This window comes from Streptomyces sp. NPDC001744 (assembly GCF_042892575.1).
Classification (GTDB): domain Bacteria; phylum Actinomycetota; class Actinomycetes; order Streptomycetales; family Streptomycetaceae; genus Streptomyces.
The window spans coordinates 95,016-152,497 of the sequence record NZ_JBIAUG010000004.1; the positions used below are offsets into that span (position 1 = coordinate 95,016).

46 protein-coding genes, 3 tRNA genes and 2 pseudogenes (2 of these 51 cut by a window edge) are annotated in these 57,482 nt (G+C 72.7%); 27 read left to right on the plus strand and 24 right to left on the minus strand.

The features are described from left to right. The 5 genes and pseudogenes from ACFYZY_RS06630 to ACFYZY_RS06650 form a co-directional block, all read right to left on the minus strand. Positions 1–1,462: the 5' portion of an MFS transporter gene (locus tag ACFYZY_RS06630; protein WP_388690116.1), read on the minus strand. 68 nt of this gene lie to the left of the window's left edge; only the first 1,462 of its 1,530 coding nucleotides appear in the window; the start codon lies at positions 1,460–1,462; the stop codon falls past the left edge of the window. A 481-nt stretch (positions 1,463–1,943) separates the two neighbouring features. Continuing rightward, a pseudogene (locus ACFYZY_RS06635) lies at positions 1,944–2,303 on the minus strand (hypothetical protein); the annotation flags it as partial. A gap of 6 nt (positions 2,304–2,309) precedes the next feature. Beyond that, positions 2,310–3,053, minus strand: a complete 744-nt coding sequence (locus ACFYZY_RS06640) for a response regulator transcription factor (protein ID WP_388690118.1) — start codon at positions 3,051–3,053, stop codon at positions 2,310–2,312. A gap of 129 nt (positions 3,054–3,182) precedes the next feature. Beyond that, on the minus strand, positions 3,183–4,094 hold the full coding sequence (locus ACFYZY_RS06645; RefSeq protein ID WP_388690119.1) for an amidohydrolase family protein: 912 nt from the start codon (positions 4,092–4,094) through the stop codon (positions 3,183–3,185). Between the two features lie 299 nt (positions 4,095–4,393). Next, entirely contained in the window at positions 4,394–5,272 is an 879-nt protein-coding gene (locus tag ACFYZY_RS06650) for a DUF2797 domain-containing protein (RefSeq protein WP_388690120.1), read from the minus strand. A gap of 35 nt (positions 5,273–5,307) precedes the next feature. Between ACFYZY_RS06650 and ACFYZY_RS06655 the strand changes: the two genes are divergently transcribed. Beyond that, positions 5,308–5,709, plus strand: coding sequence for a hypothetical protein (locus tag ACFYZY_RS06655; protein WP_388690121.1), 402 nt, complete (start codon positions 5,308–5,310; stop codon positions 5,707–5,709). A 7-nt stretch (positions 5,710–5,716) separates the two neighbouring features. Here the strand turns inward: ACFYZY_RS06655 and ACFYZY_RS06660 are convergent, their stop codons facing one another. The 3 genes from ACFYZY_RS06660 to ACFYZY_RS06670 form a co-directional block, all read right to left on the minus strand. After that, entirely contained in the window at positions 5,717–6,550 is an 834-nt protein-coding gene (locus tag ACFYZY_RS06660) for a BRO family protein (protein WP_388690122.1), read from the minus strand. Positions 6,551–6,757: 207 nt separating this feature from the next. After that, positions 6,758–6,830 (minus strand) — tRNA-Arg (locus tag ACFYZY_RS06665). Between the two features lie 199 nt (positions 6,831–7,029). Further along, positions 7,030–7,120, minus strand: a tRNA-Ser gene (locus tag ACFYZY_RS06670). A 385-nt stretch (positions 7,121–7,505) separates the two neighbouring features. On the opposite strand from ACFYZY_RS06670, the gene ACFYZY_RS06675 reads away from it, so the two are divergent. Both ACFYZY_RS06675 and ACFYZY_RS06680 read left to right on the plus strand, forming a co-directional pair. Then, positions 7,506–7,934: an SSI family serine proteinase inhibitor gene (locus ACFYZY_RS06675; RefSeq protein WP_388690124.1), complete on the plus strand. Its 429-nt coding sequence runs from the start codon at positions 7,506–7,508 to the stop codon at positions 7,932–7,934. A gap of 167 nt (positions 7,935–8,101) precedes the next feature. Then, on the plus strand, positions 8,102–11,854 hold the full coding sequence (locus tag ACFYZY_RS06680) for a PAS domain-containing protein (protein WP_388690125.1): 3,753 nt from the start codon (positions 8,102–8,104) through the stop codon (positions 11,852–11,854). 53 nt (positions 11,855–11,907) lie between these two features. Here the strand turns inward: ACFYZY_RS06680 and ACFYZY_RS06685 are convergent, their stop codons facing one another. The 4 genes from ACFYZY_RS06685 to ACFYZY_RS06700 all read right to left on the minus strand — a co-directional run bounded on the left by ACFYZY_RS06685 (position 11,908) and on the right by ACFYZY_RS06700 (position 17,089). Then, complete coding sequence (locus tag ACFYZY_RS06685; RefSeq protein WP_388690127.1) at positions 11,908–13,560, minus strand: long-chain fatty acid--CoA ligase; 1,653 nt, start codon at positions 13,558–13,560, stop codon at positions 11,908–11,910. A 320-nt stretch (positions 13,561–13,880) separates the two neighbouring features. Next, complete coding sequence (locus ACFYZY_RS06690; protein ID WP_388690129.1) at positions 13,881–14,426, minus strand: SigE family RNA polymerase sigma factor; 546 nt, start codon at positions 14,424–14,426, stop codon at positions 13,881–13,883. A gap of 125 nt (positions 14,427–14,551) precedes the next feature. Beyond that, a complete protein-coding gene (locus tag ACFYZY_RS06695) occupies positions 14,552–15,589 on the minus strand; it encodes a DUF1906 domain-containing protein (RefSeq protein WP_388690131.1) in 1,038 nt (345 codons plus the stop codon). 957 nt (positions 15,590–16,546) lie between these two features. Further along, positions 16,547–17,089 carry an O-acetyl-ADP-ribose deacetylase gene (locus tag ACFYZY_RS06700; protein WP_388690133.1) on the minus strand — a complete coding sequence of 181 codons (543 nt, stop codon included), beginning with the start codon at positions 17,087–17,089 and terminating at the stop codon, positions 16,547–16,549. Between the two features lie 388 nt (positions 17,090–17,477). Between ACFYZY_RS06700 and ACFYZY_RS06705 the strand changes: the two genes are divergently transcribed. Beyond that, positions 17,478–18,818, plus strand: coding sequence for a hypothetical protein (locus ACFYZY_RS06705; protein WP_388690135.1), 1,341 nt, complete (start codon positions 17,478–17,480; stop codon positions 18,816–18,818). Between the two features lie 176 nt (positions 18,819–18,994). On the opposite strand, the gene ACFYZY_RS06710 is transcribed toward ACFYZY_RS06705, so the two are convergent. Together ACFYZY_RS06710 and ACFYZY_RS06715 are read right to left on the minus strand one after the other, a co-directional pair. Continuing rightward, a tRNA-Ser gene (locus ACFYZY_RS06710) sits at positions 18,995–19,079 on the minus strand. Positions 19,080–19,126: 47 nt separating this feature from the next. After that, a complete protein-coding gene (locus ACFYZY_RS06715) occupies positions 19,127–20,593 on the minus strand; it encodes a S1C family serine protease (RefSeq protein ID WP_388690137.1) in 1,467 nt (488 codons plus the stop codon). A 248-nt stretch (positions 20,594–20,841) separates the two neighbouring features. Between ACFYZY_RS06715 and ACFYZY_RS06720 the strand changes: the two genes are divergently transcribed. The 3 genes and pseudogenes from ACFYZY_RS06720 to ACFYZY_RS06730 all read left to right on the plus strand — a co-directional run bounded on the left by ACFYZY_RS06720 (position 20,842) and on the right by ACFYZY_RS06730 (position 23,659). Then, on the plus strand, positions 20,842–21,663 hold the full coding sequence (locus tag ACFYZY_RS06720) for a glycerophosphodiester phosphodiesterase (protein WP_388690138.1): 822 nt from the start codon (positions 20,842–20,844) through the stop codon (positions 21,661–21,663). Positions 21,664–21,800: 137 nt separating this feature from the next. After that, a pseudogene (locus ACFYZY_RS06725) lies at positions 21,801–22,386 on the plus strand (ATP-binding protein). Between the two features lie 295 nt (positions 22,387–22,681). Then, positions 22,682–23,659, plus strand: coding sequence for a DUF5926 family protein (locus ACFYZY_RS06730; RefSeq protein WP_388690139.1), 978 nt, complete (start codon positions 22,682–22,684; stop codon positions 23,657–23,659). A 778-nt stretch (positions 23,660–24,437) separates the two neighbouring features. Here ACFYZY_RS06730 and ACFYZY_RS06735 read toward each other — a convergent pair. After that, complete coding sequence (locus ACFYZY_RS06735; protein ID WP_388690141.1) at positions 24,438–25,172, minus strand: bifunctional DNA primase/polymerase; 735 nt, start codon at positions 25,170–25,172, stop codon at positions 24,438–24,440. Positions 25,173–25,725: 553 nt separating this feature from the next. Here ACFYZY_RS06735 and ACFYZY_RS06740 point away from each other — a divergent pair. Both ACFYZY_RS06740 and ACFYZY_RS06745 read left to right on the plus strand, forming a co-directional pair. Further along, positions 25,726–27,282, plus strand: coding sequence for a PP2C family protein-serine/threonine phosphatase (locus ACFYZY_RS06740; RefSeq protein WP_388690142.1), 1,557 nt, complete (start codon positions 25,726–25,728; stop codon positions 27,280–27,282). 181 nt (positions 27,283–27,463) lie between these two features. Next, positions 27,464–28,924, plus strand: coding sequence for an aminopeptidase P family protein (locus tag ACFYZY_RS06745; protein ID WP_388690143.1), 1,461 nt, complete (start codon positions 27,464–27,466; stop codon positions 28,922–28,924). A gap of 108 nt (positions 28,925–29,032) precedes the next feature. Here the strand turns inward: ACFYZY_RS06745 and ACFYZY_RS06750 are convergent, their stop codons facing one another. Beyond that, a complete protein-coding gene (locus ACFYZY_RS06750) occupies positions 29,033–29,638 on the minus strand; it encodes an ATP-binding protein (protein WP_388690145.1) in 606 nt (201 codons plus the stop codon). 302 nt (positions 29,639–29,940) lie between these two features. Between ACFYZY_RS06750 and ACFYZY_RS06755 the strand changes: the two genes are divergently transcribed. The 9 genes from ACFYZY_RS06755 to ACFYZY_RS06795 all read left to right on the plus strand — a co-directional run bounded on the left by ACFYZY_RS06755 (position 29,941) and on the right by ACFYZY_RS06795 (position 40,033). Then, positions 29,941–30,726: a hypothetical protein gene (locus tag ACFYZY_RS06755; RefSeq protein WP_388690146.1), complete on the plus strand. Its 786-nt coding sequence runs from the start codon at positions 29,941–29,943 to the stop codon at positions 30,724–30,726. 155 nt (positions 30,727–30,881) lie between these two features. Continuing rightward, positions 30,882–31,655, plus strand: a complete 774-nt coding sequence (locus tag ACFYZY_RS06760) for a YcnI family protein (RefSeq protein WP_388690148.1) — start codon at positions 30,882–30,884, stop codon at positions 31,653–31,655. A gap of 37 nt (positions 31,656–31,692) precedes the next feature. Next, the gene (locus tag ACFYZY_RS06765) at positions 31,693–32,457 is read left to right on the plus strand and encodes an SCO family protein (protein ID WP_388690150.1); all 765 of its coding nucleotides are present in this window, start codon (positions 31,693–31,695) and stop codon (positions 32,455–32,457) included. Then, positions 32,454–32,915, plus strand: a complete 462-nt coding sequence (locus tag ACFYZY_RS06770) for a copper chaperone PCu(A)C (protein ID WP_388690152.1) — start codon at positions 32,454–32,456, stop codon at positions 32,913–32,915. Before ACFYZY_RS06765 ends, ACFYZY_RS06770 begins: the two co-directional genes overlap by 4 nt. 161 nt (positions 32,916–33,076) lie before the next feature. Then, the gene (locus ACFYZY_RS06775; protein WP_388690153.1) at positions 33,077–35,089 is read left to right on the plus strand and encodes a copper resistance CopC/CopD family protein; all 2,013 of its coding nucleotides are present in this window, start codon (positions 33,077–33,079) and stop codon (positions 35,087–35,089) included. Between the two features lie 5 nt (positions 35,090–35,094). Further along, complete coding sequence (gene efeB / locus ACFYZY_RS06780; RefSeq protein ID WP_388690154.1) at positions 35,095–36,360, plus strand: iron uptake transporter deferrochelatase/peroxidase subunit; 1,266 nt, start codon at positions 35,095–35,097, stop codon at positions 36,358–36,360. Positions 36,361–36,438: 78 nt separating this feature from the next. Further along, positions 36,439–37,374 (plus strand): prephenate dehydratase, encoded by a 936-nt coding sequence (gene pheA / locus ACFYZY_RS06785; RefSeq protein WP_388690156.1) that lies wholly within the window; start codon positions 36,439–36,441, stop codon positions 37,372–37,374. A 566-nt stretch (positions 37,375–37,940) separates the two neighbouring features. Beyond that, positions 37,941–39,230, plus strand: coding sequence for a serine--tRNA ligase (serS, locus tag ACFYZY_RS06790; protein WP_388690157.1), 1,290 nt, complete (start codon positions 37,941–37,943; stop codon positions 39,228–39,230). Further along, the gene (locus tag ACFYZY_RS06795) at positions 39,227–40,033 is read left to right on the plus strand and encodes an HAD family hydrolase (protein WP_388690159.1); all 807 of its coding nucleotides are present in this window, start codon (positions 39,227–39,229) and stop codon (positions 40,031–40,033) included. Before serS ends, ACFYZY_RS06795 begins: the two co-directional genes overlap by 4 nt. A 155-nt stretch (positions 40,034–40,188) precedes the next feature. Here the strand turns inward: ACFYZY_RS06795 and ACFYZY_RS06800 are convergent, their stop codons facing one another. Further along, positions 40,189–40,794: a rhomboid-like protein gene (locus ACFYZY_RS06800; protein WP_388690161.1), complete on the minus strand. Its 606-nt coding sequence runs from the start codon at positions 40,792–40,794 to the stop codon at positions 40,189–40,191. A gap of 158 nt (positions 40,795–40,952) precedes the next feature. After that, positions 40,953–42,356, minus strand: coding sequence for a dihydrolipoyl dehydrogenase (gene lpdA / locus ACFYZY_RS06805; RefSeq protein WP_388690163.1), 1,404 nt, complete (start codon positions 42,354–42,356; stop codon positions 40,953–40,955). 123 nt (positions 42,357–42,479) lie between these two features. On the opposite strand from lpdA, the gene ACFYZY_RS06810 reads away from it, so the two are divergent. Both ACFYZY_RS06810 and ACFYZY_RS06815 read left to right on the plus strand, forming a co-directional pair. Next, on the plus strand, positions 42,480–43,160 hold the full coding sequence (locus ACFYZY_RS06810) for a FadR/GntR family transcriptional regulator (RefSeq protein ID WP_388690164.1): 681 nt from the start codon (positions 42,480–42,482) through the stop codon (positions 43,158–43,160). Then, complete coding sequence (locus tag ACFYZY_RS06815) at positions 43,157–44,491, plus strand: CynX/NimT family MFS transporter (RefSeq protein ID WP_388690165.1); 1,335 nt, start codon at positions 43,157–43,159, stop codon at positions 44,489–44,491. Before ACFYZY_RS06810 ends, ACFYZY_RS06815 begins: the two co-directional genes overlap by 4 nt. A gap of 127 nt (positions 44,492–44,618) precedes the next feature. Here the strand turns inward: ACFYZY_RS06815 and ACFYZY_RS06820 are convergent, their stop codons facing one another. The 4 genes from ACFYZY_RS06820 to ACFYZY_RS06835 are packed head-to-tail and all read right to left on the minus strand — an operon-like array spanning position 44,619 to position 48,196. Beyond that, on the minus strand, positions 44,619–45,338 hold the full coding sequence (locus tag ACFYZY_RS06820) for an ABC transporter permease (protein WP_388690167.1): 720 nt from the start codon (positions 45,336–45,338) through the stop codon (positions 44,619–44,621). 14 nt (positions 45,339–45,352) lie between these two features. After that, positions 45,353–46,264 (minus strand): ABC transporter ATP-binding protein, encoded by a 912-nt coding sequence (locus ACFYZY_RS06825; RefSeq protein ID WP_388690168.1) that lies wholly within the window; start codon positions 46,262–46,264, stop codon positions 45,353–45,355. Between the two features lie 49 nt (positions 46,265–46,313). Beyond that, positions 46,314–47,225, minus strand: a complete 912-nt coding sequence (locus ACFYZY_RS06830) for an ABC transporter permease (protein ID WP_388690170.1) — start codon at positions 47,223–47,225, stop codon at positions 46,314–46,316. Then, positions 47,222–48,196, minus strand: a complete 975-nt coding sequence (locus ACFYZY_RS06835; RefSeq protein ID WP_388690611.1) for an ABC transporter ATP-binding protein — start codon at positions 48,194–48,196, stop codon at positions 47,222–47,224. The genes ACFYZY_RS06830 and ACFYZY_RS06835 overlap by 4 nt, the downstream gene beginning before the upstream one ends. 250 nt (positions 48,197–48,446) lie before the next feature. Between ACFYZY_RS06835 and ACFYZY_RS06840 the strand changes: the two genes are divergently transcribed. The 6 genes from ACFYZY_RS06840 to ACFYZY_RS06865 all read left to right on the plus strand — a co-directional run bounded on the left by ACFYZY_RS06840 (position 48,447) and on the right by ACFYZY_RS06865 (position 54,944). Beyond that, positions 48,447–49,292 (plus strand): M24 family metallopeptidase, encoded by an 846-nt coding sequence (locus tag ACFYZY_RS06840; protein WP_388690171.1) that lies wholly within the window; start codon positions 48,447–48,449, stop codon positions 49,290–49,292. Then, entirely contained in the window at positions 49,292–51,085 is a 1,794-nt protein-coding gene (locus ACFYZY_RS06845; protein WP_388690172.1) for an SDR family oxidoreductase, read from the plus strand. The genes ACFYZY_RS06840 and ACFYZY_RS06845 overlap by 1 nt, the downstream gene beginning before the upstream one ends. A gap of 113 nt (positions 51,086–51,198) precedes the next feature. Beyond that, the gene (locus ACFYZY_RS06850; RefSeq protein ID WP_388690173.1) at positions 51,199–52,128 is read left to right on the plus strand and encodes a MerR family transcriptional regulator; all 930 of its coding nucleotides are present in this window, start codon (positions 51,199–51,201) and stop codon (positions 52,126–52,128) included. Positions 52,129–52,319: 191 nt separating this feature from the next. Beyond that, entirely contained in the window at positions 52,320–52,862 is a 543-nt protein-coding gene (locus ACFYZY_RS06855; RefSeq protein WP_388690174.1) for an RNA 2'-phosphotransferase, read from the plus strand. 132 nt (positions 52,863–52,994) lie between these two features. Then, positions 52,995–53,933 carry a DUF72 domain-containing protein gene (locus ACFYZY_RS06860; RefSeq protein WP_388690175.1) on the plus strand — a complete coding sequence of 313 codons (939 nt, stop codon included), beginning with the start codon at positions 52,995–52,997 and terminating at the stop codon, positions 53,931–53,933. Between the two features lie 117 nt (positions 53,934–54,050). Then, positions 54,051–54,944, plus strand: coding sequence for an LLM class flavin-dependent oxidoreductase (locus ACFYZY_RS06865; protein ID WP_388690177.1), 894 nt, complete (start codon positions 54,051–54,053; stop codon positions 54,942–54,944). A gap of 153 nt (positions 54,945–55,097) precedes the next feature. On the opposite strand, the gene ACFYZY_RS06870 is transcribed toward ACFYZY_RS06865, so the two are convergent. Further along, the gene (locus tag ACFYZY_RS06870) at positions 55,098–55,661 is read right to left on the minus strand and encodes a DUF6083 domain-containing protein (protein ID WP_388690179.1); all 564 of its coding nucleotides are present in this window, start codon (positions 55,659–55,661) and stop codon (positions 55,098–55,100) included. 311 nt (positions 55,662–55,972) lie between these two features. Here ACFYZY_RS06870 and ACFYZY_RS06875 point away from each other — a divergent pair, with 311 nt between their 5' ends. Further along, positions 55,973–56,845, plus strand: coding sequence for a Cof-type HAD-IIB family hydrolase (locus ACFYZY_RS06875; RefSeq protein ID WP_388690181.1), 873 nt, complete (start codon positions 55,973–55,975; stop codon positions 56,843–56,845). A gap of 54 nt (positions 56,846–56,899) precedes the next feature. Here the strand turns inward: ACFYZY_RS06875 and ACFYZY_RS06880 are convergent, their stop codons facing one another. Then, a protein-coding gene (locus ACFYZY_RS06880; protein ID WP_388690182.1) for a GAF domain-containing sensor histidine kinase crosses the window boundary here: on the minus strand, positions 56,900–57,482 show its final stretch. 1,151 nt of this gene lie beyond the right edge of the window; the window shows 583 of its 1,734 coding nt (coding positions 1,152–1,734); its start codon lies off the right edge, out of view; its stop codon occupies positions 56,900–56,902.

A 57,482-nucleotide genomic window follows, 5' to 3' on the forward strand; every position in this document is an offset into this window, starting at 1 on the left:
CGGCGAGCAGGCCGCCCGCGAAGACGGCGACCGCGCCGACCAGCTGGCTGGTCTGGAGACCGGAGGCGAAGGCGTCGGAGATCTGCGCCCGCTGGGCGTCGCTCCCGGCCGCCGCGAGGGCCGCGGGCAGCGAGGTCGCGGTGACGGTGACGAGGGCGGCGAAGCGCGCGTTGAGGACGGCGCCGAGAACGGCGACGCCCAGGCCGTTGCCGAACTCGGCGAGGGTCCCGTTGACGCCCGCGCCCACTCCGGCCTTCTCCGGCGGGATGGCGCTCATGATGGCGTTGGCCATGGCCGGGTTGGAGACCGCGAGGCCGATGCCCATCAGGACGAGGCCCAGGAGCATGCCCCAGTAACTGCTGTTCGCACCGCCACCGATCAGGGCGATCGAGGTGAGGCCGGCCGCGACCAGGGTCATGCCGACGGCCACGGTGGGCGCGGTGCCCAGCCTCATCACGATCCGCGGGCCGACACCGGTGAGGTTGAGCGCGACCACGGTCAGGGCGAGCGGGGCCATCCGCAGGCCGGCCTCCAGCGGTTCGTAGCCGAGGACGAACTGCAGGTGCTGGGTGAGCAGGAAGAGCGAGCCGCCCATGCCGAACATGACCAGGATCGCGCCGGCGACGGCGCCGACGAACTTCCGGTCGCGGAAGAAGTGCATGTCGAGCATCGGGTACGGAACGCGCAGCTCCCACCGGGCGAAGGCGGCGAGGACGGCGACGCCGACGCCCGCCGGGACCAGCACCTCGGCGGAGGTCCAGCCGTGCTCGGGGCCGGTGATGATCGCGTACACGGCGGCGGTCATGCCGACGGTGGAGAGCAGCGCGCCGACCAGGTCGGGCCGCTCCCCCTGGGGGTTCCTGGACTCGGGAACCAGCTTGACGACGGCGATCAGGCCGACGAACGCGACCGGGATGTTGATCAGGAAGATCATCCCCCACCAGAAGTGGTTGAGGAGGACCCCGCCGATCAGCGGTCCGGCCGCGAAGCCGAGCGAACCGACGGTGGCCCACAGGGCGATGGCCTTGACCCGCTCGGAGTCGTCGAAGATCTGCATGACGACGGCGAGCGTGGTGGTCATGAGCAGCGCGCCGCCGATGCCCATGCCCGCGCGGGCGGCGATCAGCTGGGCGGTGGAACCGGCGAGCCCGGCCGCGAGCGAGCCGAGGCCGAAGAGCGCGAGTCCGGCCGCGAGGAGCTTCTTGCGGCCGTAGCGGTCGGCGGCGTTGCCGGCGGTCAGGAGGAGACCGGACTGGACGAGCGAGTACGCGTTGACCATCCACTGGATGTCGGCAGTGGAGGCGTGGAGTTCCGAGGTCAGCGACGGGATGGCGACGCTGAGCACGGTGTTGTCGAGCAGCACGGTGAGCTGGGCCAGGCAGATGACGCCGAGGATCAGCCAGCGCTGCGGATGGCCGCCGGGGACGGCGGTCGGTTCGTTCGCGGCGGTCGTCGCCGTCATGGGCAGGACTCCTTGTACGGTGTACGGGGCTTTTTCTCGTACACCGTACAAGGGACTCTCTTACGCCGTACAGGGATTATTTCGCGCCGGTACGGAGGGAGATTCGGCCATCGGGAGCGGCCGCTCGGCGACCTCGCGCCGTACGGCCTCGCACCCGCACCGCGCGTCCGGGAACCGGGCCGCGAGCGAGGAGCGCGGGATCAGGCGGGACGCGCGGGAGACGACCTCCCGCTTCGGGCCGCGCACCACCCGCGAGGAACGCGTGAGCCGGGAGCCGGTCGCCAGGTCCGAGTGGCCGGAGACGAGCGGCGCGACCAGGGGGAGCGGCGCGTTCGGGGGGGAGCGGCGCGTTCGGGTCGGTGGACGGATCGACGTCCATGCGGGCGGGGGCGGGCGCGTCCGACGTCGGCCACACCGCGTGCGGGGCCTGTCCGTGCCCCTTCTGTTCGAGGCGTACGGAGCGCACCTCGGGCGCCTCGGCGGCGTGGGCCCCGGCGACGGCGGGCGGGGCGCGCAGCTCGTGGCCGGCGTCCGCGACGAACCGCCGGACCCGGGTCTCGCTCCGCCGGCGCGCGTCGAGGGCCGAGTGGACGTGGTCGGGCATCCGGTTGAGGGCCGTGGCGACCCGGCCGACCTCCGTGCGCGGATCGGCCCTCGTCTCCGGCACCCGCCGAGGGAGCGCCACCTCCCCGCTGGGCAGGGAGAGACGGGCGACCTGGCGCGCGGTGACGGCGACCCGTCGCGGCGGGCGCAGGGCCACCCGGACGAGCACGGCGCCGGCGACCGCCGACACGACGAGCCGGGTCCGCGGCGACCACGGCCGCCGTACACCGCGTGACACCGGGCGCTACTCCCCCGGTTTGATGAGGTATCCGGCTCCGCGCCGGGTGTGGATCATCGGGGGGCGGCCCGCGTCGATCTTCCGGCGCAGATAGGAGATGTAGAGCTCCACGACGTTGGCCTGGCCGCCGAAGTCGTACGACCAGACCCGGTCGAGGATCTGCGCCTTGCTGAGCACCCGGCGCGGATTGCGCATGAGGTAGCGCAGCAGCTCGAACTCCGTCGCCGTGAGGTGGATCGGGTCGCCGCCCCGGGTGACCTCGTGGCTGTCCTCGTCGAGGGTCAGGTCCCCGACGGCGAGCAGCGACTCGCTGCGGATCCGCGCGGCTCCGGACCTGCGGACGAGGCCGCGCAGCCGGGCCACCACCTCCTCCAGACTGAAGGGTTTGGTCACGTGGTCGTCGCCGCCCGCCGTGAGTCCGGCGATCCGGTCCCCCACGGTGTCCTTCGCCGTCAGGAAGAGCACCGGCACGTCGGGGAGCTCGCGCCGGATCGAGCCGAGCAGATCCAGCCCGTCGCCGTCGGGCAGCATCATGTCCAGGACCACGGCGTCGGGCCGGAACTCCCGCACGGAGCGCAGGGCGGTGGCTCCGTCCCCGGCGCTCATGACCTGCCAGCCCTCGTAGCGCAGGACCATGGAGAGCAGTTCGGTGAGCGACGCCTCGTCGTCGACGACGAGGACCCGGACGGCGGTCCCGTCGGCGCGGAGCATGTCGGCCCGGGCGCTCGTGCGATGGGGGGTGACGGTCATGGGCCTCACGCTGACGGCCTCCGCTGAAAGGCCCCTTTCCCTTTCCTGTGAATTCCCTGAGAAACGACCGGCCCCGGGCCCGGCCGACGTGGTTTCACGTGAAACAAGAGAGACCGGGAGTAACAGGGCTCAGCCGGCCGGTTTCACGTGAAACAGCGCGGCCCCGTTCTCGTACAGGACCCGCCGGAGCCAGTCGTCCCCGAGCCCGAGACGTTCGAGCGCGTGGAGCTGGTGGGCGTACGGATACGGGATGTTGGGGAAGTCCGACCCGAGGAGTATCCGGTCGCCGAGGCCGAGGAGCCGCCCGTGTTCCGCCTCCGGGAAGGGCGCGAGCCGTTCGCCGAAGTCGGTGAACGCCATGGTGGTGTCGAGGTGGACGCCCTCGTACCGCTCGGCCAGGGAGAGGAAGTCCGTGTACTCGGGCATCCCCATGTGCGCGACGATCAGCCGCAGCCGGGGGTGCCGGGCGAGCAGCCGCCCCACGGGGCCGGGCCCGGTGAAGTTCCCCGGGGCGGGCCCGGAACCGCAGTGGACGACGGCGGGGGTGCCGCTGTCGGCGAGGTCCCCCCACACCGCGTCGAGCCGCGCGTCGTTCGGGTCGAACCCGCCCACCTGGAGGTGCACCTTGAAGACCCGCGCCCCGGCGTCGAGCGCTTCCCGGACGTACCGGTCGACGCCCGCTTCGGGGAAGAAGGTCGCGGTGTGCAGGCAGTCGGGGGTGCGGGCGGCGAAGTCGGCGGCCCAGGAGTTCAGCCAGGCGCCCATGCCGGGCTTGTGCGGGTAGAGCATCGCGGTGAAGGCGACCGCACCGAACCCCCGCAGAAGGGCGAGTCGCCGGTCCTCCTCCTCGCGGTAGGTGATGGGCCACTCCAGGCCGGTCAGGGGGCCGACGGCGTCGAAGTAGGCCCAGACCTTGTCGAGGACGTTCTGGGGCATGAAGTGGGTGTGCACGTCCACGAGCCCGGGGACACCGAGCCGCGCGAGAAGCGCCGGAACGTCCACCACGCCGACCGTCCCGTCCGCGCCGTCAGTCCCCTTCATGGCCGCCACTCCGCTCGGCCTCGGCGACAGCGACGCAGTGGGACGGTGGGAGGCCCACCACCGGTTTCGGGGTCATGCGTTCACCCTCGCGGGGGCGGCCCCCTGATGTCGATGCCTCCGGCCGAAGAGGCCCAAGACGTTACGGAGCGCTCCCGGCCCCCGGAAGCCCGCCGCAGGTCCCGCCCGCCCTCCGGCCCCGGAGCCCCGGCCTTCTCGATTCCGCAGGCCCTTCCTCCCGCCCCCCGGCCTTCTCGATTCCGCAGGCCCTTCCCCCCGGCCCCGGCTCCCGGAGGAACCCTTCAGAAAAGCTCCCCCTGTTCCCCCCGCTCGCTCGGATCCTCCGAGGACACCGCCGGTGCCACCGGCACCGAGAAGCCGTCCCCCTCCTCGGCCCCCCGGAGGCTCCACCCGCCCATGAGCCGGGTGTCGAGGGCGAGACAGCGCCCGTCCGGGGCGAGGAGGTGCAGGTCGGGGCCGGCGGCGGCGAGCAGTCGGCCGGTGACGGCTCCGCCGTCGGTCAGTTCGGTGACCGTGCCGGAGAGCGGCGGCAGCCCGTCGAGGTGGAAGACCCCGGCGTGGTCGCGCGGGGCGAACTCCAGCGGCTCCAGGGTCTCGGTCCACCCGCCGACCGCCCGGGCGCGCCGGTACAGCTCCTCGACCTCCCGGGCCCGGTCGGCGGCGGGCGGCAGGACGTGCCGGGCGGCCCGCTTCCGCTCGTACGCCACCCGGTCGGGCACGCCGAGCGCCTGCCGCAGGACCTCCTCGGTGCGCCGGGCGGCCATCAGCGGTCCCCGGCCGAGCCAGCTGAACGCGACGGCTCCCTGCTCCAGGAGCCGGGTCTCGCCCCGGGCCTCGGCGGTGATGCCCACCTTGGTCATGCCGGGTCCGAACCAGGCCAGGTAGACGCGGTACGGCTGGGGATCGTCCGCGACGGTGTCGGCCGCGACCGAGTGGGCCCGGTCGAGCCGCGCGCACTCCGCGCACCGCCCGCCGGTGGCCCGGCCGGGCACGGCGGCCGTCAGGGGGCAGGGGTTGCCCCGGGCCCCCGGACACCGCCGGACCCCGACGGCGCGGAAGGCGAGCGGCTGCCCGTGCGCGAGCGTGCTGACCCTCCCGCCCTGCCACCGCAGCCCCGCCGTCCCGCCGTCCCAGGTGATCCCCCGGCACCGCCACTCCACGCCCGCGCCTCCCCGCCGATCCCTATGCTCCCCGGGTGTCCAGTCTCCGCTACGTCCGCTTCCAGTCCCCGGTCCGGAGCCCCCGGGGCCGCTACCCGGGTGTCTTCGGCCTGGCCAATGCGCTGGCGCGGGAGGGCCGGCTCCTCCCCGGCGAGTACGCGCTCTGGCGCGTCTCGAACGACTGGTACGACGCGCACCTCCCGGACCCGTCGAAGACCGACCCCACGGTCTACGACCCGGTGGTGAACCCGGGCGCCGCCGCCTGGTTCCGGCCGACGGCGACCGAGGCACTGGCCCGGGTCGCCCCGTACCTGCGCATCCTGCGGGATCACGGCGTGTCCTGCGTGCGCCTGGAATCGGCGTCCCCGGGCCCGATCGTCCACGCGGACGCGTACCAGGTGGTGGCGGTGGGTCCGCCGGGCCGGGCGGACCCGTAGGTCCGGATCAGGGCAGGACGTAGATCCGGGTCCCGTCCGGTTGGGGCTCCCCGGCCTCCCTCATGCATCCGCGTTCGACGAGGAGCCGTACGCAGGCGTGGACGCGCTCGCAGGAGAGGCCGGTGCGGCGGATGACGTCCTGGGCCCGGTAGCGCACCCCGCCCCGGACGAGCCCGGGGGCGAGGCAGTCCGCCACCGTCCGCACGTCCCCGGTGATGGCCCAGGAGTCGACCAGTGCCCGCGGACTGAGCGGGCCGGCGCCGCCGGTCCCCCCGGTGCGCTGGCGGGGCACGGCGAACCGCTCCAGGGAGTCGGCGACCCTGGAGAGGCTCTGCCGGGTCTCGCGGAGCAGCTCCGCGTACTCGACCCGCTCGGCGTACGCGACGGCCTGCTCGTCGAGCCGCCCTTCGAGGCGTACGAGGACGTCGACGAGTTCCGGCGGCAGGAGGAACCCGGCGTGCACCGGTGAGGGTTCGAGCCCGTACCCGCCGTACCGCTGGACGGACGCCACCACCTCGGCCACCCACGCCCGGAACGGCCCGGCCTCCGGCTTCCGGCACGCCCCGACGAGCTGGACGAGCCCCTGGAGGCTCACCATCCGCGCCGACGCCCTGATCCCGCACCGGCGGAGGAACTCCTCGTCCCCCGCGATCTCCCGCGCGGACGCCAGGCTCTCCCCGGGCAGCGCCACCGTCCGCAGCGCCTCCCGCGTCCCCCCGTACCCCAGGCGCCTGGCCACGTCCACCACCGGAAACCAGTGGGCCCCGTCCGGGGCGGTCAGCCTCCGCAGGCGCTCCCCGGTGGCGGCGTACACCACGTCATCGATGTCGATCGCGTCCATCGATCATCACCTCCGTCTCGCACGCTAGGACGAAGGCATATTCAACTGACATGCAAATCAGACAGGTTCACCCAAAAGGGGAAGCCTTCCGGAGTTCCCCCGGAAGCCCACCCGGCCCGGAACCCGCCCTCCGCGGGCCCTGCCGACGACCTCACGGCACCACAACGCCAAGGGCCCGGACATAATGTCCGGGCCCTTGATTCACTGTGCACTCGGCAGGATTCGAACCTGCAACCTTCTGATCCGTAGTCAGATGCTCTATCCGTTAAGCTACGAGTGCTTGTTTTCAGTTCTTGTCTTCGCTCCCCGGTCTTTCGACCCGCTCGCGGCGACAGGAAGAACATTACATGACTGCCGCCGTCATGTGAAATCCGATCCCCCCACCCCTTGTGAACTGCGGAAACGTCCCGCGCCCGAGGGGAGGGGGAGGAGCGGGAACGACCGAAGCCCCGGCCTGGTGGCCGGGGCTTCGGTGGGGGCGGAGGCGGAGGGATTTGAACCCTCGATGGGCTTTAAGACCCAAACCGCATTAGCAGTGCGGCGCCATAGACCGGACTAGGCGACGCCTCCATGCACCTCACGCATACGCGGGTGGTGCGTGCAGATGATGACACAGGCGGACCGTGTGTCACCAATCGATTCTCACCGTACTAGCCCTCCGGGGGTCAGGGCAAAGCCCCGCCGCCGCCCGTTCCCCTGCGCGTCCGGGCCCGTCCGCCCCCGCCCGCACGCCGTGTCCACCGCGTCCCACCCGCATGCCGCACCCGCCCCGCCCGCCCGGCGCACCCCGCTTGCGCAACGCCGCGGCGGCCGGAGCGTTAGAGGGATGAGAGGGAACGGAGCGGGGCACCCCCTGCGCCGCGTCCGCCCGCCCGCCGTACTCCGTACCCCGCCCGCCGTACCCCGTCCCCGTCCCCGTCAAGAGCCCCGCACCCCCGCGCTCCTGGAGATCCGCATGCTGCGCCGTCTCGTCCTCGCGACACTCGCCACCACCGCCGGAGCCGCCGCTCTCGGACCCCTGCCGCCGCTGCCCCTGTTCCGGGCGCCGGCGCCCGACGTGCTGACCGTGGCGATCTCCCGGAGCGGCCATCCCGACGCCGACGGCACCTTCGAGCTGAGGTGCGAGGAGCGGGCCGGGGGCGACCACCCGGCCGCCGAGCGCGCCTGCGCGCGTCTGGCCGAGCTCGCCGCCGCGGACGAGGACCCGTTCCTCCCGGTTCCGGAGGACCGGCTCTGCACGCAGGTGTACGGCGGGCCCGTCGTCGCCCGCGTGACCGGGAGCTGGCGCGGACGGGAGGTCGACGCGCGGTTCTCCCGCGCGAACGGCTGCGAGATCGACCGCTGGGAGAACCTGGAACCGGTCCTTCCCCTCGTCCGGGGGTGACGTGCGGAGATGCGGTGCGGGAACGACGGCCGGCGGCGGCGTCCGGGAGTACCGGCCCCCGCCTCCCTTAGACTCCCTTCAGTGACAGGCCGCGGTCCGAGGGGCAAGATGGGACCGGCCGGCCGACAGGCCAAGCGCGTGCAGTGCGTCAGGGAGGAAGCGTCGTCGTGAGCAGCAGGCCATCCCGGGGCGCTGCTCGCCTCGCAGCCATACTCGACGCCCTCCCCGACGGCCTGGTGCTCGTCAACTGCAACGGCACGGTCGTCAACGCCAACAGCATCGCCCTCGGCATGTTCGAGACGCCGGGCACCGCGCTCGTCGGCCGCGGTCTGCTCGACCTGCTGCCCGAGTTCGACTCGCGCCTCATCCCCGGCTCCATGCGCCGCCCCGAGAACACCGACGAGCGGGGCCGCACCAAGCCGACCCGGATGGTCGCCCGGCGCACGGACGGCGGCGAGTTCCCCGTCGAGGTGACCAGCGCCAGCCTGGAGGACGGCCGCGAGGCGTACGCCTCCCACAGCGGCTACACCGGCGACGAACTGCTCATGCTGGTCGTGCGCGACCTCACCGGCACCGTCGACACCGAGGCCGAACTCGCCCGTTCGCAGCGGCAGACCGAGATGATCCTGCGCGCCGCCGCCGAGGGCGTCGTCGGCACGGACACCGACGGCCGGGTCGTCCTCGTCAACCCCGCGGCCGCCCAGATCCTCGGCTACCGCGCCGGCGAACTCGGCGGCCAGGAACTGCACCCGCTGATCCTCGCCAAGCGGGCCGACGGCGAGCCCTTCCCGTACGAGGAGTCGCCGCTCGCCGACACCCTCAAGTCCGGTCGCAAGCACCGGGTGCGGGGGCAGGCGCTGTGGTCGAAGAAGGGCGAGCGGGTCCCGGTCGACCTGACGACCGCTCCGGTGCGGGACGGCGACCAGCTCGTCGGCGCGGTGATGACCTTCACCGACCGCAGGCCGTACGAACAGCTCGTCGAGCAGCACGCCGCCGAACTCGCCGACCGCGCCGAACGGGCGGCGGCGGAGCGGGAGGTCCAGCAGGAGCGGTACGCCTCGCTCGCCGCCCGCCACGAACAGCTGACGGCCGTCCTCGCCGAGTCGCTGCGCGGCCCCCTGGAGGAGCTGCGCGCCCAGCTCGGCACCCTCGCCGCCGACGACGCCGGGCAGCTGTGGCCCGAGGCCAACCAGGTGCTGCACCACCTCGCCGCCGGGTACGCCCGGATGACGGCGCTCGTGGACAACGTCCTGGAGTACCAGCGCCTCGACGCGGGCGCGGAGAAGCTCGACAAGCACGTCGCGCTCCTCGACGAGGTCGTGTCGGCCGGCATCGACGGGGCCGTGGAGCTGATCGGGCCCGGCCGCGCGCAGTTCGCCGTGCACGCGCCGCCCATCGAGGCCGAGGTGGACCCGGCCCGGCTCGCCACCGCCCTCGCGCACCTCGTCGCGGACGTCGCCGGAGTCGACGCGACCGGCAAGAACCGGGCCACCGCCCAGGGTTCCGTACCGGCCGACTCCACGATCGTCGTCGCGGCCGCCCAGCGCGGTGACGTCGTACGGATCGAGGTCCGCGGTCCGTACGCGGGCGGCGACCCGGTCCACGGACCCGTCGTGCGCGGGATCGTGGCGGCGCACGGCGGTGTCGTGCAGACCCACGAGGTGCCGGGCACGAGCGGTGGCGCGTACGTCCTCGAAGTACCGGTCGGCGCGGGGCGGGGCACGGTTCCCGCTCCGCCGCCCCCGGCCCGGAACGACGGCGCGGCGGGCGGCCGCGAGGCCCTCGCCCTGCCCGCGCAGGCGTCGTCGGAACCGGTCGCGCCGCCCGCCGCCGCGCCACCCGCGCCCGGTACGCCGCCGGCGCCCCTCGCGCCGTCCGCGTCCGGTCCCGGCGCGGACGCGGCCGCGGAAGTTCCCGGCGGAGGGCGGCGGCGGGCCCGGCGCGGTTCCACGGACGCCTTCCTGGAGAGCCCGGTCGTGCCGGAGGACGACGCTCCGGCCGGGTCCGGCGGCCGTCGCCGGGCCCGTGCGGGAGGGTCCGCCACGGCGGCCGACCTGATCCCGGCCCAGCAGAACGCGCCCGCCCCCGCTCCTTCCGTTCCCGGCGCGACCGCTCCGGCCGGCGCGCCCGTGGAGCCCACCGGGCGCCGCCGGGGCCGACCCGCCGAGGGCTCCGTCGTGACCGCCGCCGAGGGGGCGCAGGGACGTGCCGCGCTCGGTGCGGCCGTACCGCCGCAGGGCGTCCCCGTCGAACCGGCGGGCGCTCCCGCCCTGGCCCGCGCCCTGCCGGCCGTCGCCTCCGAGGAGGCCCCGGCGCGGCCGAGCGGGCGCCGGCGGCGCGCGCTGGCCGCCGCGCAGGAACGGGCGGCCGCCGCCGAGGCCGGACCCAGGACCCCGTTCGCGCTGCCGCCCGCCGACGCCGACCGCGAGGCGCCCCTCCCCGCCGCTCCCGTGACCGGCCCGCCGGTCTCCGACGAGGGGGGGTACGAGGCCGTACGGGCGCTTCCGGACGCCGGTCGCACGCCGCAGTCGCCTTCCCCGGCGCCTCCGCCGCCCGCGCAGGCCCCGCCGCTTCCGATGCCGGGACCGGGCCCCGCCCCGGCCCCCATGCCCGTGGAGCCGACCGGGCGCCGCCGGGCCGTCGCGCCCCCGCCGCCGGAGGCACAGCCCGGCACCGACGCCGTTTCCGCCACCGGTACCGGCTCCGTACCGCTGCCGCCCGAGCTGCCCATGCCCAGGGAGGCGACCCGCGGGACCCACGGGCGGGCGTTCAGCGTCCGGACCCTGGGGCAGGGCGTTCCGTTCGTCCCGCCGGCTCCGCAGGCCGCGCCGAACCCGCCGGCCCCGCAGATGCCCCGGGCCGTCCCGCCGGCCCCTCCGGTGCCCGGTGCCCCCGCTTCCGAGGCCCCCTCCAACGGCTCCGGGCGCCGGCGCAGGCTCGCCGCCCCGCCCGAGGTGGACCCGCCGGTCCCGTCGGCGCTCCCCGCTCCGGCCGGACCCGACGCCGGGCCGCACCCGCATCCGCCGGCGCAGGCGTATCCGCAGCCGGAGACCGCGTCCTCCGCGCCCGAAGGCCGCGCGTACGCCATAGGGGCGCCCGCCGAGGGTTCCGCGGAGGGTCCCGAGCCGCTCGACGGTCCGGGTGGCGCGGTCGAGGTCGCCAACCGGCCCGCCCCGCGCCCCGTGGACGACGAGCTCCCCCCGGAGCCGCTGGACAACCCGCGCCGGCTGCTCGTCTGGCCCGCGCCCGACGTCTCCACCCAGCAGGCGCTGAGCGACCGCGGCTACCGGCCGGTGATCGTCCATTCCCGTGAGGAGGTGGACGCGCAGATCGCCGCCTTCCCGGCCGCTCTCTTCGTGGACCCGCTGACCGGTCCCATCACCCGTACCGCGCTCCAGTCCCTGCGCCAGGCCGCCGTCGCGGCCGAGGTGCCGGTGCTGCTCGCGGCCGGGCTGGGGCAGGCGTCCCGGGAGGCGGCGTACGGCGCCGATCCCGCCGTACTCCTCAAGGCGCTCGCGCCGCGCGACAGCGAGCAGCACCCGTCCCGGGTCCTCCTCATCGAGGAGAACGAGGACATCTCGGAGGCGCTGGCGGCCACCCTGGAGCGGCGCGGGATGCAGGTGGCGCGGGCCGCCACGGACACCGAGGCGGTCGCCCTCGCCGCGCAGACGCGGCCGAACCTCGTGGTGATGGACCTGATGCAGGTGCGCCGCCGCCGGGCCGGGATCATCGACTGGCTGCGCGCGAACGGCCGGCTCAACCGCACCCCGCTCGTCGTCTACACCTCCGCCGACCTCGCCGGGGACGAACTGCCGGGGCTGTCCTCGGGCGAGACGGTGCTCTTCCTGGCCGAGCGCTCCAACAGCGCCGAGGTGCAGGCCCGGATCGTCGACCTGCTCGCGAAGATCGGCACCAACTAGAACGGCGGGAGGGGGAGGGCACGCGGCCCTCCCCCTCCCCGACTCCCGCCCGGCTACAGCCGGGTCACGTCCAGTCCGCCCTCCGCGTACTGCTTGCGGATGACCTTCTTGTCGAACTTGCCGACGCTCGTCTTCGGCACCGTCGGCACGACCGCCCACCGCTCCGGCAGCTGCCACTTGGCGATGCCGCCCTCCGTCGCGAGGAAGTCCCTGAGCGCCTCGTAGTCCGCCGTCGCCCCCTCCTTGAGGACGACGGTCGCGAGCGGGCGCTCGCCCCACTTCTCGTCCGGGACGGCGACGACGGCCGCCTCGGCGACCTCCGGGTGCGCCATGAGCGCGTTCTCCAGCTCGACGCTGGAGATCCACTCGCCGCCGGACTTGATGACGTCCTTGGCACGGTCGGTGAGGGTGAGGAAGCCGTCGGGGCTGATCACGCCGACGTCGCCGGTCTTGAGCCAGCCGTCCGCGCTGAACTTGTCCTCGGGGCGGAGCGGTTCGCCGTCCACGCCGCTGTAGTACGCGCCCGCGATCCAGGTGCCGCGCACCTCCAGCTCACCGGCCGACTCGCCGTCCCAGGGCAGGTGCTCTCCGGAGGGGCCGACGAGGCGCGCCTCGACACCGGACGGGAAGCGGCCCTGCGTGACGCGGTACGGCCACTCCTCGTCGGCGGTGAGGCCGGCCGGCGGGTGGGCCATCGTGCCCAGCGGAGAGGTTTCGGTCATGCCCCAGGCGTGGCAGAGACGGACGCCGAGCTTGTCGTACGCCTCCATGAGGGAGGGCGGACAGGCCGCGCCGCCGATGGTGACCTGGGCCATGGAGGAGAGGTCGCGCGGGTTGGCGGTGACCTCGGCGAGCAGGCCCTGCCAGATGGTGGGGACGGCGGCCGCGTGGGTCGGCTTCTCGCGCTCGATCATGTCGGCGAGCGGGGCCGGCTGGAGGAAACGATCCGGCATGAGCATGTTGATGCCGGTCATGAAGGTGGCGTGCGGCAGGCCCCACGCGTTCACGTGGAACTGGGGCACCACGACCAGGGTCGTGTCCTTGGCGGTGAGGCCCATCGACTCGGCCATGTTCACCTGCATGGAGTGCAGGTAGATCGAGCGGTGGGAGTAGACGACGCCCTTCGGGTCGCCCGTGGTGCCGGAGGTGTAGCACATGGCCGCGGCGGTGCGCTCGTCCAGTTCCGGCCACGTGTACGTGGTCGGGCGGCCGGCGATCAGCTCCTCGTAGTCGTGCACGCGCGGTGCGACGCCGTCCAGGACGGAACGGTCGCCGGGACCCGCGACCACGACGTGCTCGACCGTCGGCAGGTGCGGGAGCAACGGGGCGAGGAGGGGGAGCAGCGAGCCGTTGACGATCACGACCCGGTCGACGGCGTGGTTGACGATCCACACCAGCTGCTCGGGGGGAAGGCGGAGGTTGAGGGTGTGGAGGACGGCGCCCATGGAGGGGATCGCGAAGTACGCCTCGACGTGCTCCGCGTTGTTCCACATCAGGGTCGCGACCCGCTGGTCGCCGGTGACGCCGAGTTCGTCGCGCAGGGCGTTGGCCAGCTGGTGCGCGCGGGTCCCGGCCTCGGCGAACGTGCGCCGCTGCGGCTCGGACTCACCCGTCCAGGTGGTGATGGTGGACTTCCCGTGAATCGTCATCCCGTGTTCGAGGATGCGGCTCACGGTCAGCTGTACGTCCTGCATGGTGCTGTACACGGGGCGTCCTCCCGATGGGCGCTACGTGGCAGTAAGGGTGTGGAGATTCTGCGCACGTACCGCGTGGTATGTCACTACCTGGGAGTACGGAAATTGCCAGCGATTACTGGCGACGGGGAAAGCCGAAAAGGGCGGGCGGGCCCTTTCCCCACCATTTCCCGCGCTCCTTCCGCCCCACGGGGAGGTTCGGGCGGGCTCCCGGGACGTACGAGGAGGTGCGGGCGAGGAGGTGCGGGCGGAGAGGTTCGGGCCGGCTCCCGGGACGTACGAGGAGGTGCGGCCGGGCTCCCGGACCGCGCAGGGGGTGCCCCGGGGCCTCCCTACCGTACGGGGTACAGCTCCGGGTCCTCCCGGAGTTTGCCGAGCGCCCTGGACACCGCGCTCTTGACCGTGCCGACCGACACCCCCAGCACCTCGGCCGTCCGGGCCTCGCTCAGGTCCTCGTAGTACCGCAGGACCACCATCTGGCGCTGCCGCTCCGGCAGCTTGAGCACCGCTCGCCACATCGCGTCGCGCAGCGCCTGCCGCTCCGCCGGGTCCGTCCCGGGAAGGCCGGCGGGCTCGGGCAGCTCCTCGCACACGAACTCGTCGACCTTGCGCTTGCGCCACTGCGACGTACGGGTGTTCAGCAGCGCCCGGCGCACATAGCCGTCCAGGGCGCGGTGGTCCTCGATGCGCTCCCAGGCGACGAAGGTCTTGGCGAGCGCGGTCTGGAGGAGATCCTCCGCGTCCGACGGGTTGGCCGTCAGGGAACGCGCGGTACGCAGGAGCACGGGGCCGCGCGCCCGCACGTACGCGGAGAAGGTCGGATACGACGCGTACTGCGAGGCACCGGCGCAGACGGGGCCAGAGGGTGGCGGAGTCATGACTCCACGCTAGGAGGGTAGGGGCGCCCGGCGGATCGGCCCCAGGTCCCGAACCGCCGTCCGCCTCAGGTCGGAGGGACGGGGACGGCCGGACCTCCTGTGGGTGGAGGCCCCGCCCGCCCGGCTCAGGGTCCGGTGCGGTCCCGCGCCGCGACGACACGGGTGACGGCGGGACGGGCGACGGGCGCGTCCACGGCGTTGCGGTCGATCACGAGGCGGTGGCCGCCGTACGACTCGGAGACGTTGCCCGCGTACTGGTGGATCCGGGCGTGCGGCGTCCAGGCGGCCGGGGACAGCACGGCCTCGGTGGCCGGCGAGGGCTGCCCCGTCCAGCGCGCGAACCACATCACGGAAGGCAGGTCCTGCGTACCCGCCTTCCGCTGCGCCTCCATGTCCCGCACCCCGGTGTCCGCGCTGCTGTAGAAGCCGGGGAGGTAACCGAGGCGCCGCACCTCCCGGTTCCAGCCGCGAACGAAGGTGAGGGTGGTCGCGGCACAGGGCGCGTCACCCCGGCGGTAGGACTCGATGTCCAGGTAGAGCGGACTGCTCGTCCCCAGACCCAGGGCGCGCGCCGCCCGCACCGCTTCGCCTCCTTCTGCGGTGCCCTGCTCCCAGGGGCTGCTTCCGATGGCGAAGGGCTTCTTGGCGGGAGCCTCGACGCACGGCGCCTGCGAGCCGACGAAGACCGGCAACAGCCGCCAGCCCATGGCATGGACCGAGTCGACCCAGCCGGGACCGAGCTCCCGCTGGCCGGGACAGCCCCGGCCCCGCCCGGCGAAGTAGATCCCGACGGCCCCGTACGGCGAACCCCGCCAGGCCCTCATCACATCGAGGGACGGCGCCTCGCAGGTGTCGAACGCTTTGCCGGTGAAGTAGGCGGGGACGGAGCCGTCGGAAACCTCGGGGACGGCGGGAGCGGCGGTCCCGGAGACGGCTCCCGCGGCTGCTCCCGACCGCGCCTCGGCAACGGCCGACGCGGGGACGGCCGCCGGTGCCGGGCCCGCGCCGGGGGCCGGGGCGGTGCCCGGGCGCGGACCGGCGCCGGACGCGGGAGCGGCAGCCGGTGCCGGGGCGCCGGGTACCGCCGGAGTGCTGAGGAGGGCCGTCCCGGCCGCCGCCACCACCAGGACGGCGGCCACGGCTCGCGCCCGGGCGAACGGCATCGCCCGTCGTACGGCGGGGGCCGGCACGGCAGCCGGTGCGGAAGCGGGCCCCGGGGGAGATCGGAACGTGGGCGGCGTACTCGTACTCATGCCGTGAGTGAAGGGCCGGTCACGCCACCCGGCCACCGCTGGAGCCGCCGCCTCAGCCGTCCGTGCCCAGGATCAACCCGGACGTGGGAACCTCGTACCCCACCACGCCCCCCCGACCCCGGCCCGGATCACTCCGCATGTCCGCTCCGGACCATTCGGCGTGCCCACCCCCGGGCCGCTCCGATGTGCCCGGCCCTCTCCGCGTCCAGGAGACCGATTCCCCACCGAATCCCCGGCAGGGGCTCCCCCTGCTCCCCACCCCTCGGCGGCTCGTGGGCACGACGTTCCGCTCCCGCCCCCGGCGAAGAAACGTCGTACGAACCGCCGTTCACGCTCCTTTCTCCCGTCGATTCGGCCCCCTCTCCCACCCGCCTCCCCACGCCCTCCCTCACGGAGAGAAGTTGGCCGTCGGACGGGACCGGACCGTTCCGACGAAGGTCACGGTGGCGGGGAGGCGGACGGCACGGTTGTACGCCGCGTCCCTTTCCGTCCTGCCCGTTCTCCTCACACCTGCTGCTGTCATGCCTGTTCCTCTCATGTCTGTCCTCCGAAAATCGAATACCGGTAACACCGCACGGAACTGTTCTGAAGGCTGGGGGCCGTAACAAATGGACGAAGTACTGCTGGGACAAGGTGTTTTCGAGACCCCGACCGGCCACTCCGGTCATCCCGGCCGCTCCGGCCTTCCTGTTCGACCTCGCGAGAACAGAGTTGCCCACGGGGCACCCGGTGAACCCCCGGCTTCTCCTGATTACCTCGCAAGCGTGAGGCTCGGCGGTTAAACCTCACCGGCACGGAAGGACCGCAGTTCACGGCACGGAGCGACCGGAACGGAACGCCCCGGGTGCCGGAGCAAAGCCCCTTGCTTCAGCCGGTGTTCAGCGTCCCATTTCCCTGGGGCGCGTCGCCCAGGGCCGCCTCGAAAGCCGAGTGGGCGGACTCGTCGAAAAGCACGAACCGCACCTCTTCGACCTCCGTGTGGGCCGCCCGTACCGTCTCGACGGCGATCCGCGCCCCGTCCGCCATCGGCCATCCGTAAATACCGGTGGACACAGCGGGGAACGCGACCGTACGGGCCCCCAACTCATCGGCCACCCGCAGCGATTCCCGATAGCAGGAGGCCAGCAGTTCCGAGCGGTCCTCGTCCCGCGACCAGACCGGTCCCACCGTGTGGATCACGTGCCGGGCGGGCAGCCGGCCCGCCGTGGTCGCCACGGCCCGCCCGGTCGGCAGCCCCTTTCCGTAGTGCGAGCTCCGCAACTTCCGGCAGTCATCGAGGATTTCCGGGCCGCCCTTGCGGTGAATGGCACCGTCGACGCCCCCTCCGCCGAGCAGGGAGGAGTTCGCGGCGTTGACCACCGCGTCCACCGCCTCCTCGGTGATGTCCCCCCGTACGAGCACGACACGCATCTCGCTCTCCTGTCTTCCGGGCGCCCCGAAGGGCCGGGGCGCCGCCACCCCTACCACTTCCCTGCCCCTGAACCACCACTCCGGAGAGAGGATCGGCCCGCTCCCCGGAGGGATGCATACGTACGGGATGACGCGGGACGTAGCCGCGTCACACGTATGGGTGGGTATCGACGGCCCGGGAGCGGGTACGGGGCCGCCGTGACGGCTGGGCCGAACGAACCCGGCGGAGTCCGTTCCGAGAAGCGAAACAGCCGGTGAGAAAGGCGTTTCCGGCTCTCATCGATCCGCAGCATGCGCGTGTCTAACCCTCGACGGACGCCTAAATTGTTCAGAATGTCACCTACTGCCCCAGTTGAAACTACGAAGTTTCGTTGCCTAGGAGCGTGTCATGCAGGTTCGCAGGTGGCTCCCTGACCAGCCCACCAGCATCGGCCGCCATGACTGGCCGGACGAGGGCGTCGAGGGAACACATCTGCGACTGCGGGCCGGCTCCATCGTCGTACTCGACCGGCAGGCCTGGCGCGTCCTGGAGATCACCGGGTACCCCGGCAACCAGTGGCCGGAAGCATACGAGAAGGCGTGGCGCGAACACGTGGAGCTGTGGTGGCACGCCAACGAGCTGCGCCGGGCCAACAACCAGGCGGTCAAACCCGCCCCGGAGCGCGCCGAGTTCTACAAGCGCCCGGTGGTACTCGTCCTGCGCAACGACAACCTGCCCCGGTCCACGCCGAAGCACTGGTGCGCCCCCGCCAGCCAGGACTGGCAGGTCCTGCCCGAGCACTACGCGATCTGCCGCGCCTGCGGCGAACTGCCGCCCTGCCACCACGGTGAGTACCCGCGTGAGGAAGGTCCCCGCAGGCCGGAGCAGAGCGGCGGCATCCCGTTCCTGGTGCCGCAGGGTTGCTGCATGGGATGCGCCGAACAGATCAAGCCACGCATGCGGACCGTACGGTTCCCGGGCCCCAACCTCTGGTACCCCGACCTCGGCGAGGACACGGCGGTCTTCCACGCCCGGTCCTCCTGCGAGGACCAGGTGGAGTGCTACCGCGCGCAGTGGCAGAACGAGTACGAGCCGCCGGCGGCCTCCTCCAGCACCTCGGCGTTCCCCGGGTTCGACCACTTCGTCCTTCCCCGGGCCCGTCATTCCCAGCAGCAGCAGCCGGCCCCCCAGCACCAGGTCTCCCACGCCCAGGCACAGCCACACGCCCAGGCCCATGGGCAGGAGCGGCCACAGGAGTCCCAGCAGTCGCCGCAGCAGACGCAGAGCCCTCAGGTCCAGCACTCCCAGGCGCAGAACTCCCCGGCGCAGGGCTCCCCGGCGCAGAACTCCCCGGTCCCGCTCATGGCCCCGCACGCCCAGGGGCTTCCCCCGGTGTCTCCGCCGCCCCCGCACCCCGGGGACGAGACGCACACCGTCCTGGCGGCCGGTTCCGGCCTCTTCTCCCCCTCCTTCGAGGGCTACCGTCCGGACCCGGACCGCTACCCGCAGCCCCCGGCCGCCCCGCCGGGCGACCCGGACCGCTACCCGGCCCCCTCGGCCGTCCTCGTGACGGACCCGGGCCCCACGGGGCCCGCGATCCGGGCGGCGGAGGAGTTGAGCCGCACCCTGACCGACCGTCCGGCCTTCCACAACGCGGAGCAGGCGGCACGCGTCATCGAGGAACTCACGGCGGCGGTCCGCAACATCGCCCTCTGCCTCAACAACCCCCCGGCCCGCAACCACTCCTGAACCCGCCCCGTCCGGCAGCCCGCTTCCGACCCGTGCAGGCCCTGCCGCCCCGGGACCACCGCCGGGCGGTTCCCCGTCATCCCGGCCCGCCGCTCCGGCCGGTCCCCTCACGAAGAAGGGGCGCCCCCGTACGAGGGGCGCCCCTTCCGGCCGGCGCACGCGCCGGTCCACTGCCGCGGTGGGTGTGGGATTTGAACCCACGGTGACTCGCGCCACGACGGTTTTCAAGACCGTTCCCTTAGGCCGCTCGGGCAACCCACCCCGCGCCGCCGGTGAGTCACGGGCGGCGCGGGAGACAGCCTAGCCGGTCAGCTGTCGCCGGTGCGTTCGCCCAGGACGACGGTGGTCGTGGCGCTCCTGCCGTCGCGCTCGTAGGTGATCTTCACCGAGTCGCCCGGCTTGTGCGTCCAGATCTCGCTGATGAGGGTGGGGCCGCTGTCGATCTGGCGGTTGCCGAAGCCGGTGATCACGTCGCCCGGCTTCAGGCCCGCCTTCGCGGCGGGGCCGTCCGGGGTGACCGAGGGCGTGCCGCCGGTGCCCTGCGGGGCGATCATGGCGCCCTCGCCCTTCTCGTTCATGTTCACGGTCGCCCCGATGACCGGGTAGACCGGCTTGCCCGTCCTGATGAGCTGCTGGGCCACGTTCTTCGCCTGGTTCACCGGGATCGCGAAGCCGAGGCCGATCGAACCCGCCTGGGACTGGCCGAAGCCGCTGCCGGTGGACTGGATCGCGGAGTTGATCCCGATCACCGCGCCCCCGGCGTCGAGCAGCGGGCCACCGGAGTTGCCCGGGTTGATGGAGGCGTCCGTCTGCAGCGCGCTCATGTACGAGTTGCCGCCGCCCGAACCGTCGCCGGAGGCGACCGGGCGGTTCTTGGCGCTGATGATGCCCGTCGTCACCGTGTTGGACAGGCCGAAGGGCGCTCCGATCGCGATCGTGGAGTCGCCGACCGCCACCTTGTCGGAGTCGCCCAGCGGCAGCGGCTTCAGGCCCTTCGGAGCGTTCGTGAGCTTCAGTACCGCCACGTCGTAGCCCTCGGCCCGGCCGACGACCTCCGCGTCGTACGTCTTCCCGTCGGAGAAGGTCACGGAGAGCGTGCCGCCCTCCGCCGCCGACGCCACCACGTGGTTGTTGGTGACGATGTGGCCCTCCTGGTCGTAGACGAAGCCCGTGCCCGTGCCCCCCTCGCCCTGCGAACCGCCCGACTTCGCCTGGATGGTGACCACGCTCGGCAGCGCCTTCGCCGCGACCGCCGCGACCGTTCCCGGTTCGCGCTTGAAGGAGGCCGGGGCCTCGCCCGAGGAGACGGTGGTCGAACCGGCGCCGTCGTCGTCCCGCTGGGCCGCCCAGTAACCGATGCCGCCGCCGACGCCGCCCGCGAGGAGGGCCGCCGCGAGGACGGCCGCCACGAGGCCGCCGGCTCGCCCGCGCGGCGCGGCGGAGGGTGCGGGCGCGTGGGGGACGCCCCAGGCCGGGACGGTCGGCGGGGGAGGCGGCCAGCCGCCCGCCGAAGCCGGGGCGGGGGAGGCGGGGCCGTTCGGGGCGTGGGCGTGGGCGTGGGCCGGAGCTCCGGGGGCGTGGGCCGGGGCGGCCGGCTCGGAAGGGTGCCCTCCGGCCGGTCCGGGGGCGTGGGCCGGGGCGGCCGGCTCGGAAGGGTGCCCTCCGGCCGGTCCGGGGGCGTGGGCCGGGGCCGTCGGGGGGGTGGGAGGCGTCGGAGGGGCGGACGGAGCAGCCGGGTCCCCCGGAACCGCCTGGCCCTCGTTCTCGTTGCTCACAACTCGCTCTCCTCGTTGACTGCGTTCGACTGCGTTCGACTTCGTGTGCCCGTGCGTGCCGTGCGTGAACGCCCTCGGCCACGCGGGCCGGACCACTCCGGTCCCCAGGGTGCCGCCCTCAGCTTTTCCCACCGTGCGTCAGGCCGCCGTAAGGCGGAGCTGTGCGTTCGCGCCCCTTCCTTTATATACGGACAGAACGGGCTCCCTCCGGCGTGCTCGCCGCACCCCGCCAATGGCACCATGACGCGGTGACTCACGCACGGCAGCACCCGAACCGCGTCCCCCTCCAGGTCGTCGCCCATCGTGGAGCATCCGAGGACGCACCGGAACACACCCTGGCCGCCTATGTGAAGGCCATCGAGGACGGCGCCGACGCCCTGGAGTGCGACGTCCGGCTCACCGCCGACGGGCACCTCGTCTGCGTCCACGACCGGCGCGTCGACCGCACCTCCAACGGCCGCGGCGCCGTCTCGGCCCTCGAACTCGCCGATCTCGCCGAGCTGGACTTCGGCACCTGGAAAGGCCGGAGCGAGTCGGAGGAGAGCCCCGACCGGCGGTCGCCGGGGGCCACCTCCGTCCTCACCCTGGAACGCCTCCTGGAGCTGGTCTCCGACGCCGGGCGGCGGGTCGAGCTGGCCATCGAGACCAAACATCCCACCCGCTGGGCGGGGCAGGTCGAGGAGCGGCTGCTCCAGCTCCTGAAGCGGTTCGACCTGCACGCGCCCGCGTCCCCCGAGGACTCCCCCGTACGGATCATGAGCTTCTCGGCCCGTTCGCTGCAGCGGATCGCCGCCGCCTCGCCGACGCTGCCCACCGTCTCCCTCGCCCAGTTCGTCTCGCCCCGACTGCGGGACGGGCGGCTCCCCGCCGGTGCGCGCATCGCGGGTCCCTCGATCCGGATCGTCCGGAACCACCCCACCGTGATCCTGCGGCTCCAGAAGGCCGGGCACCAGGTCCACGTCTGGACGGTCGACGGGGACGAGGACGTCGAGCTCTGCGCGCGGCTCGGCGTGGACGCGATCATCACCAACCGCCCCAAGCAGGTGCTGGCCCAGCTGGGACGCGGCTGAGCCCCCTCGCCCTCCCTCCGTTTCCCTCCCTTCCGCCCCTTTCGCACCGCGAGACAAAGGGGACAACAGGGGTCACGGAGAGTGCACCGGCGCGTTCCAGGCGTACGCGATCGTCACTAGCGCCTCACCGAACGCCGATTGGCCGGTTTCCGGTCCAGGTCATCGGGGCATCCACACGGTGGCGTGGGGGCAAAGGAGGTCTCGGGGGTGGCGTTGGTGGTGGCACAAGAGGTGCCCACGTCGTCGAGCATGGCCGTGCCTCATGGTCCTGCGGGCGTGGGTGAGGCGCGACACCGGATGCGGGACGAGCTGTACCGCAGCGGGGTGGCCGAATCGGTCGTCGACGACGCGGTGCTGATCCTTTCCGAACTGCTCAGCAACGCCTGCCGGTACGGCAGGCCGCTGGGCCGGGCGGATCGTGGCGACGGGGACGTACGGGCGGCCTGGCGGGTCGATCCGGCGGGCGGACTGCGGGTCGAGGTCACCGACGGCGGTGGCCCGACGCGGCCCGTCCCGTCGACGCCCTCCGTCACCGCCCGGGGCGGTCGCGGGCTGAACATCATCAGCTCGCTGGCCCAGGACTGGGGCGTACGGGACAGCGCGACCGGCGAGGTCACCGTCTGGGTGGTGGTCACCGAGGGGCACCGGCGCGAGGACTTCGCGGCACGCGTCGGCGGTGGTTCGGGGTTCGACTTCCTGGACGCGTACGACGACCTGGACTGAGACCGGGTCTCCGGAGGGCCCGGCGGCCCTCGGGACCCGCACCTCCCGGGGCCCCGGGGCCGGGCCTCGCCGGACCGGGGCCCGCGCCGGTCCCGTACCGGCTTCTCCGGGCCTCCGGGATGCCGCCTCCCGGCCGTCGTCCTCCACGGACGACGGCCCGCCTGAAGGGGTGCGGAAGCCGGGGCGGCTAGGCTCGCGCCCGAAACAGCACCGCCGTACCAGCGCGGCGCCGCCGTGACGAGCACGGTGGCGTCGTACGGGTACGGCGCCGCCGCGATCGGGAGAAAGCCACACCATGGCCAAGAAGCGCCCCCAGACGAAGGCCGGCAAGACCGGCCAGGCACAGGTCACGAGCGGGGAGGTCCCGGTCGTCGGCGCGCGCGAGCCGTGCCCGTGCGGTTCGGGCCGCCGCTACAAGGCGTGTCACGGCCGGGCCGCCGCGCACGCCGTGACCGAACTCGTCCAGCGCCCCTTCGAGGGCCTGCCCGGCGAGTGCGACTGGGTCGCGCTGCGCGAGCTGGTGCCCGCCGCCACCGTGCCGCTCGCCCTGAAGGGCGGGCTGCCGGAGGGCGTGCCGTCCGTGACGCTCGCGACCGTCCTGCCGATGGCGTGGCCGGCGCTCCGCCGGGACGACGGCTCCGTCCTGCTCGCCCTGCAGAACGAGTCCACCTCCGGCGACCTGGCCCGCGACCTCGCCGACACCCTCCAGCGCGCCCTGGACGCCGAGCCGGGCACCCCGATCCCCGCGCGCCGGGTCCCGGCCGAGGGGCCGCGCCTCCAGGACCTGCTGGACACGGACGCCGCGTTCGCCCCGGAGGTCCACACGGGCTTCGAGTTCTGGATCCCGCAGTCCGCGGACGGCGCCGACCCGGAGGTCGCCGCCTCCCTGGAGCGGGCCAACGCCGCCGCGATCCCGACCGTCAGGCTGACGGGCGTCGACTCCGCCTACTGGTGCGAGACCCCGGACAAGAACCACCTGCGCTGGGTCATGCCGTACCCGGAGGAGAAGCTCCTCGACGCGCTCGCGCGGCTCCAGGCGTCCGGCGCCACCTCCCTCGGCCCGGACACCCGGCTCGTCGGCTCCTTCCGAGCCCACGGTCTGGTGGTGCCGGTGTGGGACCTGCCGACGTCCATGACCGCCGAGGAGTGCGAGAAGCCGGCCGCCGAGTTCGCCGAGCGGCTGACCGGGGCGCTCGCTTCGGACGCCCCGCTCACGGCGGAGGAGCGACGGGCGCGCGGCGGCCTCACGAACCGTCAGGTCACTCTCAGCTGACGCCCCGGGCGGTATTGGTGACGGGCAGACCGACCAGTCGGTGACTTCTGCCACAACCCGGTCTTCGGACACGTAAATCCCTGTCCGAATAACCCGGATCGAATTTGCGAACAGCAGATCTCTTGTTACCGTTCAGGAAGCCCGGTCGCTGGTGCATCCCCCGTCGCCAGCGACCGGGCCTTTCCATGTCCGCTTCCGGTCGCCCGAAGCGTTCGACGTCCAACTCCCCTCACTCTGCGTCGCGTTGCCGTAGACCCTGAGCAGCGGCGAAGCGTCTCCGACAGCGCCGGCGCCGGTGAATTCCGCCACCGCCGTATAGGCCACCGTCTTGTTACCGCCGGGGCTCCAGGACGTTTCCCCGCGCTCGGTTCATCCCGCGCCACGGTGCGCGACGCATCCGGAGGGTTCGGTTCCCGTACACCGTGCCGGATGGGAAACACGTCGATTTCACGACCGGTCCTGTTCCGGTCGTACGGACGCGCCCGGACGCCCATGCTTTCTTTCCGGACACAGGTCCGCGCCTCCGTCCCTTCCGGAAAGGCGAGTTCCGGCCCGTGGGACGTGATCCTCGCGGGAGGGACGGGTGGGAGGGAGGAGAGGGAGGAAACGGAAGGCGCGGAGGGCCCGGCGTACGGAAGGGGCCGGCGCACGGGAACCCTGTGCGGGGAGGCCCGGACTGCGGAGGTCCGGTCCGGGGCTCCCGGGACGCCTCCGTCACCGGTCGCCGTCCGCCGCCGTTCTCCACGGCGGCGGGACACGGGCGACGAGCGGCCCGCTCTCAGTACGCCAGCCGGCTCCCGCCGTCCGGCGTGTTCGTGCTCGCCTCGACCAGGGCGTCGACCACCGCCTCGACGTCCGGCAGCCACGGCCGGGCCGAGCCGGCGAGCGGTGCCCGCTCCCACCGCACCCGGCCGGTCCCCGCGACCGAGGGCGGCAGCAGCAGATAACCGCCCTCGCCGTGGAACCGCAGCGAACTGGGCACGCTGTCCTTCGCGTACAGCAGCTCGCCCAGCCGTTCCAGCCCGTACGGGGCGACGAGGATCGACCAGCGGGTCGGGGTCGCGACCACCGGGCCGAGCCGCATGCCCGTCGCGTCGAGCGCGGCGAGGGCCCGCGCGCCCGCGGCCGCCGGCAGGCTGACCGCGCAGGGCGCGCGGCCGCCCGTGGCGAGCACCACGGGGGCGTCCGGACGCGTGGTCCACCACCAGCGGATCATGCGCTCGTCCGTGGTGGCCGCGAGCAGGCCGGGGTCGTAGGGGTGCGCGCCGGGCACCACGCAGTCGGGGTCGGGGCAGCGGCAGACGGCCCCCGCGACCGCCCGGGACGGCTCTTCCGGGTCCACGGCCGCCCAGGGCCTGGGGGGCGTGGCCGTCCGGGGTGCTTCCTCCAGGCCCGCGCCCGGCAGGACGGGCCAGTTCCACTCGGCGCCGAAGGTGACCGCCGCGTCGAGCCGTGCGGACCTCGCCTTGCGCCGGAACCGGAGCCTGCGTCGCCTTCCGGGGATCTCGCGCATGAGCGCTCGTTCCTTTCCGTTGAACGCCGAATTCTCATCACGTCTTGTCACGCTGTGTCATGTCATGTACGGAACTCTTCACCGTGCGAACAGCGCGTACCGGGTCGGTGAGGACCGGACCGCTTCGGAGCGGGGGCCGACCGGACCGGGGATCGAGGGGAACCCGGTGGAGCCAGGGGTGGAGCCCGGTGGAGCCAGGTCAGAGCCAGAGCGGTTCAGAACACGTTCCCCGCCGTCCGGTGGCGGGCGGCGGCCTGCGGCATGGAAGACGCCGGGGTCCCGCATCACGTTCCGGGGCGCTGCGACTGCCCCTGCCTGTCACCGTCTACGTACCCAGGACGCTCGGAATGACGCGCCTTGAAACGACGTCAGTCGACCGCAAAAGGTGCACACCGGGGACAATTTTCGGCCAACTTCTCTCGTACTTCAACCCTTCTGCGCAGTCTCTCGGACACCACAAGTCCCATGGGGACAATGCTGGACATCGCTCCTCTTCTGCGTGTACATGTGGGTACATCGAGCGGCGCAGGATGACATGGGGGTTTGCCATGCAATGGCCTCGAACGCACCGGTCGGAAAGTCGGCCGACATGAGCGCCCCGCACATCCCGAAAGTGGCTGGAATCGATTCACCTGTTCCCGTGCCACCGCACACTACGGCCTCTCGCGCCGGGGTCCCCCCGGCCGCTCCTCCCGCCGACGCGGCCCTTCCGCCCGGGATCCTGATCCAGGACCGGCTCGCCTCCTGGGTCTCCGACCTCACCACCCTCCACGAACTCACCGAGCGCCTGATCAGGACCTCCTCCCTCGACACGGCCCTGCGCGAGATGCTCGATGCCGGAGCCGCCCTCGTCGGCGCCCGCCGCGGCATGGCCGTCCTCGACCCCGCCGACGGCCTCGGCCCCACCAGCACCATCGGTCTCGGTCTCGCCCACTCCGACCTCGGCGTCATCGAGACCGTCCCGTACGGCGCGGGGAGTTACGAACGCCTCCTCGACGGACTGCCCGGTCCCGGACGGCCGGGACCGGGCAGTCCGGGAGGCGAGCGCCCCGGCACCGGCCTCCCCGCTTCCGCACCGCCCGCTCCCGAACCGCTCGACGCCGTCCGTCCCGGCTCCGCCCGCCCCGCGTGCGTACCCGACCCGATCGCCATCCGTGACGTCCGCACCGAGGAGGGCCTCGACCCGCGCCACCGCGAGGTCGCCGCCCGGCTCGGCTACGCCGCCAGCTACGCCCTCCCCCTCGCCACCGAGGAGGCCGGCCGGCTCGGTGCCGCCGTCTGGTTCTACGACGAGCCCGCCGAACCCGACGAACGCCGGCGCCACCTCATCGGGCTCTACGGCCGCTTCGCCACCGAACACCTGGCCCGGCTCCTCCAGGTCGAGCGCGCCCGCGCCCGGCTGGCCGCCGTCGCCGAGGAACTGCTGCCCAGCCGCCTCCCCCGCGTCCCCGGCGTCCGGCTCGCCGCCCGCCACCACACCGGGCCCCGGGGCGGCGGCGACTGGTACGACGCGCTGCCGCTGCCCGAGGGCGCGCTCGGTCTCGCCGTCGGCTCCGTCACCGGGACCGGGCCGGGCGCGCTCGCCGCCATGGGCCGGCTGCGCGCCTCCCTCCGGGCGTACGCGGTGATGGAGGGCGAGGACCCGGTCGCCGTCCTCTCCGACCTGGAGCTGCTGCTGCGGCTCACCGAACCCGCCCGTTCCGCGACCGCGCTCTTCGCGTACGCCGAGCCCGACCGGCGCCGGATGGTCCTCTCCGGAGCCGGACACGCGCCGCCGCTGGTGATCGGCGACCGACGCACCGCGTTCGTCGAGACCTCGCTCTCGGCGCCGCTCGGGATGCTGTCGTGCTGGGAGGCGCCGAGCGTGGAGCTGTCCCCCGCGCCCGGAGAAACGGTGCTGCTCTACACGGACGGCCTGCTGCGCCGTACCGGCGACACCACGGACCGGGCCTTCGCCCGGCTCCACGCGGCGGCCGCGAGCGTGCCGGCGGCGGACCGGGCCGATCCGGACGCCGTCGTCGACCACGTGCTGCGGACCCTGCTGCCCGGGGGCGTCGATCCGTCCGTGGAGGGCGAGGACGTGGTGCTGCTCGCGGCGCGCTTCGCGTGAGCCGCCCGGCGCCCCGGGACCGAACCGCCTGCCCGTCCGTCCGTCCGTCCGTCCGTCCGTCCGTCCGCGGGAACCGTAACCGGACGATGACGTTCCGGTAATGGGTCTTCCGGCCCTGGGCCCCCTTCCGTACGACCGTACGATGGTGAGGGTTCAGTGTCGTACCAGAGGAGGCAGACCCGTGGCCGAGGAGCTCACCCCGGAGACCCCGGAAGAGATCGAGGACCAGCCGATCAAGCAGCGCAAGAACGGCCTTTACCCGGGCGTGTCCGACGAGCTGGCCGAGAACATGAAGTCCGGCTGGGCCGACACCGAGCTGCGCGACCTGGAGCCCATCGCCCAGGCCGGCAGGACGGCCGAGCGCCGCGCCGCGCTCTCCGCCCGCTTCCCGGGCGAGCGCCTGGTCGTCCCGGCCGGCAACCTGAAGACCCGGTCGAACGACACCGAGTACGCCTTCCGCGCCTCCACCGAGTACGCGTACCTCACCGGCGACCAGACGCAGGACGGCGTCCTCGTCCTGGAGCCGACGGAGGACGGCCACGAGGCCACCCTCTACCTGCTGCCGCGCTCCGACCGCGAGAACGGCGAGTTCTGGCTCGACGGCCAGGGCGAGCTGTGGGTCGGCCGCCGCCACTCCCTCTCCGAGGCCGAGCGGCTCCTCGGTCTCCCGGCGAAGGACGTGCGCGAGCTCGCCGCCGCGCTCAAGGAGGCCACCGGCCCCGTCCGCGTCGTCCGGGGCCACGACGCCGGCATCGAGGCCGCGCTGACCGACAAGGTCACCGCCGAGCGCGACGAAGAACTGCGCGTGTACCTCTCCGAGGCCCGCCTCATCAAGGACTCCTTCGAGATCGGCGAGCTGGAGAAGGCGTGCGCCGCCACCGCGCGCGGTTTCGAGGACGTCGTCAAGGTCCTCGACAAGGCCGAGGCCACCAGCGAACGCTACATCGAGGGCACGTTCTTCCTGCGCGCCCGCGTCGAGGGCAACGACATCGGTTACGGCTCCATCTGCGCCGCCGGCCCGCACGCCACCACCCTGCACTGGGTCCGCAACGACGGCGACGTGCGCTCCGGCGACCTGCTGCTGCTCGACGCCGGCGTGGAGACCAACGAGCTCTACACCGCCGACGTCACCCGCACCCTGCCGATCAACGGCACGTACAGCGAGATCCAGCGCAAGGTCTACGACGCCGTGTACGAGGCGCAGGAGGCCGGCATCGCGGCGGTGAAGCCCGGCGCCGCCTACCGCGACTTCCACGACGCCGCCCAGCGCGTCCTCACCGAGAAGCTCGTCGAGTGGGGCCTCGTCGAGGGCCCGGTCGAGCGCGTCCTGGAGCTGGGTCTCCAGCGCCGCTGGACCCTGCACGGCACCGGCCACATGCTCGGCATGGACGTCCACGACTGCGCCGCCGCGCGCACCGAGGCGTACGTCGACACGACCCTGGCGCCGGGCATGTGCCTGACCGTCGAGCCGGGCCTGTACTTCCAGGCCGACGACCTGACCGTGCCGGAGGAGTACCGGGGCATCGGCGTCCGGATCGAGGACGACATCCTCGTCACCGAGGACGGCAACCGGAACCTCTCGGACGCGCTGCCGCGCCGCTCCGACGAGGTCGAGGCGTGGATGGCCTCGCTGAAGGGCTGACCTCCGCGTACGTTGGAACACGAAGGGCCTCCGCCGACCGACCGGCGGGGGCCCTTCTCCGCACCGCCCCTTCTCCGCACCGCGGCGCGCCCGGGGGGGCGTGGGGCCTCACGCCATCAGGAGGGACGGGGTGTCCTTCCACTTCAGGATCTTGTCGAAGCTGACCACCGCGCCGCCACGGACCGAGCGGTTGCCGAAGTGCACGTGGTCGGCCAGCTCCTCGATCAACCGCATCCCCCGGCCGTGCTCGGCGTCCGCCGGGGCGGTCGGGGCCGCCGCGTACGCGGGGCGTTCCGTGCGTACCGTCCGCGCGGCGGTCCCGGCAATCTCGACGTTCTCGGCGGTCTCCGCGTTCTCCGGGGCCGCCACGCTCTCTGCCGCCTCCGGCCACACCGTGTCCTCCGCGCGCACCGGGCTTTCCGCGCGGGGGAATCCCGGGCCCGAGTCGGCCACCTCGATGCGGCAGGTCTCGCCGTCCAGGTACGCCGTCACCCGGTACGCCCCCGCGAGCGCCCCGCCCGGACCGGCGCCGGGTCCGGAACACCCGCCGCCGTGCTCGACCGCGTTCGTGCACGCCTCCGTCAGCGCCACCGACAGCTCGTACGACACGTCGGGATCGACCCCCGCCGTCTCCATGGTGCCCAGCAGGAGCCGGCGCGCGAGCGGCACGCTCGCGGCTTCGCGCCGCAGATGGAGTGACCACAAGATGCTCATGCTCCGGCCTCCCGGCAGCGGATCGGCGGCTCGGCAACCCGACGTACCGATAGCTATTGCCATACGGGGAGCTCCGTAAGCACCCGGGAGCGCGGGGGGCGCCCGTTCGGCGGATACAGCGGAGGCGCGTGCCGGTGTATGTGCCCTCTCGAAGGGAGAGCACGGCTCCGGGGGGGAGCGGGCCGTTCCGAAGAGGTGCATGTCGCCTCAAAAAGGGCGTATGTCGTCCCGAAGGGGGCCAAGAGCGACCTTCCGGACCTGCCGTGTCCCGGTGAGGGGCGTGGTGCGATGATGGGGCCGCCATGACTGCCCCCGCGCTCGCTCCACGGCTGCTGAGGGCCGCGGTCTTCACCGCGGTCTGCGTCGTGCTGTCCGCGCTGGGCCACGCCCTCGCGGCGTGCGCGAACGTAGCGGCGTGGTCCCTCGTCGCCGGTTTCCTCGGCGTCTTCGGGGTGTCCGTCCTCCTCTGCGGACGCGCGCGCTCCCTCGGTTCCGTCGTCGCCGCCCTCACGGCCGGGCAGCTCGGCCTGCACGTCCTCTTCGGCCTCGGACAGCACCGGCTCGCCCCGGGCGGCCAGGCCGACGACGCCCTCGTCCGGACGGCGGCGAAGCTGGTCTGCGGGGCGGGGGCCGCGTCGCTCGGTCCCGCCGACGCCACCAGGATCCTCAGGGGCGCCGGGATCGATCCGGCCGGCGTCCACGTCCACCTGGGGCACGCGGTCGCCACGGCGCCGTCCGCTCCCGCCGACGGGCTGCTGCCCGGTCTGCCCATGCTCCTCGGGCACCTGCTCGCCGCCCTGGCCACGGGCTGGCTGCTGCGGCGCGGCGACCACGCCCTCGGCCTGCTCGTCGAACTCTCCGGACAGAGCGCGGCGGAGCTTGCCGCGTACGCTCCGGTCCGCGTGCTGCGGGCCGCGCTCCGGCTCGTACGGGTCCTGCTCGCCGGACTGTCCGCGGCGCCGGGACCGGGCTTCCGGCGCATCCCCCGTACGGCCTTCGACTCCTCGCCGCCGCCGGTGGCCGAGGCACTCCAGCACACGGTGATCAGGCGCGGTCCCCCGGCCGCCGACTGCGCTCTCGCAGCCTGACGCGGCCTGTCCGCCCGTCCGACGGTCCATCCGTCCGCCGGGAAAGGCCGTGCCCGTCCGTACGCCCGCGCGGGTCACCTCCCGGCGGCCGCCGGACCCTCCCGTCCTTCCACGGGTCCTCTCCGACCCCTCTCCGAGCTGGAGTGTCTTCCGTCATGAACGTTCTCCGCGTCTCCGCCGCCCGTGCCGCCCTCGCCGGAGGCATCGCCCTCTCCTCCGTCGCGCTGCTGTCCGGCACCGCGTTCGCGCACGTCGGCGTGCAGCCGCAGGGCGAGGCCGCCAAGGGCGGCTACGCCACCGTCAACGTCAAGGTGCCGAACGAGCGCGACAACGCCTCCACCGTCAAGCTGGAGGTCAGCTTCCCGCTCGACCACCCGCTCGCCTCCGTCATGCCGCAGCCCGTTCCCGGCTGGAAGACCGAGGTGACGAAGAGCAGGCTCGACAAGCCGCTGGAGCTCCACGGCAAGAAGATCAACGAGGCCGTCTCCAAGGTCACCTGGACCGCCGACGGCTCGAAGATCGGCCCCGGGCAGTTCCAGCAGTTCCCGCTCTCCCTCGGTCAGCTGCCCGAGGACGCCGACCAGATCGTCCTGAAGGCGGTGCAGACGTACGACAACAAGGAGGTCGTGCGCTGGATCGAGGAGCAGAAGGAGGGCGCGGAGGAGCCGCAGAACCCGGCCCCCGTCCTGAAGCTCTCCGCCGCGTCCGAGGACCACCACGGCGGTGCGGCGCCGTCCGCCTCCGCCTCCGCTTCCGCGGACGGGAAGGACGGCCACGACGCCAAGGGGGGTGACCGCGAGGAGACGGCCGCCGCGGCGTCCTCCTCTTCCTCCGACACCACCGCCCGGGTCCTCGGCGTCGTCGGCATCCTCGTCGGCGTGGCCGGCGTGGCCTTCGGCGTCCTCGCCGGCCGCCGCCGCTCGGTCTGACGGCACCGCCCTCCCGAAGGACACGGAAAGAAACGGCATGTCCGCAGAGAAGTTCACAGAGAAGTCCGTCGAGAAGACCCACGCGCCCGCGTCCACGGACGCGGGCGGTCCGGCCCGGCCGGGCCGGCGCGCCCCGCTGGTCATCGCCACGGTCGCGATCGTCGCCGCGATCGGCATCACCGTGGCCGTCGGGGTCGGCGACGACGGCGACAAGGCCCCCGCCGCGGGCGCCGGGCCCGTCGCCGTGGTCTCCGGCGGCACCGACCCCGCCAAGGCCGCCACCCTCCTCGACCGCCCGTTCACCAAGCCCGCGCTCGTCCTCACCGACACCAAGGGCGAGAAGTACGACCTGCGCGAGCGCACCAAGGGCAAGCCGACCCTCATCTACTTCGGCTACACGCACTGCCCCGACGTCTGCCCCCTGACGATGAGCAACATCGCCATCGCCAAGAAGCGGCTCCCCCGGGCCGACCAGGACAAGCTCCAGGTCGTCTTCGTCACCACCGACCCCGAGCGGGACACCTCCGCCGAACTCGCCAAGTGGCTGCCCGCCGCCGGCGACCCCTCCTTCACCGGACTCACCGGCGAGTTCTCCGCCATCCAGGCGGGGGCCCGGCAGATCGGCATCGGCATCGACCCGCCGAAGAAGGAGAAGGACGGCAAGGTCGTCTCCATGCACGGGGCCCAGGTGGTCGCGTTCTCGCCCACCACCGACCAGGGCTACGTCCTGTACGGCGAGGACACGAGCGTCGAGGACTACGCCAAGGACCTGCCGAAGCTCATCAGGGGAGAGAACCCGTGACCCGCCGCACCACCTCCCTGTCCGCCGTGGCCCTCGCCGCCGCGCTCGCCCTGGCCGGATGCTCGTCCGGGGACGGCCCCGCGGACGGGAAGCCCGCGCTGAAGGTCAGCGGCGCGTTCATGCCCCAGCCGGTGATGGACATGGCCGGCGGCTTCCTCACCATCACCAACGACGGGGCCGCGGCGGACCGGCTCACCTCCGTCACCAGCCCGATCTCGGACGACGTCACGATCCACGAGACGAAGGACCAGAAGATGCGGGAGGTGAAGTTCTTCGACATCCCCGCCAACGGAAAGCTCTCCCTGGCGCGCGGCGGCAACCACATCATGTTCATGGAGTTGAAGAAGAAGCCCAAGCAGGGCGAGAAGGTCAGCGTCGAGCTCCACTTCGAGAAGTCCGACCCCATCAAGGTCGACCTTCCCGTCGAGGCCGCCCACCACAACCCGCAGCAGGACTGACCGTGCCGACGGCATCCGGACAGAATCGACGCGGCGGCCGAAGCCGGTCGACGCGCCCGGTCCGTGCCGACGCGGCCGGTCCGTGTCGGCACGGCCGGTCCGTGTCGGCACGGCCGGTCCGTGTCGGCACGGCCGACCAGAGCCGACGGAGTGACCCAGAGATGACAACCACCGCCCCGCGCCTCGGTGCCTCCCTGGCACGGCTGCTGATCCTGGCGGCCGCGCTGCTCGGCACGCTGCTCGTCGGCGCCGCGCCCGCCTCCGCGCACGCGGCGCTCACCGGCAGCGACCCGAAGGACGGGGCGGTGGTCGCCACCGCTCCGGAAGAGGTCAACCTCACCTTCTCCGAACAGGTCGCCATGAGCACCGACTCCATCCGGGTCCTCGACCCGTCAGGACGACGGGCCGACACCGGCGAGATACGCGACCTGTGCAGCGGCTCCGTCATCCGGTACGGGGTGGGGCTCCGCGCCGGTCTGCCCGACGGCACGTACACCGTGGCCTGGCAGACCGTCTCGGCCGACAGCCACCCCGTCGCCGGTGCCTTCACCTTCTCCATCGGCGCCCCCTCCTCGACGTCCGTCGCGCTGCCCGACCGGGCTCCCGGCGGTGGTCTCGTCGGCGTCCTCTACGGCATCGCGCGCTATCTCTCGTACGCCGCCTTCGCCGTTCTCGTCGGCGGCTGCGCCTTCGTCCTGGTCTGCTGGCCGCGCGGTGCGAGCGTCCGCCCCGTGCAGCGGACAGTGGTGCGGGCCTGGCTGATCCTCACCGGCGCCACCCTGGTGATGCTGCTCCTGCGCAGCCCGTACACCGGCTCCGGAGAGCTCTCCGACGCCTTCGACCTGGCCGGTCTGAAGGGCGTCCTGGAGACCAAGACCGGTGCCGCGCTCACCTCCAGGCTGTTGCTGCTCGGCGCGGCCGCGCTCTTCGTGGCCGTCCTCTTCGGCGCCTACGCCCGGCGCTCCGACCCGAAGGAGAGGAAGGACCTCTCCTTCGGCCTCGGTATCGGCGGCACCGTGGTGGCCGCCGGGATCGCCGGCACCTGGGCCCTGGCCGAACACGCCTCGACCGGCCTCCAGCCGGGCATCGCCATGCCCGTGGACATCCTGCACCTCCTCGCCGTCGCCGCCTGGCTCGGCGGCCTGACGGTGCTGCTCGTCGCCCTCCACCGCACGCCGTCCGTCGAGCGCGTGGCGGTCGAACGCTTCTCCGGGGTCGCCTTCGGTTCCGTGGCCGTCCTGGCGGCCACCGGCCTCTACCAGTCCTGGCGCCAAGTCGGTTCCTGGTCCGCGCTCACCGGGACCCGCTACGGGCAACTCCTTCTCGTCAAGATCGGCCTGATGGGCGTCCTCATCGGCATCGCCTGGCTCTCCCGCCGCTGGACCCGACGGCTGTCGGAACCCGTGGCGGACGGGACCGGCGAGGGAAGGGACCTCGAGGAACCTGAGAACTCCGAGAACCTCGAAAACCCCGAGGGCACCCCTGACGAATCCGGTGAACCTGACGAATCCGGTGAAGTCGGCGAGGTCAGCGAGGTCAGCAGGCCCGATGAGGCCGGTGGGTCCGGCCGGACCGCCGGTCCCTCCGTCATCGATCCCGCGCGGGCCGCCCAGCTCGCCCGGCAGCGGGCCGCCGTGGCGACCGCCCGGCGCAAGCGGGAACGGAACGCCGACCCCGAACGGTCCGGGCTGCGCCGCTCGGTGCTGACCGAGGCCGCCGTCGCCGTCGTCCTCCTCGCCGTGACCACCGTTCTCACCTCGACCGAACCCGGTCGCACCGAGGAGGAGGCCGGCCGGTCCACCGCCGCCTCCGGCCCGGCCGCGGTGCCTGACCGGCCCGTCGACATCCGGCTTCCCTTCGACACCGGAGGCATCGACGGCAAGGGCGTCGTCCGTCTCAGTCTCGACCCCGGGCGCACCGGCGCCAACGCCCTCCACCTCTTCGTCGAGCGTCCCGACGGCAAGCCGCTGGACGTTCCCGAGATCAAGGTCGCCCTCACCCTGGAAGCGAAGGGCGTGGGCCCGCTGCCCGTCGCCCCCGACCGCATCCAGGCCGGACACTGGAGCGCGAGCGGCGTCCAGATCCCCATGCCCGGTGAATGGAAGATCCAGGTGACCGTGCGTACGTCCGACATCGACCAGACCACCATCGACAAGAACGTGAAGATCGGCTGACCCGCGTGAGCGAGAGCGAGAACCTTGAGATTTCCCGGCGGCGCCTGCTCGGCACCGTCGGCGCGGCGGGGGCGGCCGGTCTGGTCGTCGGCACGGCCGGCGGCGCCGGAATCTCCGCGGCCGTGTCGGGCGACGGCACCGCGGCAGGCACCGGCGGTCCGGCGGCCCTGACCACGGTCGGCTCCACCGAGGTGATGTTTCACGGGAAACATCAGGCGGGCATCACCACCCCTCTCCAGTCCCGGGGCCACCTGGTCGCCTTCGACCTCGCCCCCGGGGCGGGTCGCAAGGAGGCCGCCGCCCTGATGCGCCGCTGGTCGGCCACGGCAAGGGCCCTGATGTCGGGCAGGCCGACGGCCCAGGACACCGGAGTGGCCCTCGACGCGGGCCCCTCCTCCCTCACGGTCACCTTCGGCTTCGGCCGCACCTTCTTCGACCGCACCGGGCTCGCCGCCCGCCGTCCCGCCGCGCTCGATCCCTTGCCGGCGTTCTCCTCGGACGCCCTGGACGCCCGGCGCTCGGAGGGTGACCTGTGGGTGCAGATCGGTGCCGACGACGCCCTCGTCGCCTTCCACGCGCTGCGTGCCGTGCAGAAGGAGGCCGGTGGCTCGGCCCGGGTGCGCTGGCAGATGAACGGTTTCAACCGCTCGGCCGGTGCCACCGCGAAACCGATGACCGCCCGCAACCTCATGGGGCAGGTCGACGGCACGGGCAACCCGAAGCCCACCGACGCGGACTTCGAACGTCGGATCTTCGTCCCGGCCGGGGCCACCGGAGCCGAGGGGTGGATGGCCGGTGGTTCGTACGCCGTGGTGCGTCGCATCCGGATGCTCCTGGACGACTGGGAGAAGCTGCCGCTCGACCGGCAGGAGAAGGTGATCGGACGGCGGAAGTCCGACGGGGCGCCGCTCACCGGCGGCACCGAGACCACCGAGCCCGATCTGGACAAGCGCGGCCCGGGCGGGGAGACGGTGATTCCCGACAACGCCCACTCCCGGATCTCCGCCCCCGAACAGAACGGCGGAGCGGCGATGCTGCGCAGGCCCTTCTCCTTCCACGACGGCATCGCTCCGGACGGAACGCCGGACGCCGGGCTCCTCTTCGTCTGCTGGCAGGCGGACCCGCTGCGCGGGTTCGTTCCGGTGCAGCGCAAGCTCGACCGGGGCGACGCTCTGTCCCCGTTCATCCGCCACGAGGCGAGCGGCCTCTTCGCGGTCCCGGGCGGTCCCGCCGAGGGCGAATACGTGGGGCAGCGGCTCCTGGAGGCATGAGTCCGGCCGGGCGGAGGCGGACCGTCGGCGGCCGGGGAGCGGCGGACCCGGGTGCCCGACGACCATTAAGGTGACGACATGTCCGCCACTCGGTACACCTATCTCGGCCCCGAAGGCACCTTCACGGAGGCGGCGCTGCGCACGCTGCCCGAGGCCGCGACTCGGGAACTCGTCCCCATGGTCTCGGTCCCCGCCGCGCTCGACGCCGTACGGAACGGGGAAGCCGCCGCCGCGCTCGTTCCGATCGAGAACTCGGTCGAGGGCGGGGTGACCGCGACCCTGGACGAGCTGGCCTCCGGCGAGCCGCTGATGATCTACCGCGAGGTGCTCCTCCCGATCACCTTCGCGCTCCTCGTCCGGCCCGGCACCAAGCTCTCGGACATCAAGACGGTCACGGGCCACCCGGTGGCACAGCCGCAGGTCCGGAACTGGCTGCGGAAGCACCTGCCCGAAGCGGTGTGGGAGTCGGCCGCCTCCAACGCGGACGGGGCCCGGCTGGTGCAGGAGGGCCGCTTCGACGCCGCCTTCGCGGGGGAGTTCGCGGCGGTGACGTACGGGCTCGAAGCGCTGGTCACCGAGATCCACGACGCGGAGAATGCCGAGACCCGGTTCGTGCTGGTGGGCAGGCCGGCCCGTCCGGCGGCTCCGACGGGGGCGGACAAGACCTCGGTGGTGCTGTGGCTGGGTGACGATCATCCGGGTGCCCTTCTCGAACTGCTCCAGGAGTTCGCGGTGCGCGGGGTGAACCTGATGCTGATCCAGTCCCGTCCCACGGGAGCGGGGATCGGGAACTACTGCTTCGCCGTGGACGCCGAGGGCCATGTCTCGGAGAGGCGGGTGGGCGAGGCTCTGATGGGGCTCAAGCGGATCTGCCCCAAGGTGCGCTTCCTCGGCTCGTACCCGCGGGCGGGCGTCACGGCGGAGGACGTGCCGGCGCTGCGGCGCGGCACCTCGGACGTGGAGTTCATGGCGGCCTCCGACTGGTTGGCGAGGGCCCAGGACGGTCGGGCCTGACCCGATGGTGGCGGACCGCCGTTCCGCGTGTGCGCAGTCGTCCACAGGTGCGGGCCACTAGCCCTATCTGCATACTTTTCAGTTACCCACAGAGGTTATCCACAGGTGCCCTTCGCACCCTGGGGACAAGTCGACACCGCCCTCCGACAAGGTCGACAAATCCCCCCGATCGACCACCTCTCCCGGATCGCTCCGCACAGCACCTCACCAGCCTCTCCGTCAGCGTTTTTCGCAACACCCACTCATTCAGGGGGAGGAATTCCCCCTGAATGAGTGGATCGATGAGGTTTGGCCGCGCAATGCCACGGCGTCCGGGCGGGAATCACGTCCCCCTTTCCCCCGGTCCACAGATTCTCCGCACAGCCTGTGGATAACTAAATGCCACGGGGTCGACTCCGGGGTCTCCGGAGTCAGGAACAAGGGGGCAATTCCACTGAAATGACACTCCTCGCCATGCCGTAGTCGTGTCGCGCCTCGTCGGGCGACGTATCCGCATTCCTCGTGCGCCGGACACGCACTCCCTCATCCGGTGGGGCCGCGCGAACCCGCACCGGTAGCCTGGTGGGGTGATTGACCTTCGCCTGCTCCGTGAGGACCCCGACCGTGTTCGCGCCTCCCAGCGCGCCCGTGGAGAGGACGTCTCCCTCGTCGACGCCCTGCTCTCCGCCGATGAGCGGCGCAGGTCGTCCGGCGTCCGCTTCGACGAACTCCGCTCCGAGCAGAAGTCGCTCGGCAAGCTGATCCCCAGGGCCACGCCGGAGGAGCGCGCCGAGCTCCTGCAGAAGGCCGAACAGCTCAAGGCCGACGTCAAGGCGGCCGAGGCCGAACAGAACGAGGCCGACGAGACGGCCAAGCGGCTTCTGCTCCGGCTCGGGAACATCGTCCACACGGACGTCCCGGTCGGCGGAGAGGAGGACTTCGTCGTCCTGGAGACGCACGGCACCATCCGCGACTTCGCGGCCGAGGGCTTCGAGCCCAGGGACCACCTGGAGCTGGGTGAGGCGCTCGGCGCCATCGACGTCGAGCGCGGCGCCAAGGTGTCCGGCTCGCGCTTCTACTACCTGACCGGCGTCGGCGCCCTCCTGGAGCTGGCCCTCGTCAACGCGGCGATCGCCCAGGCGACCGAGGCCGGCTTCATCCCCATGCTGACCCCGGCGCTCGTCCGTCCGCGCGCCATGGAGGGCACCGGGTTCCTCGGCCAGGCCGCGGAGAACGTGTACCACCTGGAGAAGGACGACTACTACCTCGTCGGCACCTCCGAGGTCCCCCTCGCCGCGTACCACATGGACGAGATCATCGACGCCGACAAGCTGCCGCTGCGGTACGCGGGCTTCTCGCCCTGCTTCCGCCGCGAGGCAGGCACCTACGGCAAGGACACCCGGGGAATCTTCCGCGTCCACCAGTTCGACAAGGTCGAGATGTTCTCGTACGTCGCGCCCGAGGACGCGGAGAACGAGCACAAGCGGCTCCTGGACTGGGAGAAGCAGTGGCTGAGCGGCCTGGAGCTGCCGTTCCAGGTCATCGACGTCGCCACCGGTGACCTCGGCGCCTCCGCCTCCCGCAAGTTCGACTGCGAGGCGTGGATCCCGACGCAGGGCAAGTACCGCGAGTTGACCTCGGCGTCGAACTGCGACAGCTTCCAGGCCCGGCGCCTCTCCGTCCGCATGCGCGACGAACAGGGCGGCAAGAAGACGGTGCAGCCACTGGCCACCCTGAACGGCACGCTGTGCGCCGTACCGCGCACGATCGTGGCGATCCTGGAGAACCACCAGCTGGCGGACGGCTCGGTGCGGGTGCCCGAGGTGCTCCGGCCGTACCTCGGCGGCCGTGAGGTCCTGGAGCCGATCGCCAAGTGAGCCCCTTCCCCTACCGCCTGGTCGCGACGGACCTCGACGGCACGCTGCTGCGTTCCGACGAGTCCGTCTCGGACCGTACGCGGGACGCGCTCGCCGCCGCGACGGCGGCGGGCGCCGCCCACATCGTGGTCACCGGCCGGGCGGTGCCCTGGACCCGGCACATCCTCGACGACCTCGGGTACGACGGGATCGCGGTGTGCGGGCAGGGCGCGCAGGTCTACCACGCCGGTGAGCACCGGCTGCTGACCTCGCTCACCCTGGACCGGCAGCTCGCGGGGCTCGCCCTGTCCAAGATCGAGGCCGAAGTGGGCCCGCTGGCGCTCGCCGCGAGCCGCGACGGCCTGGAGGGCGAGGTCCTGATGGGTCCCGGCTACCGGGCCCACGAGGGTCCGCTGCCGTACGTGCCGTACGAGGACCCGGCGGAACTGTGGTCGGCGCCGCTGACCAAGCTGTACATCCAGCACCCGACGCTGACGGACGACGAGCTGACCCGGGCCGCCCGGGCGACGGTCGGCGGGCTCGTGGACGTCGTCATGGCGGGCGCCGGCATCGTGGAGATCCTTCCGCTCGGCCTCAGCAAGGCCACGGGCCTCTCGCTCGCCGCGCGGCGGCTGGGCGTGAAGGCGGCGGAGACGATCGCCTTCGGCGACATGCCCAACGACATCCCCATGTTCGGCTGGGCGGCCCGCGGTGTGGCCATGGGCAACGCGCACGCGGAGTTGATCGCGGTGGCCGACGAGGTGACCGCGTCGAACGAGGAGGACGGCATCGCGGTCGTTCTGGAGCGGCTGCTGAACGCCTGAAGGGACGGTTCGGAACGGAACGCGGCCCGGACCGGGCGGTTCCGGACGGGCGGTCCGGAACGGAGGGAGGAGAGGGCGGCCCGCGCGGACCGGAGTCCACGCGCTCGAAGCGGCCGTCCCTCTCCTTCGGGAGGTCCCCCGTGCCCCCCGTGCGACTAGTGTGCGCCGGGCGGACGGTGGGGAGCGACCGGTTTTCCGCGCGTCAGCGGGCGGCAGGCGAGGCCGACGGCCAGCGAGACCGCGTGCCCCAGATCGGTGTACGTGCGGTCGGTGACGAGCGGGACGGCGAAGAACACGACCGCCGCCACGAGGTAGAACGGGCGCCAGGGGCGGGCGAGCCGGTAGGTGAGGACGCCGGCCGAGGCGGCGAGGCCGTAGCTCACCCCGATGTCCACGACGTGCGCCATGCTGAGCGGCACGTCGTGGAGGCGGATGGCCGCCAGGACCACCTGCTGGCTGACGAGCGTCGCCGCGACGTGCCCGACGGCGACGACGACGAACCACTTCAGGGTGCCGAGCCACCGCTCCACGGGCGCGTGCAGGACCTCGAAGAGCACCGCGTACAGCAGGACGGCGGCCGGGTTCTCGATCCAGAACGCGCTGGCGAGCAGGGCCCGTACCGGATGGTGCGCGAGCTGGTGGAGGTTGCTGCTGTTGCGGTGGAGAAGGTAGGTGTCCACGGCGGCCGGGGAGAGCGCGATGACGAGGCTGGTGAGCGCGATGACCACCAGCCACGCGTGCGTACCGGGTGACGAACGCACCCACGACCTGATCGGCCGGGACGGTTCGCCACCCGGAGGGGTTTCGGTCGGCACCTCTCAGTGCCTATCACCCGGACCCGTCGGCGCCGGGGAGAAACCTGCGGAACCCGGAAGAAACCTTCGGGCCCCGCGGAGGAGTTCCCGGGGCCGGGAGGGCCTCAGAAGTTGATCATGTGCCCGGCGATGCCGTGGATCGCCTCCTTCACGGCCTCGCCCAGGGTCGGGTGGGCGTGGACGTTCCGGGCGACCTCGTGGACGGTGAGGTCCCACTGCTGGGCCAGGGTCAGCTCGGGCAGCAGCTCGGTGACGTCGGGGCCGATCAGGTGGGCGCCGATGATCTCGCCGTGCGTGCCGTCCGCGACGATCTTGACGAAGCCGGTGGCGTCGCCGAGGCCGTGCGCCTTGCCGTTCGCGGTGAAGGGGAACTTCGAGACCTTGACGTCGAAGCCCTTCTCCCGGGCCTGCGCCTCGGTCCAGCCGAAGCTGGCGATCTGCGGCTGGCAGTAGGTGGCGCGCGGGATCATCGGGTAGTCGAGCTCCATCGTCTCGGCGTCCGCGATGGTCTCGGAGGCGATGACGCCCATGGCCTCGGCGGTGTGCGCGAGCATCAGCTTCGCGGTGACGTCGCCGATGGCGTAGATGTGCGGCACGGAGGTGCGGCAGCGGCCGTCGACGTCGATCGCGCCGCGCTCGGTCAGGGCGACCCCGGTGTTCTCCAGGCCGTAGCCGGTGACGTTGGGCGCGAAGCCGATCGCCTGGAGGACCTTGTCGGCCTCCAGGACCTTCTGGGCGCCGTCCTTGCCGGTGACGGTGACGCGGACCTGCGGGCCGGACTCGTCGATGGTCTCGACGCGGGTCGAGGTCAGGACGTCGATGCCGAGCTTGCGGTACTGCTTCGCCAGCTCCTTGGAGACGTCCTCGTCCTCCAGCGGGGCGATGCGGTCGAGGAACTCGACGATCGTGACCTTGGTGCCGTAGTTGTTGAGGACGTACGCGAACTCGATGCCGATCGCGCCGGCGCCGGCGATGACGATCGACTTCGGGGCGTCCTCGGCGAGGATCTGCTCCTCGTACGTCACCACGCGGTCGGTGCGGGACGTGCCCGGCAGCAGGCGCGGGGTGGCGCCGGTGGCGATGATGCAGTGGTCGAAGGCGATCGTCTCCGAGGTGCCGTCGGCCTTGGCCACCTGGAGGGTGTTCGCGTCGAGGAAGGTGCCCCGGCCGTCGAACTCGGTGATGCCGTTCTTCTTCATCAGGTAGTGGACGCCCTTGACGCGGCCGTCCGCGACCGTGCGGCTGCGGCGGAACGCCTCCGTGTAGTCGAAGGAGACGGTGCCGTCCACCTTGATGCCGAAGGTCTTGGCCTCGTGCTGGAAGATGTGGGCGAGTTCGGCGTTGCGCAGCAGCGCCTTGGTGGGGATGCAGCCGACGTTCAGGCAGACACCGCCCCAGTACTTCTCCTCGACGACCGCGACCCGCTTGCCCAGCTGGGCCGCGCGGATGGCGGCGACGTAGCCGCCGGGGCCAGCTCCGAGTACGACGACGTCGAAGCGGTCTGACATGACTGACTCCCGAGGGTGGTGAGGGTGTTCCGTCCGCGTACGGGCCCACAGTAGTCCGGTGTTCCCGGGCGGGTCAGTTGTAGGATGACTGGGCAACCGGGCGAATGGAGAGGTCGGAGCGGCATGGCACTCAGGGCGGCGGGGCGGACCTCGCTGGTGGACTCCGTGGTGGAACAACTGCGCGGCCAGCTCGCGGACGGGGAGTGGGCGGTCGGCGACCGCCTTCCCACCGAGCACGCACTCGCGCAGCAGCTCGGAGTGGGCCGCAACACCGTCCGCGAGGCCGTCCGGGTCCTCGTCCACGCCGGGCTCCTGGAGTCCCGCCAGGGCAACGGCACTTTCGTCAGGTCCACCGCCGACCCGGCGGCCGTCCTGCGCGGGGTCCGGCACGCGGGCGCGGCCGACGTCCTCGAACTGCGGGTCGCCCTGGAGGCCGAAGCGGCCCGGCTCGCGGCCGCGCGGCGCGACACCCACGACCTGCTGCGGCTGCGGGCGGCCCTGACCTCCCTGCGGGAGGAGGGCGACCGGGACGCGGACGCGGACCTCGCCTTCCACCTGGCTGTCGTCGGCGCCACCCACAACGCGGCCTTCGTTGAGGTCTACCGCTTCTTCTCCGCCCAGGTGCACGAGGTCCTGGTGGCGGCCCTGGGAGACCGGGAGATGCCGCCGGTCGACATCGACGCGCACGAGGCCCTCGTGGCGGCGGTCGAGGCGGGCGACCCGGACACGGCGGAACGCCGGGCCCGTGAACTGCTGCGGGCACCGCTGGAGGCCGTGGCGGAGCTGACGGAAGGGACCCGATGAGCGCCGCGGCACGCACGGGCGACTCCTCGGCGCGCGCGGGCGCGGACGCCTCCCCGGCACCCGTGTCCACTGGGGAACCGCCGCCGTCCGTGCTCGTCGACGCCGAGGCCGGTGTCCGGCCCCCGGCGGCGGGAACGGCGGCACGGCGCGCCCTGCTCGCGCATCCGGTCCTGCTCCTCACCGGAATCGTGCTGGCCTCGCTCAACATGCGGGCCGCCCTGGCGAGCGTGGCTCCCCTGGCCGGGGAGATATCCGCCGGCTTCGGGCTCTCCGCCACGGCGAGTTCGCTCGTGACCTCGGTGCCGGTGCTCTTCCTGGGCGCGGGCGCGGTGGTGGCGCCGTGGCTGGGGCGCCGGTTCGGTGCCGAGCGCGTGCTGTTCGCGGCGCTCCTCCTGCTCGGCGCCGGCATCCTCGTGCGCGTTCTGCCGTCCGTGTACGCGCTGTACGGCGGCGGGGTGCTCGTCGGAACGGCGATCGCCCTCCTCAACGTGCTCATGCCGGGCCTGATCAAGCGCGACTTCCCGGACCGGGCCGCGACCATGACCTCGGTGTACACAGGCTCGATGATCGCGGGTGCCACGGTGGCAGCGGCGGCGGCCGTCCCCCTGGAGAAGGCCCTGGGCGGCGGCTGGGAGGCGTCCCTCGGCTTCTGGTCGCTGCTCGCCGCGGTGGCGGCGGTCGCCTGGCTGCCGCAGGTGCTGATCGCCCGGGGCCGCACCGGTCACGGCGTACGGGCCGTCCCGGCGGGCGTCCCCCGCCCGGTGGGCGTCTGGCGCTCGGCCCTCGCCTGGCAGGTCACGCTCTTCATGGGCCTGCAGTCGCTCTGGACGTACGTGCTGATCGCCTGGATGCCGACGATCTTCACCGACCACGGGATGGACCGCTCCACGGCCGGTGTGGTCTTCGCCTTCAACAACCTGGTCCAGGTGGCGGGCGCCTTCCTGGTGCCGCTGCTCGCGGGCCGGATGCGGAGCCAGCGCCCGCTGGTCGTGTTCGTCACCGCGCTGGTCGCACTCGGCTACGCCGGTCTGATGACGGCGCCGGTGGAAGGGGCCTGGCTCTGGTCCGCGGCCCTCGGGGTGGGCCAGGGCGGTGCGGTCGGCCTGGCCCTGACCCTGATCGTGCTGCGCTCCGGGGACGCGGCGACCGCCGCCGGGCTCTCCGGAATGGCCCAGACGGTCGGCTACCTGCTCGCCGCCGCGGGTCCGCTGGCGGCCGGCGCCCTCCACCAGGCCACCGGCTCCTGGACCCCGCCGATCTGCGGAGTCCTCGGCGTCTGCGCCGCGGCCCTCGTCGTGGGCCTCCTCGCGGCCCGGGACCGCACGGTCTGAGGTTCCGGACCGTACGGCCCGGAGCCCCGGAGCCCCGGACCGGCGGGGCTGGGCGGCGCCGGGGCGGGCCTCCCGGTTCCGGGGGAGCGCCCCCTCGGAGCCGTATCCCGTCCGTGTCCGGGAGGGCCTACTCCTCGCCCGCCAGGGTCAGTCTGCGGAGCTTCTGGCCGGCGAACCAGGTCGCCGCGACGGTGACCACCGCGAGGAGGACCACCGCCGTGGGAAGCCCGACCTCGGAGGTGACCAGGCCGTCGCCGGTGACCTTCTCCGCGAGGGCGAGGGCCCATTGCTGGACGCTCAGGGTGCGGGCGCCCGCGATCAGGGAACCGAACAGGGTCTCCCAGACCAGGGCGTAGACCAGGCCGATCACCACGGCGTGCCGGCTGACCGTGCCGAGGAGCAGGAACAGCGCGCTGTACGCGATGGAGGCCACGAGCGCCGCCACCGTGTACGCCACGGCCACCTGCTGGCCGTTGCCGTTGAGGACGAGACCGGCGATCAGCGTCGGCACCGCCGAGAAGACCATCGTCACCGCGATCGCCACGATCAGCTTCGTGAAGATGATCGTGGGCCGCTTCACCGGCTTGGAAAGCAGGTAGACGATGGAGCCGTCGTCGATCTCGGGACCGATGGCACCCGTGCCGGCGATCACGCCGATCAGCGGGACCATCGTGGCGAGCGCGAAGCCGCCGAGGACGTCGGACGCCACTTGGTCGTCCGCGCCGTTGAACGCGCGGACCGCCGCCGAGATGACCAGCAGCAGGGCGGGCAGCAGGAAGAGGATCAGGGCCCTGCGGCGGCCGAGGAGGGCCCGGTAGGTGAGCCGGGCGACTGTGGGGTTGTACATCGGTCAGGCTCCTTTCAGGCCGCGACGAGGTAAGAGAAGACCGATTCGAGGGACTCGTCCGAGGGGGAGACCGTCAGGAGACGCACCCCCCGCTCGCGCGCGACCTTCGGGAGCAGTTCCGTGAACCGCCCGAAGTCGACCGCCTGCACGCGCAGTCCGCCGTCCACGTGGTCGATCTCGATGCCGGCCGTGGACGGGTCGGCGATCAGCGCCGCGGCCAGGGCCCGGTCGTCGCTGGAACGGACGAGGTAGCGGTGCGGCCGGTCCGTCATCAGGCGGCGGATCTTGCGGAAGTCGCCGGAGGCCGCGTGCCGTCCGGCCACGATCACCTCGATGTGGGAGGCGAGCTGCTCCACCTCCTCCAGGATGTGCGAGGAGAACAGGACCGTGCGGCCGTCCGCGCCCATCCGCCGCAGCAGGTCCATCAACTGCATGCGCTGGCGCGGGTCCATGCCGTTGAACGGCTCGTCGAGCAGGAGCACGGACGGGTCGTGGACGAGGGCCGAGGCCATCTTCACGCGCTGCCGCATGCCCTTGCTGTACGTGGAGATCTTGCGGTCCTGCGCGTATTCCATCTCGACCGTCGCCAGGGCCCGCCGGGCCTCCTCGGCGCCGAGGCCCTGGAGTTCGGCGTTGGCCAGGACGAACTCGCGGCCGGTGAGGAAGTCGTACATCGCCTCCCGTTCGGGCACGACGCCGATGTCGCGGTAGACCGACTCGTTCCCCCAGATCGTCCGTCCGTCGAGGGTGACGGCGCCGGTGGAGGGGTCGAGGAAGCCGCCCATCATGTTGATCAGGGTGGACTTCCCGGCGCCGTTGGGTCCGAGGAGGCCGGTGACGCCGGGGCCCACCGCCATCGTGACGTCGTTCACGGCCACGACGTTTCCGAACCAGCGCGAGACGTGGTCGATGTGAAGGGTGCTCATGGGCGCGGCCCATTCCTTTGAGGGGTGGTGGCGGGCGACGGAAGGGCGGTCACAGCCCGACCTTTCGGTAGCGGCGCATCAGGATGCCGTACGAGCCGGCGATCAGCGCGAGGACGACCAGGAGGTAGACCACACCGACCCCGGCACCCGGGCCTCCGAGCTCGGGGAACATGGGCGGTGCGCCCAGGAAGGCGGTTTGCACGCCGTCGACGAGGGTGATGGGCGAGAACAGGCCGAGCCACTCGATGGCGCCCTGGTTCTCCGTGGTGTAGGCGATGCCCATGAGCGTCGAGACCGCGCCGTACGAGAGGGTCAGGACGGCGATGACGGCGGCGACGCCGAAGCCGCGGCGCGGGGTGAGGGCCGCCATGACGAGGCCGATCCCGCCGAAGAGCAGCGAAAGCAGTGCCACGGAGACGAGCCCCTGGCCGAACATCTTGCTCTGCTCGGCGAAGTCCATCTTGGCGAGCATCGAGCCGATCCACATGATCAGGAGCGGGACGGCCGTGAGGATGAAGAGGGCCGACGCCATCGCGCCGTACTTGGCGAGGACGTAGTCCGCGCGCTCGATCGGGCGGGAGAAGTACAACGGCACGGTCCTGAACCGCAGGTCACGGGAGACGGACTGGGGGGCCTGGGAGGCCAGGTAGATGCCGATGACGACCTGGAGGTAGATCGCGTACTGCGTGTACTCGATCGAGAGCCTGCTCTGCTTGGTGACGACCGCGACCGCGACGATGATCAGCGCCGGCGCGCACATCACGCCGGCGAGCAGCATCGGCAGCACCTTGGACTTGGCGCTGCGGCCCAGCCCGTACGCGCCGCGCAGCGACTGCGAGAAGAGCGAGCGGCGCGCGTACGCCCGGCCCAGGCGCGGGCCGTCGTAGGACCGGTAGCCGATGTTGTGGATGCGGGTCGTGTCGGGAGCGGCCTGGGAGGGCGGGGGGATCTGGGTGCTCATCGGACCGGCACCTCCTCGTGCGGTGTGGACGGCTCGGCTGCTTCCGGACGGAAGACCTCGGCGATGTGGTGGCGGCGCTGCTCCATGCGGACGAGGCCGAGGCCGAGGTCGGCGACGGTGTCGCGCACGAGGTCGTACGTCTCCTCGCCCGACGCCTCCAGGAGCAGGACGTGGCCGGCGCCGGGCAGTCCGTCCTCCGTTCCCGGGTGGAGGGTGACGCCCGCCGCGGTGAGGGCCGTGCGGAGCGCGGCCGTGCCGTCCGGGTGCGTGTCGGAGTCGGTCACCTCGACCGCGAGGGTCGTGGTGATCCGGGTGAAGTCGCTGGTGGAGCTGGAGCGGAGGAGCCGGCCGCCGTCGATGACGACGACGTGGTCGCAGGTGCGCTCCAGCTCGCCGAGGAGGTGGGAGGTGACGAGGACGGAGATGCCGAAGTCGGTCCAGATCCGGCGGATCAGTCCGAGCATCTCGTCCCGGCCGACCGGGTCGAGGCCGTTGGTCGGCTCGTCGAGAAGGACCAGCTTCGGGTCGTGGACCAGCGCCTGGGCGAGCTTCACCCGCTGCTTCATGCCGGTCGAGTACCCGCCGATGGGGCGGTAGCGCTCCTCGTACAGCCCGACGTGGCGCAGGGTGTCGGCCGTCCGCTCGCGGGCGGCGGTCGCCGGCAGCCCGGACATGCGCGCCATGTGGACGACGAACTCGGTGGCCGAGACGTCCGGGGGAAGGCAGTCGTGCTCGGGCATGTACCCCACGCGCTCGCGGATCTGGGCGCCGGAGGTCCGGACGTCGAGGCCCAGCACCTCCGCGTGCCCCTCCGTGGCGGGGGAGAGCCCGAGCAGGATCTTGATCATCGTGGACTTGCCGGCTCCGTTGGCACCCACAAGTCCGGTCACACCGGGCCCGATGTCCAGGGAGAGCCGGTCGAGAGCGGTCACCCGGGGGAACCGCTTGCTGAGGCTTTCGGTCGCGATCACAGTCACACTCAGAAGGTAGTGGCGTGGGCCACACCGGTCGTCAGCCCAACGGCTCGACCTCTCTCCGACCAGAGGAGTACAAACCCGTAGGGGCGGAACGACGAAAGTCGTTCTCCGCCGAACTCCCGGCAGGCTTTTCCACAGGCCGTCGTCCACCCCCTTGACGCAGCCGCCGAGCATTGTCACATTCATCGATGTCAAGTTACGAACGCGTAGCGCGATCGGGCGCTCACACGGGACGGCGGTCGGCATGGCATCGGCAGCGACACGTGAACTCTCCGCCGAGCTGCGGGGATTCAGGGAAGTCCAACGGCTCTCCTACGCATGCGCGGAAGCCGTCGCGGCCCGACTGCGGCCGGGCGTGACCGAACGCGAGGCCGCGCGGATGCAGCGGGAGTGGCTGTACGAGCGGGGAGTCAGGGACTGGTTCCACCGACCGTTCGCCTGGTTCGGGGACCGCACGGCCTTCGTGGACTTCAAGGTCCCCCTCCAGTTCTTCCCGACGAACCGGCGGCTGGAGGCCGGGATGCCGTTCATCCTCGACATGGCGCCGGTCCACCGGGGCTACACGGCCGACATCGGCTACAGCGGCTGTCTGGGACTCAACCCCCTGCACGACAAGCTGCTCGCCGACCTGGCGGCCCATCGCGAGCTGCTCCTGAGAGAGGTGCGCGAGCGCCGCACGCTGCGCGAGATATACGAGGACGTGGACCGGCTCATGGTCCGCCAGGGGTACGCGAACCGGCACCGCGCCTACCCCTTCGGCGTCATCGCCCACAAAATCGACCGGGTGCGGGAGCGCCGGTGGGCGCCGACGCTCTTCGGCTTCGGCACCCAGGCGCTCAAGGGCCTGGCGAGCGACGCCGTGCGCGGGCACCGGGACGGCTGGTCGCCGCTCTGGTCCCCGTACAAGTTCTCCGACCACCCGCCCGCGCCGGGGTTGTGGGCGGTCGAGCCGCACCTCGGGTTCCGGGGTACGGGCGCGAAGTTCGAGGAGATCCTGGTCGTCACCGACTCCCGGGACCCGGAACAGAGCGCGTTCTGGCTGGACGACGATCTGCCGCACGTGCGGCGCTGGAACGAGGGAGCGGTCTGATGGCGGGGCTCAACGGGGCGCGGGAGCGCCGGGTCCGTACGGGTGGGGTCGAGTTGTGCGTCGCCGAGCTCGGAGAGGACGGTCGGCCGACCGTCCTGCTCGTGCACGGTTACCCGGACTCCAAGGAGGTGTGGTCGGAGGTCGCGGAGCGGCTGGCCGGGGAATTCCACGTGGTGCTGTACGACGTCCGGGGGCACGGCCGGTCGTCGGCTCCGGTTCCGCTGCGCGGCGGTTTCACCCTGGAAAAACTGACGGACGACTTCCTCGCGGTCGCCGACGCCGTCAGCCCGGACCGACCGGTCCACCTCGTCGGCCACGACTGGGGTTCGGTGCAGTCCTGGGAGTTCGTCACCGTCGCCCGTACCGAGGGCCGGATCGCCTCCTTCACCTCGATGTCGGGGCCCTCCCTCGACCACTTCGGGCACTGGATCAACAAGCGGCTGACCCGGCCCACCCCGCGCCGGATCGGCCAGCTCCTCGGCCAGGGCGCCAAATCCTGGTACGTCTACACGCTGCACACGCCCGTGCTGCCGGAGCTGGCCTGGCGCGGGCCGCTCGGCAAGCGCTGGCCGAAGATCCTGGAGCGGATCGAGAAGGTCCCGGCCGGCGACTACCCGACGTCCTCGCTGCCGAACGACGCCGCGCACGGCGCCTGGCTCTACCGGGACAACGTCCGCGCCCGGCTGCGCAGGCCGCGTCCCGACGCGTACGCGCACACGCCCGTGCAGCTGATCGTGCCGACCGGTGACGCCTTCCTCTCCGAACGGCTCCACGACGACCTCGGCACCTGGGTCCCGGAGCTGACCCGGCGCACCCTGCCCGCCAAGCACTGGGTTCCGCGCACCCGGCCGGACCAGCTGTCCTCCTGGATCGCCGAGTTCGTCCGGGCCCACGAGGGGCCGGCCGCCGGGGCGCCGAAGCCGGTTCCGGCGACGGGAGCGAAGGCCGGGGTGAAGCCGGAGTACGCGGAGCGGTTCGGCGGCCAACTCGTCCTGGTCACCGGGGCTGCCAGCGGTATCGGGCGAGCCACCGCCTTCGCCTTCGCGGAGGCCGGCGCCCGGGTCGTGGCCGTGGACCGGGACGCCGAGGGGGCGGCCCGCACGGCAGAGATGGCGCGTCTGATCGGCGCCCCGGACGCCTGGGGCGAGACCGTCGACGTCGCCGACGAGCAGGCGATGGAGAAGCTGGCCGCCAGGGTGACGGACGAGTACGGGGTCGTCGACGTCCTGGTCAACAACGCGGGCATCGGGCTCACCGGCTCCTTCTTCGAGACGACGAGCGAGGAGTGGGAGCGGGTCCTGAACGTCAACCTGTGGGGTGTGATCCACGGGTGCCGGTTCTTCGGCGCGCGGATGACCGCGCGGGGCCAGGGCGGACACATCGTGAACACCACGTCCGCCGCCGCCTTCCAGCCCTCCCGGGCCCTGCCCGCCTACAGCACGTCGAAGGCGGCCGTGCTGATGCTCAGCGAGTGCCTGCGCGCCGAGCTGGCCGGCCGGGGCATCGGGGTCACCGCGATATGCCCCGGCATCGTCAACACCAACATCACGGCGACCGCGCGGTTCGCCGGGGTCACGGACCGGGCGGAGGAGAAGCGGCGGCAGAAGAAGGCGGCCCGGCTGTACGGCCTGCGGAACTACCCGCCGGAGAAGGTCGCGGACGCGATCCTGGAAGCCGTCCTGAACGACCGGGCCGTGGTCCCGGTGACGCCCGAGGCCCGGGGCGTCCGCTTCCTGGCCCGCCTGAGTCCGGGCACCCTGCGGACCCTCGCCCGGTGGCAGCCGCCCGCGTAGGCGACGGGCCGGACCGGAAGCGGGGCGGACGGGAGGCGGGGCGGCGGTCGTACGATCCGTCGCAGGAAGGACCCCGCGCTGGCGGGGTGGAGGCGCGGCCGGTGGGAGCGGGTTTGTCCGAGCAGTCAGCACAGCCGGAGTACCGGATCGAGGACCTCGCCCACCTCAGCGGGGCCACGGTACGGACGATCCGCGCCTACCAGGACCGTGGCCTGCTGCCCCGGCCCGAACGGCGGGGCAGGTCGAACGTCTACGGGGACGCCCACCTCGCACGGCTCCGGCAGATCGCCGACCTCCTGGACCGGGGGTACACCCTGGCCTCGATCAAGGAGCTCCTGGAGGCGTGGGACACCGGCCGGGGACTCGGCGGGGTGCTCGGTCTGGTGGCCGAGGTCCACGGGCCGTGGACGGACGAGGAGGCCACCCGGATATCGCGCGCGGAGCTGGACGCCCGTTTCGGCGGCACACCGGACGAGGAGGCCATCCGGGAGGCCGTGGAGCTGGGCGTGCTGGAGCGGATTCCGGGACGGGAGACGGAGGAGTACCTCGTACCGAGTCCGCAGGAGCTGGCGGTGGCGGCCGAGCTGCACGCGGCCGGTGTCCCGCTGCCGGCGATCACCGGCCATCTGAAGGAGCTCCGGGGCCAGGTGGAGCACATCGCCGCGCGGTTCCTGGAGTTCACGACCGAGTACGTCTTCGCCCGCTACCTGGAGCACCGGCCGCCCTCGGACGCGGACGCGGACGAGGCCGCGACGATGGTGCGACGGCTGAGGCCGCTCGCCCAGCAGACGGTCGACGCCGAGCTGGCACGGGCCATGCGCCTGTTCGCCACCCGGCACCTCCAGATCCACCTGTCGCAGGACGCGCCTCCCCCGAAGGACGACGAGCCGCGTCCGGTGGCTCTGCCCGCCGGGACGATCCGGGCCGTGCAGAGCCTGGTCGGGGCGGAGGGGGTCGCGGCCTTCGTCACGGCCGCCACGGAACGAGAAGTACATAAGAGGGCATTGGACGCACTTGCCTCGAAACAATCCACAGGGGCATAAATCGATCTACTGGGAGGAAAGGAGGGCGCTGTTGTCCACAGAAAGGCCAGGCATTCTGTGGATAACTTGCTTTTGCTGTGGATCAAACCTGTCCACCGGAAATCATTGGCCAGGATGATCGGGACCTCGGCATCCTGACGGACATGACCTCACGACAGGCCGGAAAAAACCGTCCCGGAGGACGCCGTCCCATGGACGAACAGCGCACGGTGAAGGTCTCGAAGTACCTCTCCGCACACCTGCGGCACCAACCCGAACGCATCGGGCTGGTGCTCGACGCACAGGGCTGGACCGAGATCGGCGCACTGTTGCGGGCCACGGCCGAACACGGCTTCCCGATCACCCGCGAGGAACTCGAGCACGTCGTCGCCACCAACGACAAGAAGCGCTTCGCGATCGAGGGCACCCGCATCCGGGCCAGTCAGGGCCACACCGTCCCGGTGGAGCTGGGACTTCCGGCGGCCGAGCCGCCCGCGTGGCTCTACCACGGTACGGTCGCGGGCCGGCTCTCCTCAATCCGGGAGGAGGGGCTACGCCCCATGGCGCGCCATCACGTGCACCTCTCCCCCGACCGGGAGACCGCGACCCGGGTCGGTGCGCGCCGGGGACGGCCGGTCGTGCTGAGCGTCGACGCCAGCGCCATGCACCGGGCCGGGTACGTCTTCCACGTCAGTGCCAACGGGGTCTGGCTGGCCGACGCCGTACCGCCGGAGTTTCTTCGCTTCCCGTCCTGACCCCCATCGATGCCTTCGGTACGGACCGGACTCCCTCGTGGACTGGACGCCCCCGTGGACCGGTAGCCCCGTGGGCCGGTCGCCCCCGCGTGCCGGACGAATCCCCCACCGCTTCCGGGGAAGACTGGCCGCATGGGAGAGATCAGGGTCGGAACCTGCTCGTGGACGGACAAGGCGCTGGTGTCCAGCGGCTGGTATCCGGCAGGGCACCGCGACGCGGAGGGCAGGCTGCGGCACTACGCCACGCGCTTCCCGGTGGCGGAAGTGGACTCCACCTATTACGGGTTGCCCAGCACCCGCAACAGCCTTCTGTGGGCCGAACGCACCCCCGAGGGCTTCCGGTTCGACGTGAAGGCGTTCTCCCTGCTCACGGGGCACCCGACCCGGCCCGAGGCGCTCCCGGCCGATCTACGTCCGGCTCTCGCGCAGCAGCGACGGCGGGGTGCGGGCATCGACCCGGAGCTGCTCGACGAGGTGTGGAACCGGTACAGCGCGGCTCTCGGACCCCTGCGCGACACCGGTCGGCTGGGAACGCTGGTGTTCCAGTTCCCCGCCCGGTTCGTGCCGGAGAGGCCGGCGGTGGAGTTCCTGCGCCGCTGTCGTGAGCGCGCCGCGGGGTGGCCGATGGCCGTGGAGTTCCGGCACCCCGACTGGTGGCGCGGGCGGAACGCCGACGCGACGGTCGGCCTGCTGACGGAGCTGGAGACGGCCGCCGTGGCCGTGGACATAGTGCAGACGCTCCCCCTGTCCGTTCCACCGGTCGTACGGGTCACCTCTCCGGAACTCGCCCTGGTGCGCTTCCACGGCCGGAACGACGCCTGGGGCACCGGCACCAAGGAAGAGAGGTTCCGTCACTCCTACACGTCCGAGGAGCTCTCCGGGTGGGTGCCCCGGATCCGTGACATGGCCGAGCGGACGCGAGAGGTCCACGTCCTCTTCAACAACTGCTGCGGCGATGCCGCCGTCCGCGCCGCGGAGTCGATGCGAGGTCTGCTCGGCCTCCCGGAACCCGCCGGGTCGCATACCGTGCCGGGTCCCGGCGGGACGGATCCCGACGTGCCGGATCGGTAAGGCGGCCCGTGGAGAGGGGCGTTCGGGCGACCGCGACAGCCGCCCTCATCGCGGCGGAGGCCCGGAACCGCTCCGACGGCACGTCCGTGGCGACGGGGGCCCGCGTATCGTCGGATCATGCGTCTGAGCACCGTGATCCTCCCCATCCACCGATGGGACGAAGGACAGAAGATCTGGCAGCGGGCCGAGGACCTCGGGTTCCATGCTGCGTACACCTACGATCACCTCTCCTGGCGGACCTTCCGGGACGGGCCGTGGTTCGGTGCCGTCCCCACCCTCACGGCCGCCGCGGCGGCGACGCGGAGCATCCGCCTCGGCACCCTCGTCACCTCACCGAACTTCCGGCACCCGGTGACGCTCGCCAAGGACCTGATCACCCTGGACGACGTCTCCGGCGGACGGATCACCCTCGGCATCGGCGCGGGCGGCAACGGCTTCGACGCCACCGCGCTCGGTCAGGAGGCGTGGACGCCGAAGGAACGGGCCGACAGGTTCGCCGAGTTCGTGCCGCTGCTCGACCGCCTGCTCACCGAGGACGTGGTGACGGAGCGCGGCACGTTCTACGCGGCGGACGAGGTCCGCAACATCCCCGGCTGCGTCCAGCGCCCGCGGCTGCCGTTCGCCGTGGCGGCGACCGGGCCGCGCGGGATGCGGCTGGCCGTGCGGTACGGGCAGGCGTGGGTGACGACCGGCGACCCGAAGCTGTACGAGGCAGGGACCCCGGAGCAGTCGGTGGCGGCCCTGCGCGGCCAGGTCGAACGGCTCGGCGATGCCTGCGCGGAGTCCGGCCGGGAGGCCTCCGGCCTGGGCAAGGTCCTGCTCACCGGGTTCACCCCGGACCGGGGCCGCCCGCTGGAGTCGGTGGACGCCTTCGTCGACTTCGCCGGCCGCCACCGCGAGCTGGGCTTCACCGAGATCGTCCTCCACTGGCCGGTCCCGGACTCCGACTTCGCCGCCGACCAGGCCGTCTTCGAACGGATCGCCACGGAAGCCCCGTCCCAGCTGGGCTGAGGCGCCCGGCCGCGGAGGCGGACCGCCGTGCCGCCCCGCGCCCATGGCCGCGGCAACGGCCCGGGGCGGCCGGGGCGGTCCCCGACCACGACCCGGCCGAGGACACGGCGATACGGCCCCGGCCCGGGTCGGGACCGCCCGTGCCGTACTCCCTCACTCCTCCGGCCATGCCACCCGGCGGGCGTGGCCGCGCCACAGGGCGAGCAGGACCGGGGCGCCGACCGGGGCCGGGCGGGTCGGGCAGACGTCTAAGTGACTGATCCGGCACGTCCCGGAAGACGTCGTGGCCCCCGGGCCGACCACGGTCCCGTCGCCCGCCACGCGCCAGCGCAGGTCCGCCGGGACGGCGCGTACCGCCAGCTCTCCGGGCTCAACCGGAACCCAGCGGCCGCGCGCCGTCCGATGCCGTTCGGTGCGCGCCCCGCACCCTCGGCAGGCCGTGGAGGAGGGACCGCGCGCGTCCGGTACGGCGCTCCCCGGGCGGGACGCGGACGACACCGCGTCGGCCAGGCCGGCCAGGACGTCGCCCACCAGCACCGGCTCCCGCGCGGGCCGGTCCGCCCCGGTCCGCTCGCACTCCGAGCAGAGGGCCATCCCCAGACTCGCGACCCACGTCCCGTACGGAGCACCGCAGAAGTCGCACTCCGCGCTCCACCGGCCCGCGACCATGTCCGCCCCCAGGGATGTCGTCAGCTCGTAGGAACCTTCCCCGTCCACGGGGGAAACGAACGGATGTTTACGGCCATGTCCGGGCGTCCCCCACGCGAACATCTCCCGCACGCGCACTCACCATCCACCGGCTTCCCGTCCACCGCCTCCCCGTCCCGGCACCGCGCGGCTCGTCCCGGACCCCGAGGGCCCCGGACACGTGGTCCCGGGAACGCCCGTCCGCCCTCCCCGGCACCGACGCCGACGCCGGGCCCGCCGGACACCCACCCGGCCTCCCGATCCGCCTCGCCCTCCCCCTCCCACCACTCATATGTGCGACTCCCCGCACGCCCGTGCGCGCGATACGGAAGAATGGGGCGGTGACCTCTCCCCGTTCCCCGCGTTCTTCCGCCCCGGCGCCCCGGCTGATCGCCACCGATCTCGACGGCACGCTGCTCCGCGACGACAAGACCGTCTCCGAGCGCACGGTGGCCGCCCTCGCCTCGGCCGAGCGGGCCGGGATCGAGGTCTTCTTCGTCACCGGCCGCCCGGCCCGCTGGATGGACGTCGTCAGCGCCCACGTCCACGGGCACGGGATGGCGATCTGCGCCAACGGCGCCGCCGTCGTCGACCTCCACGCGGGAGGCGCCTTCCTGGAGGTCCGCCCGCTGGAACGGCCGGTCGCCCTCGACGTCGTCGAGGCCCTGCGCGCCGCCGCGCCCGGGACCTCCTTCGCCGTCGAGCTCACCACCGGCATTCACTACGAGCCCCACTACCCGCCCTTCTTCCTGGACCCCGGCGCCACCGTCGCGACCGCCGAGAAGCTGCTCTTCGAGGAGGAGGCGGGAGCGGCGGCCCCGGTGCTCAAGCTGCTCGCTCAGCACCCGGACCTCGATCCCGACGTGTTCCTGGCCGTGGCCAGAACGGCGGCGGGCGATCTGGCCGCCTTCACCCGGTCCAGTCCCACCGCCCTCATCGAGATCAGCGCGCTCGGGGTCTCCAAGGCGTCCACCCTGGCCCTGTGCTGCGCCGAGCGCGGGATCGCGGCCGAGGAGGTCGTCGCCTTCGGGGACATGCCGAACGACATCGAGATGCTCAGCTGGGCGGGCCGCTCGTACGCGATGGGCAACGCCCACCCCGACGTGGTCACCGCGGCCACCGGCCGCACGGCCGGCAACAACGAGGACGGGGTGGCCGTCGTCATCGAACAGCTCGTCGCCGAGTCCCTGGCCGGGACCCCGGACGCGTCGTAGGCCGAGGACCCGGGCTCCCGGACGCGCCAGGGGGCGGGCTCCCGGGTCGCTCCCCTACAACGGCGCCTCCCAGATCAGCGCCGTACCGCCGCCGCCCTCCCCGATCCCCGGCCCGCACCAGCTCGCGCCCCCCAGGGACTCCGCCCGCCGGGCCAGATTGCGCAGGCCGCTGCGCCGCCCGCCCTCCGGGAGGCCGACGCCGTCGTCGGCGACCGAGAGGCGCACCCCGGCGGAGCCGTCGGGCAGGGTGGCCCCGGCGTCGACGACCACCTCGATCCGGCCGGCGCCCGCGTGCCGGAAGGCGTTGGACAGCGCCTCCCGCAGGGCGGCGACGAGGTTCTTGCCGGTGAGTTCGCCGACCGTCGAGTCGATCGGGCCGAGGAAGCGATGGGCCGGCGTGAAGCCGAGCGGCACGGCCGCCATGTTGATCTCCCGCAGGACGCGGGTGCGCAGCCCCGCCGGTGCTTCGGCGGGGCCCTGCTGGAGCGCGAAGATCGCCGTGCGGATCTCCTGGATGGTGACGTCCAGTTCGTCCACGGCCTTGCCCACGCCCTCGCGCACGGCCGGCACGATCGACCGGCGCTGGGCGCTCTCCAGCATCATGCCGGTGGCGAAGAGCCGCTGGATGACCAGATCG

Excerpts from the sequence above, each read along its gene's own strand:
- ACFYZY_RS06740 (WP_388690142.1), top strand. The coding sequence starts at position 25,726 with ATGGCCTCGAACGCACCGGTCGGAAAGTCGGCCGACATGAGCGCCCCG.
- ACFYZY_RS06640 (WP_388690118.1), bottom strand. The coding sequence starts at position 3,053 with ATGACCGTCACCCCCCATCGCACGAGCGCCCGGGCCGACATGCTCCGC.
- ACFYZY_RS06730 (WP_388690139.1), top strand. The coding sequence starts at position 22,682 with ATGGCCAAGAAGCGCCCCCAGACGAAGGCCGGCAAGACCGGCCAGGCA.
- ACFYZY_RS06675 (WP_388690124.1), top strand. The coding sequence starts at position 7,506 with ATGCTGCGCCGTCTCGTCCTCGCGACACTCGCCACCACCGCCGGAGCC.
- pheA (WP_388690156.1), top strand. The coding sequence starts at position 36,439 with ATGTCCGCCACTCGGTACACCTATCTCGGCCCCGAAGGCACCTTCACG.
- ACFYZY_RS06660 (WP_388690122.1), bottom strand. The coding sequence starts at position 6,550 with ATGGACGCGATCGACATCGATGACGTGGTGTACGCCGCCACCGGGGAG.
- ACFYZY_RS06645 (WP_388690119.1), bottom strand. The coding sequence starts at position 4,094 with ATGAAGGGGACTGACGGCGCGGACGGGACGGTCGGCGTGGTGGACGTT.
- ACFYZY_RS06700 (WP_388690133.1), bottom strand. The coding sequence starts at position 17,089 with ATGCGTGTCGTGCTCGTACGGGGGGACATCACCGAGGAGGCGGTGGAC.
- ACFYZY_RS06695 (WP_388690131.1), bottom strand. The coding sequence starts at position 15,589 with ATGCCGTTCGCCCGGGCGCGAGCCGTGGCCGCCGTCCTGGTGGTGGCG.
- ACFYZY_RS06855 (WP_388690174.1), top strand. The coding sequence starts at position 52,320 with ATGGACGAACAGCGCACGGTGAAGGTCTCGAAGTACCTCTCCGCACAC.
- ACFYZY_RS06690 (WP_388690129.1), bottom strand. The coding sequence starts at position 14,426 with ATGACTCCGCCACCCTCTGGCCCCGTCTGCGCCGGTGCCTCGCAGTAC.
- ACFYZY_RS06845 (WP_388690172.1), top strand. The coding sequence starts at position 49,292 with ATGGCGGGGCTCAACGGGGCGCGGGAGCGCCGGGTCCGTACGGGTGGG.
- ACFYZY_RS06775 (WP_388690153.1), top strand. The coding sequence starts at position 33,077 with ATGACAACCACCGCCCCGCGCCTCGGTGCCTCCCTGGCACGGCTGCTG.
- ACFYZY_RS06750 (WP_388690145.1), bottom strand. The coding sequence starts at position 29,638 with ATGAGCATCTTGTGGTCACTCCATCTGCGGCGCGAAGCCGCGAGCGTG.
- ACFYZY_RS06840 (WP_388690171.1), top strand. The coding sequence starts at position 48,447 with ATGGCATCGGCAGCGACACGTGAACTCTCCGCCGAGCTGCGGGGATTC.
- ACFYZY_RS06810 (WP_388690164.1), top strand. The coding sequence starts at position 42,480 with ATGGCACTCAGGGCGGCGGGGCGGACCTCGCTGGTGGACTCCGTGGTG.
- ACFYZY_RS06815 (WP_388690165.1), top strand. The coding sequence starts at position 43,157 with ATGAGCGCCGCGGCACGCACGGGCGACTCCTCGGCGCGCGCGGGCGCG.
- ACFYZY_RS06765 (WP_388690150.1), top strand. The coding sequence starts at position 31,693 with ATGTCCGCAGAGAAGTTCACAGAGAAGTCCGTCGAGAAGACCCACGCG.
- ACFYZY_RS06830 (WP_388690170.1), bottom strand. The coding sequence starts at position 47,225 with ATGAGCACCCAGATCCCCCCGCCCTCCCAGGCCGCTCCCGACACGACC.
- ACFYZY_RS06705 (WP_388690135.1), top strand. The coding sequence starts at position 17,478 with ATGCAGGTTCGCAGGTGGCTCCCTGACCAGCCCACCAGCATCGGCCGC.
- ACFYZY_RS06865 (WP_388690177.1), top strand. The coding sequence starts at position 54,051 with ATGCGTCTGAGCACCGTGATCCTCCCCATCCACCGATGGGACGAAGGA.
- ACFYZY_RS06820 (WP_388690167.1), bottom strand. The coding sequence starts at position 45,338 with ATGTACAACCCCACAGTCGCCCGGCTCACCTACCGGGCCCTCCTCGGC.
- lpdA (WP_388690163.1), bottom strand. The coding sequence starts at position 42,356 with ATGTCAGACCGCTTCGACGTCGTCGTACTCGGAGCTGGCCCCGGCGGC.
- ACFYZY_RS06755 (WP_388690146.1), top strand. The coding sequence starts at position 29,941 with ATGACTGCCCCCGCGCTCGCTCCACGGCTGCTGAGGGCCGCGGTCTTC.
- ACFYZY_RS06760 (WP_388690148.1), top strand. The coding sequence starts at position 30,882 with ATGAACGTTCTCCGCGTCTCCGCCGCCCGTGCCGCCCTCGCCGGAGGC.
- ACFYZY_RS06825 (WP_388690168.1), bottom strand. The coding sequence starts at position 46,264 with ATGAGCACCCTTCACATCGACCACGTCTCGCGCTGGTTCGGAAACGTC.
- ACFYZY_RS06735 (WP_388690141.1), bottom strand. The coding sequence starts at position 25,172 with ATGCGCGAGATCCCCGGAAGGCGACGCAGGCTCCGGTTCCGGCGCAAG.
- ACFYZY_RS06860 (WP_388690175.1), top strand. The coding sequence starts at position 52,995 with ATGGGAGAGATCAGGGTCGGAACCTGCTCGTGGACGGACAAGGCGCTG.